This window comes from Streptomyces sp. NPDC005878 (assembly GCF_040629815.1).
In the GTDB taxonomy this organism is placed as follows: Bacteria; Actinomycetota; Actinomycetes; order Streptomycetales; family Streptomycetaceae; genus Streptomyces.
The window spans coordinates 57,150-112,200 of the sequence record NZ_JBEXWK010000017.1 but is presented as its reverse complement, the minus strand read 5'-3'; the positions used below and the strand labels follow the sequence as shown (position 1 = coordinate 112,200).

56 protein-coding genes (2 of these 56 only partly in view) are annotated in these 55,051 nt (G+C 73.0%); 34 read left to right on the top strand and 22 right to left on the bottom strand.

Translation table 11 applies throughout. The features are described from left to right. Both ABZ404_RS24045 and ABZ404_RS24040 read right to left on the bottom strand, forming a co-directional pair. A protein-coding gene (locus ABZ404_RS24045) for an STAS domain-containing protein (protein ID WP_358831274.1) crosses the window boundary here: on the bottom strand, positions 1 to 8 show its 5' portion. The gene continues 370 nt to the left of window position 1, outside the view; the window shows 8 of its 378 coding nt (coding positions 1-8); its start codon is at positions 6 to 8; its stop codon lies beyond the left edge, outside the window. A gap of 222 nt (positions 9 to 230) precedes the next feature. Next, positions 231 to 857 carry a helix-turn-helix domain-containing protein gene (locus ABZ404_RS24040; protein WP_358831273.1) on the bottom strand — a complete coding sequence of 209 codons (627 nt, stop codon included), beginning with the start codon at positions 855 to 857 and terminating at the stop codon, positions 231 to 233. Positions 858 to 1,033: 176 nt separating this feature from the next. Here ABZ404_RS24040 and wrbA point away from each other — a divergent pair, with 176 nt between their 5' ends. From wrbA to ABZ404_RS24025, 3 genes are all read left to right on the top strand, one after another. After that, the gene (gene wrbA / locus ABZ404_RS24035; RefSeq protein WP_358831272.1) at positions 1,034 to 1,636 is read left to right on the top strand and encodes an NAD(P)H:quinone oxidoreductase; all 603 of its coding nucleotides are present in this window, start codon (positions 1,034 to 1,036) and stop codon (positions 1,634 to 1,636) included. 194 nt (positions 1,637 to 1,830) lie between these two features. Continuing rightward, positions 1,831 to 2,052: a hypothetical protein gene (locus ABZ404_RS24030; RefSeq protein ID WP_358831271.1), complete on the top strand. Its 222-nt coding sequence runs from the start codon at positions 1,831 to 1,833 to the stop codon at positions 2,050 to 2,052. Positions 2,053 to 2,080: 28 nt separating this feature from the next. Continuing rightward, positions 2,081 to 2,500 (top strand): VOC family protein, encoded by a 420-nt coding sequence (locus tag ABZ404_RS24025; protein WP_358831270.1) that lies wholly within the window; start codon positions 2,081 to 2,083, stop codon positions 2,498 to 2,500. 101 nt (positions 2,501 to 2,601) lie between these two features. On the opposite strand, the gene ABZ404_RS24020 is transcribed toward ABZ404_RS24025, so the two are convergent. Further along, positions 2,602 to 3,699, bottom strand: a complete 1,098-nt coding sequence (locus tag ABZ404_RS24020) for a hypothetical protein (RefSeq protein ID WP_358831269.1) — start codon at positions 3,697 to 3,699, stop codon at positions 2,602 to 2,604. A gap of 143 nt (positions 3,700 to 3,842) precedes the next feature. Beyond that, positions 3,843 to 4,496 carry a dihydrofolate reductase family protein gene (locus ABZ404_RS24015; protein ID WP_358831268.1) on the bottom strand — a complete coding sequence of 218 codons (654 nt, stop codon included), beginning with the start codon at positions 4,494 to 4,496 and terminating at the stop codon, positions 3,843 to 3,845. A 418-nt stretch (positions 4,497 to 4,914) separates the two neighbouring features. Here ABZ404_RS24015 and ABZ404_RS24010 point away from each other — a divergent pair, with 418 nt between their 5' ends. From ABZ404_RS24010 to ABZ404_RS24000, 3 genes are read left to right on the top strand one after another with little or no spacing between them, the layout of a single operon-like run. After that, positions 4,915 to 5,595, top strand: coding sequence for an ABC transporter permease (locus tag ABZ404_RS24010; RefSeq protein ID WP_358831267.1), 681 nt, complete (start codon positions 4,915 to 4,917; stop codon positions 5,593 to 5,595). Next, on the top strand, positions 5,592 to 6,266 hold the full coding sequence (locus ABZ404_RS24005) for an ABC transporter permease subunit (RefSeq protein ID WP_358831266.1): 675 nt from the start codon (positions 5,592 to 5,594) through the stop codon (positions 6,264 to 6,266). The genes ABZ404_RS24010 and ABZ404_RS24005 overlap by 4 nt, the downstream gene beginning before the upstream one ends. Continuing rightward, on the top strand, positions 6,263 to 7,234 hold the full coding sequence (locus tag ABZ404_RS24000; RefSeq protein WP_358831265.1) for an ABC transporter substrate-binding protein: 972 nt from the start codon (positions 6,263 to 6,265) through the stop codon (positions 7,232 to 7,234). Before ABZ404_RS24005 ends, ABZ404_RS24000 begins: the two co-directional genes overlap by 4 nt. Here ABZ404_RS24000 and ABZ404_RS23995 read toward each other — a convergent pair. Then, entirely contained in the window at positions 7,201 to 7,911 is a 711-nt protein-coding gene (locus ABZ404_RS23995; RefSeq protein WP_358831264.1) for a GNAT family N-acetyltransferase, read from the bottom strand. The genes ABZ404_RS24000 and ABZ404_RS23995 overlap by 34 nt on opposite strands. A 221-nt stretch (positions 7,912 to 8,132) precedes the next feature. Between ABZ404_RS23995 and ABZ404_RS23990 the strand changes: the two genes are divergently transcribed. Continuing rightward, the gene (locus ABZ404_RS23990) at positions 8,133 to 8,840 is read left to right on the top strand and encodes an RraA family protein (protein ID WP_358831263.1); all 708 of its coding nucleotides are present in this window, start codon (positions 8,133 to 8,135) and stop codon (positions 8,838 to 8,840) included. 125 nt (positions 8,841 to 8,965) lie between these two features. Then, a complete protein-coding gene (locus ABZ404_RS23985; protein WP_358831262.1) occupies positions 8,966 to 9,253 on the top strand; it encodes a hypothetical protein in 288 nt (95 codons plus the stop codon). A 34-nt stretch (positions 9,254 to 9,287) separates the two neighbouring features. On the opposite strand, the gene ABZ404_RS23980 is transcribed toward ABZ404_RS23985, so the two are convergent. The 3 genes from ABZ404_RS23980 to ABZ404_RS23970 form a co-directional block, all read right to left on the bottom strand. Continuing rightward, the gene (locus ABZ404_RS23980; RefSeq protein ID WP_358831261.1) at positions 9,288 to 9,458 is read right to left on the bottom strand and encodes a hypothetical protein; all 171 of its coding nucleotides are present in this window, start codon (positions 9,456 to 9,458) and stop codon (positions 9,288 to 9,290) included. Between the two features lie 69 nt (positions 9,459 to 9,527). Beyond that, positions 9,528 to 9,884 (bottom strand): PRC-barrel domain-containing protein, encoded by a 357-nt coding sequence (locus tag ABZ404_RS23975; RefSeq protein WP_358831260.1) that lies wholly within the window; start codon positions 9,882 to 9,884, stop codon positions 9,528 to 9,530. A gap of 196 nt (positions 9,885 to 10,080) precedes the next feature. Continuing rightward, entirely contained in the window at positions 10,081 to 11,244 is a 1,164-nt protein-coding gene (locus ABZ404_RS23970; protein ID WP_358831259.1) for an ATP-binding cassette domain-containing protein, read from the bottom strand. Positions 11,245 to 11,405: 161 nt separating this feature from the next. On the opposite strand from ABZ404_RS23970, the gene ABZ404_RS23965 reads away from it, so the two are divergent. The 3 genes from ABZ404_RS23965 (at position 11,406) to ABZ404_RS23955 (ending at position 14,465) form a co-directional block, all read left to right on the top strand. After that, a complete protein-coding gene (locus tag ABZ404_RS23965) occupies positions 11,406 to 12,725 on the top strand; it encodes an alpha/beta fold hydrolase (protein ID WP_358831258.1) in 1,320 nt (439 codons plus the stop codon). Between the two features lie 60 nt (positions 12,726 to 12,785). Further along, positions 12,786 to 13,526, top strand: coding sequence for a PIG-L deacetylase family protein (locus tag ABZ404_RS23960; RefSeq protein ID WP_358831257.1), 741 nt, complete (start codon positions 12,786 to 12,788; stop codon positions 13,524 to 13,526). A 102-nt stretch (positions 13,527 to 13,628) separates the two neighbouring features. After that, positions 13,629 to 14,465 (top strand): enoyl-CoA hydratase/isomerase family protein, encoded by an 837-nt coding sequence (locus tag ABZ404_RS23955; protein ID WP_358831256.1) that lies wholly within the window; start codon positions 13,629 to 13,631, stop codon positions 14,463 to 14,465. A gap of 12 nt (positions 14,466 to 14,477) precedes the next feature. Here ABZ404_RS23955 and ABZ404_RS23950 read toward each other — a convergent pair whose 3' ends face one another. Next, positions 14,478 to 15,392 carry an SDR family oxidoreductase gene (locus ABZ404_RS23950; RefSeq protein WP_358831255.1) on the bottom strand — a complete coding sequence of 305 codons (915 nt, stop codon included), beginning with the start codon at positions 15,390 to 15,392 and terminating at the stop codon, positions 14,478 to 14,480. 130 nt (positions 15,393 to 15,522) lie between these two features. On the opposite strand from ABZ404_RS23950, the gene ABZ404_RS23945 reads away from it, so the two are divergent. The 12 genes from ABZ404_RS23945 to ABZ404_RS23890 all read left to right on the top strand — a co-directional run bounded on the left by ABZ404_RS23945 (position 15,523) and on the right by ABZ404_RS23890 (position 27,409). Continuing rightward, the gene (locus ABZ404_RS23945) at positions 15,523 to 16,113 is read left to right on the top strand and encodes a helix-turn-helix transcriptional regulator (RefSeq protein ID WP_358831254.1); all 591 of its coding nucleotides are present in this window, start codon (positions 15,523 to 15,525) and stop codon (positions 16,111 to 16,113) included. A gap of 166 nt (positions 16,114 to 16,279) precedes the next feature. Beyond that, complete coding sequence (locus ABZ404_RS23940) at positions 16,280 to 17,248, top strand: NADPH:quinone oxidoreductase family protein (RefSeq protein ID WP_358831253.1); 969 nt, start codon at positions 16,280 to 16,282, stop codon at positions 17,246 to 17,248. Next, on the top strand, positions 17,245 to 18,438 hold the full coding sequence (locus ABZ404_RS23935) for an acyl-CoA dehydrogenase family protein (RefSeq protein ID WP_358831252.1): 1,194 nt from the start codon (positions 17,245 to 17,247) through the stop codon (positions 18,436 to 18,438). The genes ABZ404_RS23940 and ABZ404_RS23935 overlap by 4 nt, the downstream gene beginning before the upstream one ends. After that, complete coding sequence (locus ABZ404_RS23930; protein WP_358831251.1) at positions 18,435 to 19,532, top strand: acyl-CoA dehydrogenase family protein; 1,098 nt, start codon at positions 18,435 to 18,437, stop codon at positions 19,530 to 19,532. Before ABZ404_RS23935 ends, ABZ404_RS23930 begins: the two co-directional genes overlap by 4 nt. 108 nt (positions 19,533 to 19,640) lie before the next feature. Continuing rightward, positions 19,641 to 21,245, top strand: a complete 1,605-nt coding sequence (locus tag ABZ404_RS23925; RefSeq protein WP_358831250.1) for an ABC transporter substrate-binding protein — start codon at positions 19,641 to 19,643, stop codon at positions 21,243 to 21,245. Between the two features lie 23 nt (positions 21,246 to 21,268). Next, positions 21,269 to 22,234: an ABC transporter permease gene (locus ABZ404_RS23920; RefSeq protein ID WP_358831249.1), complete on the top strand. Its 966-nt coding sequence runs from the start codon at positions 21,269 to 21,271 to the stop codon at positions 22,232 to 22,234. Next, entirely contained in the window at positions 22,227 to 23,102 is an 876-nt protein-coding gene (locus ABZ404_RS23915; RefSeq protein WP_358831248.1) for an ABC transporter permease, read from the top strand. The genes ABZ404_RS23920 and ABZ404_RS23915 overlap by 8 nt, the downstream gene beginning before the upstream one ends. Positions 23,103 to 23,143: 41 nt before the next feature. Continuing rightward, entirely contained in the window at positions 23,144 to 24,055 is a 912-nt protein-coding gene (locus tag ABZ404_RS23910; RefSeq protein ID WP_358831312.1) for an ABC transporter ATP-binding protein, read from the top strand. After that, positions 24,048 to 24,704, top strand: coding sequence for an ATP-binding cassette domain-containing protein (locus tag ABZ404_RS23905; RefSeq protein ID WP_358831247.1), 657 nt, complete (start codon positions 24,048 to 24,050; stop codon positions 24,702 to 24,704). Before ABZ404_RS23910 ends, ABZ404_RS23905 begins: the two co-directional genes overlap by 8 nt. A 332-nt stretch (positions 24,705 to 25,036) precedes the next feature. Next, positions 25,037 to 25,903, top strand: a complete 867-nt coding sequence (locus tag ABZ404_RS23900) for a phosphatidylinositol-specific phospholipase C/glycerophosphodiester phosphodiesterase family protein (RefSeq protein ID WP_358831246.1) — start codon at positions 25,037 to 25,039, stop codon at positions 25,901 to 25,903. A 145-nt stretch (positions 25,904 to 26,048) separates the two neighbouring features. Then, a complete protein-coding gene (locus ABZ404_RS23895) occupies positions 26,049 to 26,243 on the top strand; it encodes a hypothetical protein (protein ID WP_101391222.1) in 195 nt (64 codons plus the stop codon). Beyond that, positions 26,240 to 27,409 carry a winged helix DNA-binding domain-containing protein gene (locus tag ABZ404_RS23890; RefSeq protein ID WP_358831245.1) on the top strand — a complete coding sequence of 390 codons (1,170 nt, stop codon included), beginning with the start codon at positions 26,240 to 26,242 and terminating at the stop codon, positions 27,407 to 27,409. Before ABZ404_RS23895 ends, ABZ404_RS23890 begins: the two co-directional genes overlap by 4 nt. A gap of 23 nt (positions 27,410 to 27,432) precedes the next feature. Here ABZ404_RS23890 and ABZ404_RS23885 read toward each other — a convergent pair whose 3' ends face one another. From ABZ404_RS23885 to ABZ404_RS23875, 3 genes are all read right to left on the bottom strand, one after another. Beyond that, positions 27,433 to 27,813, bottom strand: a complete 381-nt coding sequence (locus ABZ404_RS23885; RefSeq protein ID WP_358831244.1) for a DUF779 domain-containing protein — start codon at positions 27,811 to 27,813, stop codon at positions 27,433 to 27,435. Positions 27,814 to 27,895: 82 nt separating this feature from the next. Then, positions 27,896 to 29,005, bottom strand: coding sequence for a mechanosensitive ion channel family protein (locus ABZ404_RS23880; RefSeq protein ID WP_358831243.1), 1,110 nt, complete (start codon positions 29,003 to 29,005; stop codon positions 27,896 to 27,898). A 216-nt stretch (positions 29,006 to 29,221) separates the two neighbouring features. After that, positions 29,222 to 30,298, bottom strand: a complete 1,077-nt coding sequence (locus ABZ404_RS23875) for a hypothetical protein (RefSeq protein WP_358831242.1) — start codon at positions 30,296 to 30,298, stop codon at positions 29,222 to 29,224. A gap of 223 nt (positions 30,299 to 30,521) precedes the next feature. Here ABZ404_RS23875 and ABZ404_RS23870 point away from each other — a divergent pair, with 223 nt between their 5' ends. From ABZ404_RS23870 to ABZ404_RS23850, 5 genes are all read left to right on the top strand, one after another. Next, a complete protein-coding gene (locus ABZ404_RS23870) occupies positions 30,522 to 30,713 on the top strand; it encodes a hypothetical protein (RefSeq protein ID WP_358831241.1) in 192 nt (63 codons plus the stop codon). A 114-nt stretch (positions 30,714 to 30,827) separates the two neighbouring features. Then, entirely contained in the window at positions 30,828 to 33,653 is a 2,826-nt protein-coding gene (gene lanL / locus ABZ404_RS23865) for a class IV lanthionine synthetase LanL (RefSeq protein WP_358831240.1), read from the top strand. Between the two features lie 76 nt (positions 33,654 to 33,729). Continuing rightward, complete coding sequence (locus ABZ404_RS23860) at positions 33,730 to 33,855, top strand: ALQxL family class IV lanthipeptide (RefSeq protein WP_358831239.1); 126 nt, start codon at positions 33,730 to 33,732, stop codon at positions 33,853 to 33,855. Positions 33,856 to 33,924: 69 nt separating this feature from the next. Continuing rightward, entirely contained in the window at positions 33,925 to 34,425 is a 501-nt protein-coding gene (locus ABZ404_RS23855; RefSeq protein WP_358831238.1) for a L,D-transpeptidase, read from the top strand. A 124-nt stretch (positions 34,426 to 34,549) separates the two neighbouring features. Then, positions 34,550 to 35,995, top strand: a complete 1,446-nt coding sequence (locus ABZ404_RS23850; protein ID WP_358831237.1) for a glyceraldehyde-3-phosphate dehydrogenase — start codon at positions 34,550 to 34,552, stop codon at positions 35,993 to 35,995. Between the two features lie 76 nt (positions 35,996 to 36,071). Here the strand turns inward: ABZ404_RS23850 and katG are convergent, their stop codons facing one another. Next, entirely contained in the window at positions 36,072 to 38,297 is a 2,226-nt protein-coding gene (katG, locus tag ABZ404_RS23845) for a catalase/peroxidase HPI (protein WP_358831236.1), read from the bottom strand. 344 nt (positions 38,298 to 38,641) lie between these two features. Between katG and ABZ404_RS23840 the strand changes: the two genes are divergently transcribed. After that, positions 38,642 to 39,052: a transcriptional repressor gene (locus tag ABZ404_RS23840; RefSeq protein WP_358831235.1), complete on the top strand. Its 411-nt coding sequence runs from the start codon at positions 38,642 to 38,644 to the stop codon at positions 39,050 to 39,052. 169 nt (positions 39,053 to 39,221) lie between these two features. Beyond that, on the top strand, positions 39,222 to 40,370 hold the full coding sequence (locus ABZ404_RS23835) for a hypothetical protein (RefSeq protein ID WP_358990851.1): 1,149 nt from the start codon (positions 39,222 to 39,224) through the stop codon (positions 40,368 to 40,370). Positions 40,371 to 40,467: 97 nt separating this feature from the next. Here ABZ404_RS23835 and lpdA read toward each other — a convergent pair whose 3' ends face one another. Further along, positions 40,468 to 41,871: a dihydrolipoyl dehydrogenase gene (lpdA, locus tag ABZ404_RS23830; RefSeq protein WP_358835538.1), complete on the bottom strand. Its 1,404-nt coding sequence runs from the start codon at positions 41,869 to 41,871 to the stop codon at positions 40,468 to 40,470. Between the two features lie 128 nt (positions 41,872 to 41,999). Continuing rightward, the gene (locus ABZ404_RS23825) at positions 42,000 to 42,536 is read right to left on the bottom strand and encodes a hypothetical protein (protein WP_358835539.1); all 537 of its coding nucleotides are present in this window, start codon (positions 42,534 to 42,536) and stop codon (positions 42,000 to 42,002) included. Positions 42,537 to 42,771: 235 nt separating this feature from the next. Between ABZ404_RS23825 and ABZ404_RS23820 the strand changes: the two genes are divergently transcribed. Then, positions 42,772 to 43,560 carry a hypothetical protein gene (locus ABZ404_RS23820; RefSeq protein ID WP_358835540.1) on the top strand — a complete coding sequence of 263 codons (789 nt, stop codon included), beginning with the start codon at positions 42,772 to 42,774 and terminating at the stop codon, positions 43,558 to 43,560. Beyond that, on the top strand, positions 43,557 to 44,921 hold the full coding sequence (locus ABZ404_RS23815; protein WP_358835541.1) for a hypothetical protein: 1,365 nt from the start codon (positions 43,557 to 43,559) through the stop codon (positions 44,919 to 44,921). Before ABZ404_RS23820 ends, ABZ404_RS23815 begins: the two co-directional genes overlap by 4 nt. 33 nt (positions 44,922 to 44,954) lie before the next feature. Here the strand turns inward: ABZ404_RS23815 and ABZ404_RS23810 are convergent, their stop codons facing one another. Continuing rightward, on the bottom strand, positions 44,955 to 46,463 hold the full coding sequence (locus tag ABZ404_RS23810) for a DUF4246 domain-containing protein (protein WP_358835542.1): 1,509 nt from the start codon (positions 46,461 to 46,463) through the stop codon (positions 44,955 to 44,957). Between the two features lie 333 nt (positions 46,464 to 46,796). Here ABZ404_RS23810 and ABZ404_RS23805 point away from each other — a divergent pair, with 333 nt between their 5' ends. After that, a complete protein-coding gene (locus ABZ404_RS23805; protein WP_358835543.1) occupies positions 46,797 to 47,009 on the top strand; it encodes a DUF6243 family protein in 213 nt (70 codons plus the stop codon). 135 nt (positions 47,010 to 47,144) lie between these two features. Here ABZ404_RS23805 and ABZ404_RS23800 read toward each other — a convergent pair whose 3' ends face one another. From ABZ404_RS23800 to ABZ404_RS23780, 5 genes are all read right to left on the bottom strand, one after another. Then, entirely contained in the window at positions 47,145 to 48,416 is a 1,272-nt protein-coding gene (locus tag ABZ404_RS23800; protein ID WP_358835544.1) for an ABC transporter substrate-binding protein, read from the bottom strand. Further along, positions 48,413 to 49,516, bottom strand: coding sequence for a branched-chain amino acid ABC transporter permease (locus ABZ404_RS23795; RefSeq protein WP_358835545.1), 1,104 nt, complete (start codon positions 49,514 to 49,516; stop codon positions 48,413 to 48,415). Before ABZ404_RS23795 ends, ABZ404_RS23800 begins: the two co-directional genes overlap by 4 nt. Next, positions 49,509 to 50,399, bottom strand: a complete 891-nt coding sequence (locus ABZ404_RS23790) for a branched-chain amino acid ABC transporter permease (protein WP_358835546.1) — start codon at positions 50,397 to 50,399, stop codon at positions 49,509 to 49,511. The genes ABZ404_RS23795 and ABZ404_RS23790 overlap by 8 nt, the downstream gene beginning before the upstream one ends. Continuing rightward, positions 50,396 to 51,238: an ABC transporter ATP-binding protein gene (locus tag ABZ404_RS23785; protein WP_358835550.1), complete on the bottom strand. Its 843-nt coding sequence runs from the start codon at positions 51,236 to 51,238 to the stop codon at positions 50,396 to 50,398. The genes ABZ404_RS23790 and ABZ404_RS23785 overlap by 4 nt, the downstream gene beginning before the upstream one ends. A 179-nt stretch (positions 51,239 to 51,417) precedes the next feature. Then, on the bottom strand, positions 51,418 to 52,236 hold the full coding sequence (locus ABZ404_RS23780; RefSeq protein WP_358835547.1) for an ABC transporter ATP-binding protein: 819 nt from the start codon (positions 52,234 to 52,236) through the stop codon (positions 51,418 to 51,420). A 179-nt stretch (positions 52,237 to 52,415) separates the two neighbouring features. Between ABZ404_RS23780 and ABZ404_RS23775 the strand changes: the two genes are divergently transcribed. Further along, complete coding sequence (locus tag ABZ404_RS23775; RefSeq protein WP_358835548.1) at positions 52,416 to 53,615, top strand: helix-turn-helix domain-containing protein; 1,200 nt, start codon at positions 52,416 to 52,418, stop codon at positions 53,613 to 53,615. Positions 53,616 to 53,712: 97 nt separating this feature from the next. On the opposite strand, the gene ABZ404_RS23770 is transcribed toward ABZ404_RS23775, so the two are convergent. After that, positions 53,713 to 55,051, bottom strand: the end of a protein-coding gene (locus ABZ404_RS23770) for a LuxR C-terminal-related transcriptional regulator (RefSeq protein WP_358990849.1). Its footprint extends 1,493 nt past the window's final position; 1,339 of the gene's 2,832 nt are visible here — the last part of the coding sequence; the start codon falls outside the window, past its right edge; it ends in the stop codon at positions 53,713 to 53,715.

Here is a 55,051-nt window from a genome sequence, read left to right as displayed (position 1 = left end):
GCGATCATGTGCTCACCTCGGTGGAGGCGATCCGCCCGCCCGGAGGCCGACGGAGGAGAGAGTACGGGGGAGTGGTGCGGTGGAACGGTGGGGACGTCCGGCCGCGCGTGTCGAGAACCGGGGCCTCCGGTGTGTGCATGCCCGGCCCAAGTGGCCATTGAACATTACGCGTTGGCATATGACCGATCTCTTGGCCGATCCGCAGTTGCCCGTCCGGCCCGGTCCGAGACTCAGGAACGGCCGTCGGCGCGCTCGTCCGGACCGCGCCGCACGCCCAGCAGATCGTCGATGCCGGCCTTGATGCGTTCCGGCGTCACCCCGCGGCCCGCCGTCAGGTGCTCGAAGAGGCTCGGGACGAAGGGGGCGAGCAGCAGATGGGCCAGCATCGCGATGTCCGCCTCGGGCCGCGCCGCGCGCAGGAGCATCGACACATGGGTGTGCAGCGTGGCGTACACCGCGGTGGTGTAGCGCGCGCTCGGCGAGGCGGCCTCCGCCATCTGCATGATCTCGCGCTGCTCCACGATCCGGTCGGCGAGCGCGTGCAGGAAGGCGCGCAGCCGCTCGTCGGGCGGGGCGCCGGGGCCGAGCGGCGGGGGTCCGGAGAGGAAGGCCTGCTGGAAGCGCTGCTCGCTGTCGTCCATGAGGGCGAACAGGAGCTGGCTGACGTCGCCGAACCGGCGGTAGACCGTACCGACGCCCATGCAGGCGGCGTGGGCCACGGCGTTCATGGTGACGGCCCGCGGCCCCTGCTCCGCGACCAGCCGGGCCGCCGCGTCCAGGATCTTCCGCCGGTTGCGGGCGGCGTCCGCGCGCTCCGGCGGGTCCTGGCCCGTGACGGAGAGTTCGATGCGGGTCATGGTCCCGAGGCTACCGGATAACTATCCGCTTCGATCGCAGGAGCGCGGGCGGGGAGCCGGGGCGACCCCTTGCAAAGTGGATTCCTATCCGCTTTACTCATGCCGAGGGGAACCGGATAGCTATCCACTTCTCCTCCACGCTCTGTTTACGATCTCTGCTTGGGAGGGGCCTCGTCATGAGTGCCAAGGTCGCGGTCATCTACTACTCGTCCACCGGGAACGTCCACCAGCTCGCCAAGGCGATCGCCGAGGGGGCGGAGAAGACCGGCGCCGAGGTCCGGCTGCGCAGGGTCCCCGAGCTCGCTCCGGACGCCGCCATCGACTCCAACCCGGCCTGGCGCGCGCACGTCGAGGACACCAAGGACGTCGAGGTCGCCACGCTCGACGACCTGGAGTGGGCGGACGCGTACGCGCTCGGCTCGCCGACCCGTTTCGGCAACATCGCCGCGCAGCTGAAGCAGTTCATCGACACCACGGGCGGCCTGTGGCAGCGGGGCGTCATGGTGGACAAGCCGGCCACCGGCTTCACCAGCGCCATCAACACACACGGCGGCAACGAGTCGACGACGCTCGCGCTGTACAACACGTTCCACCACTGGGGCTCGATCATCGTCTCGCCCGGCTACACCGACCCGGTCGTGTACGGCGCCGGCGGCAACCCGTACGGCACGGTCCACGCGGGCTCCGGTGCCGTCTCCGAGGGGACGCTGGAGGCGGCTCGCTACCAGGGCGAGCGTCTGGCGAAGATCGCCGCGCGCCTCCAGGCGGGCACGCGCTGACCCCTCGTGCGCACGTCCCGGGGCCCGGCCGCAGCGACGGCCGGGCCCCGGCGCGTACCCGGCCGCGACCGGTCCCGCGTCCGGCGCGAACGGACTCCGGCAACGGCCGTGCGGCCCGCGGACGTTAGGTACGGCCCCGCAGGGGCACCCGTACCAACCGACCGTACGCGCAGTCGGAGTTCGGAGGTACAGCCATGGGTCTCGGCGGATGCATTCTGCTGATAGGGATCGGAGCGATTCTCACGTTCGCGGTCGACTGGCACGTCCAGGGCATGAACATCCACGTCGCGGGGCTGGTCCTGATGGCCGTCGGCATCATCGGAACGGCCGCGTACGTGAGCATCTTCAAGCGCCGGCGGCTCCAGGCCCCGCCGCCCGCCGCGGCCGTGGTCGAAGAGGACCGCCGCTACTACTGAGCATCCCCGGAGGCGCGGAGGGCGTGGAATGGAAGAACTGTCGAAGAACGTGACGACCGAGTCGACGGGCCTGGTGCAGGCGGCTGTGCTGGCCCTCGACTGCGCCGAGCCGGAGGCCCTGGCCGAGTTCTACGCCCGGCTGCTGGGCGGCGAACCCCCGGCCGAGGAGGAACGCGGCCGGGAGCGCATCGAGATCACCGGCCGCGGCGGTACGAGGATGGCCTTCCGCCGCGACCACGGCGCGGCCCCCAACAGCTGGCCCCGCCCCGACGACTCCCAGCAGGCGCACCTGGAACTCCTGGTGGAGCGGGCGCAGATGGACGCGGTGGAGCGACAGGTGATCGCGCTCGGCGCGCGCCCGCTGGACACCAAGGACAACGGCGGCCCGTACGACAGGCGGCTCTACTCCGACCCGGCGGGCCACACGTTCTCGCTGCTGAGCCAGTAAGCCAGATCCCAGAACTCCGCCTCCCGAAGAGCGAGCGCCGCTCGGCGGGCAGGCGGCCCGGGAGACGGCGGACCGGTGGCGGCCGCCTTCGACCCGTTCGCTCACGTCCGCGTGGCTACCCCGCAACCCTGGCCCATCCTGTCGCCCATGGACGTGCTGCGGTCGTAGGGATCGATCGTGCGCCCATCACCCGACGCGGCATCCCGTCGCGCTCCGAAGTCCGGAGTGAAGTAGCCGTTCGGGTCGCCGCAACCGCCGTTCGTCATGTTCATCTTGTACGAGACCAGGGAGAACGTCCCCGCCTTGGTGATCACCTTGGTGGGATCGTCCCAGTCCACCACCACTTCGCGCCGCACGATCGTCCGCTCGACGTCGCTGCTGCCCGAAGCCGCGCGTACGACGGGGTACACGTACGTGACGTCCGTGGTCACCCGCAGCGCGCCGTGGTCACCCTGCTGGAAGGTCATCCGGCCCCGCGTCTTCACCACGTCGCCGACGAGACGTGTACGTGTCTTGTCGAACCGGCTGAACAGCAGCAGCGGGTCGTTCGACCTGCTGGGCGTGCGGAAAGCCGCTGACAAGTAGTCCTGGACATCCCGCTGTTCCGGATTGATCCAGGCGATGGCCCTGGCGGGGTGGTCGCCCCGCAGCACCCCCGGGTCCAGACTGGCGGCGACGAGGAAGTCCCGGGTGTGCCCCAGGGCCGCCGCCACCTCCTCCGTACTCATCCACCCGGTCGCCCTGGCCGGGGGCACCGAGATCCCCGCCGCGCCGTCGGCCCACTGTGCCGCGGGGGACCCCCGGAACGGTTCGTCCAGCGTGGGCCGATCCGCTGCCCGCGTGGGCGGTGCCTGGGAGGGGCGGCTCGTCTCCGCGGCGAGCGGTGTGTCCGCCGACTCGTCGCCGGTGAACAAGTCGACCACCCGCCCCGGAAACAGCGCCACGGCCAGCAGGGCGAGCGAGGCGAGGAAGCCGACGAAGTACCACCCCTGCCTGCCCCGTCGCCGCCGGTCGGGCGCGTAGCCGCGCCACACCTCCTGCGCCGTGGGCTGCTTGGGCAACCGCCCGGCCACCATGCGGGCCCGCGCGGACGGCTCCTTGGGAGCGTCGGACACCCCCTGCGTCAACTCGCGCTGAAACCGCTCCCACTCCTCGTCGGGCACGGCCGAGCCGTCACCCTGATCCCCCACCACACCCACGCGAACATCCCCACATCCACCGCCGCCGGGCCCTCCCCGGCAAACCCGCCCATGATTGCACGGGGAGCCCTGGCGCGGTGCTTCGGTATGCGCAGGCACAGCGGTGCGGCCGGAAAGCGTTCACAGGGCGCCGGCTCGCCGCCTCACCTCCGCCAGAACAGGTGGTGCACCACTCCGCTCGGGCTCGGCACCACCTCGAGGTGGAAGCGGTCCCGCAGCTCGTCCGGGGACTCCCACAGCCGGAGGCCCGAACCCATGCGCAGATGCGGCGACACCGCCACGTGCATCGTGTCCACGAGGTCCGCGTCGAGGAACTGCCGGACCGTCGTGACCCCGCCGCCGAGGCGGACGTCCTTCCCCTGCGCGGCCTCCCGCGCCCGCGCGAGCACCGTCGCCGGGTCCCCGTCCACGAAGTGGAACGTCGTGTCGGACAACGTGAACGACGGCCGTTCGTGGTGCGTCATCACGAACACCGGCGTGTGGAACGGCGGCTCGTCGCCCCACCAGCCGCGCCAGTCCTCGTCCTCCCAGGGACCGCGCTGCGGACCGAACTTGTTCCGGCCCATGATCTCCGCACCGATGTTGTGCGCGAAGTCCCGCGTGAAGTAGTCGTCCAGGCCCCGGCTGCCACCGGGATCGGTACGCCCCGGCCAGCTCGCCGTCGCCCCCGCCCAGGCGAACAGGTCACCCGCGCGGGGCAGGCCGAACGGGTTCTCCAGGCTCTGGTCCTCGGCCGCACCCGCGCCGATCCCGTCGCTGGAGACGTTGAAGTTCTGGACCCGCAGTAGCTGAACCACGTGATACCTCCTGCTGTTGGCGATACCCATGTGACTGGTCGGCCCCGCCAAACTCATCGGTCCTGGCGCGCCGGCGCCCCGACCGAGACACCGGCCACCCCGGCGGAGGTACCCGGACGGCCCCGGCGGAGGTACCCGGACCGCCCCGGCCGGGCGCCCGGCCACCGCTGAGCCCGCCGCCCTCACCTGCGTACGGGCCGGGGGCCAGGAGGCGTCGTGCCGTCACCGTCGGCCCCTTCCGCGTCGGCCCTGCCCGCAGTGGCGGCCGAGGTCAGCCACCGGGTGCCCGCCCCGGCCGGCCCTGTCCCGGTCCTGGCGCCCGGCCGCACCCCCACCCTCTCGGCCCACGTCCGCGCGCGCCCGCCCGCCCGCCACGCTCCAATGGACGCAGGAGCGACCGCGCCCGGGAGGTGGAGCAGTGACCGCGCCCCCCGACGACTGCCTCGCCCGCAACGACTGGATCTGCGGCGACTACCTCTCCTCCCGCCGCTCGATCCTCTGGGACGCCGTCGTCCAGCACCTCCAGCTGACCGCCGTCTCCGTCGTCGTCGGGCTGGCCCTCGCCCTCCCGCTGGCCATCGCCGCGCGGCGCTGGCGGTGGGCCGCCGGACCCGTACTCGGGCTCACCACCGTCCTCTACACCATCCCCTCCCTCGCGATGTTCTCGCTGCTCCTGCCGGTGTACGGACTCTCCGCCACCCTCGTCGTCGCCGGACTCGTGCTGTACTCACTGACCCTCCTCGTACGCAACATCCTCGCGGGCCTGCGGGCCGTGCCCGAGGACACCCGGCAGGCCGCGCGCGGGATGGGGTACGGGCCCGTACGCCTGCTCCTCGCCGTGGAGCTGCCGCTCGCCCTGCCCGCCGCGATGGCGGGGCTGCGGATCGCGACCGTCTCCGCCGTCTCCCTGGTCACCGTCGGCGCCATCGTCGGCTACGGCGGGCTCGGCAACCTCATCTACTCCGGGATGAACACCTACTTCAAGGCGCAGGTCCTGACCGCCTCCGTCCTCTGCGTCGTCATCGCCGTCGCCGCCGACCTCGTCCTCCTCCTCGCCCAGCGGCTGCTCACCCCCTGGACCCGGGCGGTACGCGCATGAACACGCTCTCCGACGCCTGGTCCTGGCTCACCAGCTCCGCCCACTGGCACGGGGAGAACGGCATCTGGCACCGGCTCGGCGAACACCTCTGGCTCACCGCGCTCTGCCTCGTCCTCAGCTGCCTTCTCGCGCTGCCCGTCGCCCTCGTCCTGGGCCACCTCGGCAAGGGCGGCGCCCTCGCCGTCAACCTCTCCAACATCGGCCGGGCCGTGCCCACCTTCGCCGTGCTCGTCCTGCTGCTCCTCACCCCGCTCGGCCGGCACGGCGAGGCGCCCACCATCGTCGCCCTCGTCCTCTTCGCCGTGCCGCCGCTGTTGACCAACGCCTACGTCGGGATGCGCGAGGTCGACCGCGATGTCGTCCGGGCCGCGCGCGGCATGGGGATGACCGGCGGCCAGATGCTCCGGCGGGTCGAACTGCCCCTGGCGCTGCCGCTCGTCCTCACCGGCGTCCGGATCGCCGCCGTGCAGCTCGTCGCCACCGCCACCCTCGCCGCGCTCGCGGGCGGCGGCGGACTGGGACGGATCATCACCGCCGGGTTCAACCTCGCCTCCACCCCGCAGGTCGTCGCCGGGGCCGTCCTCGTCGCCGTCTTCGCGCTGCTGGTGGAGGCGGTCTTCGAGGTCGTCCAGCGGCTGGGGCCGGTGTGGGCGAGGGGCGGGTCCGCATGAGGGCCCGGCGGTCCCGGGCCAGAGCCCGGCTCGCCCTGGCCTCCGGACTGCTCGCCGCGACCTCCCTCACCGCCTGCACCACCGGCCCCGCCCTGGAGAACCAGGGCGCCGTCACCGCACCCCCCGGCGACAGCAGACACCTCACCATCGGGACCGCCGGGTTCACCGAGAGCGATCTGCTCGCCCAGATGTACGCCCTGCTGCTCGACCGCGCCGGGTACCGCACCAAGATCCTCTCAGTCACCAACCGCGAGCTGTACGAGCCCGCCCTGGAGGCCGGGCAGATCGACGTCGTGCCGGAGTACGCGGCGACCTTCGCCGACTGGCTCAACGCCAAGGCGCACGGTCCGGACGCGCCCCCGGTCGGCTCGCCCGACCTGGCCACCACGATGAAGGCCCTGCGCGCCCTGGCCGCCCCGCGCGGTCTCACCGTTCTCGACCCCGGCCGGGCCGTCGACCAGAACGCCTTCGCCGTGACCGCCGCGTACGCCCGCCGCCACCGGCTGAAGACGCTCAGCGACCTGGGCGCGGCGAAGCTTCCCGTACGGCTCGCGGCGGGGGACGAGTGCGTGCAACGGCCGTACTGCGAACCGGGGTTGAAGAAGACGTACGGCATCGACATCACCGCCGTCGACCCCAAGGGCGTAGGCACCACCCAGTCCAAGCAGGCCGTGCAGAACGGGCAGGACCAGATGGTCCTCACCACGACGACGGACGCCACCCTGGACGCCTTCGGGCTCGTCCTGCTCGCCGACGACCGGCACCTCCAGAACGCCGACTACATCGTGCCCGTCGTCAACCGGTCGCGGGCCGGGAGCGAGGGGGTGACGCGGGCGCTGGGCGCGCTCAACACCGTGCTGACCACCGCCGACCTGGCGCGTCTCAACGAGCGGGTGGACAGCTGGCGGCGGCTGGCGACGGACGTGGCCAGGGACTACTTGGTGTCGAAGGGTCTTCTGCGGCCCTGAATGCGGTCCCGCAGCCGGTCCTTGCCGCGCCGGTGCAGCCGCCGCTGGACGTGCCCGGCCGCGCGCTCCGCCGGCAGCGGGTCCTCCGGATCGTCGGCGCTCTCCTGGACGCACACGTGGACGTGCACGTCGTGCCAGCCGTCCGCGTGCAACTGGGCGCTGCGGCGGGTGCTCTCCGTCGGGAAACCCGACTTCAGGGCGACCCGGCAGGCGGCGTGGTTGGCCATCGGGTGGGCGATCTCGATCCGGTGCAGGCCCACCGTGTCCAGCGCCCACGAGGCCAGCGCGGAGACCGCGGCGGGCGCCGCGCCCTGGCCGCGGACCGAGGGCAGGATCCAGTACCGGCATTCGGAGCGGCCCACCGCCAGGTCCAGGCAGCACAGCGCGACCCAGCCGACCAGGGCACCGTCCGAGGCGCGCGCCACCGCCCAGTGCGCGTCCGTCTCGGCCCGCCAGCCCTGCCGCCAGCGCGCGATCCACCCCCGGGTCTCGATCTCGCAGTCCGCCCGGCGCCGCGTCCAGTGCTGGATCGCCGGATCCTGGTACGCCTGGTAAACGAATGACGCGTCGTCGAGTTCCCAGGGCCGCAGGAACAGACCGGCGGATACCGCCAGGGCCGGTTGGTCGGACCGTCCGAGGCGGCCTGCCGGGACAACGGCAGGGACCAGCTGGGGCATGGGCCCATCATGGCAGTGGATCGGCGCCGAAGGGGGCCGCTCCCGTGGACGGTCCGCCCCGGTTTTTCACGTCCACACGTTCACGTCCGTACGGAAGCGGCGGGGGAGCGTACGGGACTGGACGGGAGCGTACGGAAAGTGAGGGGTCCGTGCCGGTGCCGGACCCCACAATGGAGCCACGTGGAAGTACGGGCAGCGAAGGGCGAGAGGGACACGAAGGCATGGATCACGACGAACTCATCAGCCGGTTCGCGACACTGACCACCGCGCACGTGGCGGACGCGTGCCTGCGCGCACGCGTGCCGGTGCGGTGCGCGCCGCCCGTCCTGCGTCCCGTGGTGGACGGTGGACGCGTGGCCGGGCGGGTGGCGCCGGCGCGGCACGTCGGCAGTGTCGACATCTTCCTGGAGGCGTACGAGCGGGCCGCACCCGGTGATGTCCTGGTGGTCGACAACGGAGGGCGGCTCGACGAGGCGTGCGTGGGGGACCTGGCCGTCCTGGAGGCCGAGAACGCCGGGCTGTCCGGCGTGGTGATCTGGGGTCTGCACCGCGACACGGCCGACATCCTGGCGATCGGGCTGCCGGTGTTCAGCATGGGCGCGACCCCGACCGGGCCGCAGCGGCTGGACGGCCGTCCCAAGGACGCCCTGGAGGCGGCCACCGTGGGGGAGTGGACCGTCGGCCGCGAGGACGTGGTGTTCGGGGACGACGACGGTGTGCTGTTCGTGCCCGCCGACCGGGCGGCCGAACTCCTCACCGTGGCGGAGACGATCCGCGACACCGAGCGCCTTCAGGCGGAGCGCATCCGCGCGGGCGACTCCCTGCGTGAGCAGGTGCGGTTCACCCGCTACCTCGCCGACCGCGAGGGCAACCCGGCGCTCACGTTCCGCGAACATCTGCGCGCGGTCGGCGGGGCTATCGAGGAATAGGACGGGCTACCCGCGGAGGGCGCGCCTCACCGGGCGCGCCGTACATCTCAGTACACGGTGAACCTCGTGACAGCAGCCGGACACATGACCGGTTTCAACTCGGCCCGTCCGGCAACCCGTTCGACATGTCCAGACGCTATGGCGGGAACCCAGCAGCGACGATCATCCTCATCATCGCGGACATCACCGCGGTGATCCTGATCCTGTGGATCGTCTTCCACCTCTTGGACGCCAACACCGCGAACGACCTGGTGTCCTGGGTCCACCACGCGGCGAACTGGCTCTCGGGCTGGTCGCGTGACATGTTCAACGTCGAGTCGGACGACTGGCGCACGATCCTCAACTACGGGCTGCCCGCAGTGGTGTATCTGCTGGTCGGCCACGCGGTGGCGGGTCGGGTCAACCGGTCGTAACCCCCTGCGGCGGTCACCGGCCGCCCGTCCGCCCTCACCTCACCGGCCGTCGTCCGCGACGACGCGACCAGCGCACGGCGAAGAAGGCCACGTCGGCCACCAGGACGACGACGCCGATCGCCAGCAGATAGCCCAGGCCGTGCGCGACCGCGCCGATCAGTCCCAGGACGACGGCCACGAGGATGAGGAACAGGAACATCGCCATGAGCGGCCATCTCCTTCGTCGGGGAGCCCTCCCTCGGCCCCTCGGTACGGGGCGGTGGGCTCGGCGGGGCTACCGGCGGGCCAGCCGGCGCTCGCCGGACGCGCCCGGGTGGTACTCCAGGTCGTAGTACTGGAAGATCGCCTCCTCCTCTTCGGCGGGCAGCACGTCGTCCGTCCCGATGGACGGGGCCTGCCGGACCTGGGCCCGGGGATACGGGACCTGGACGTAGTGGGGGCCGAGGACCGCCTCCCCGACGGGGACGAAGACCAGGCGGCGACGGGTGGGCAGGCCGGTCAGGACGGTGGCCACGGCCGGTTCGTCGGTGCCGGTGTCCACGTACACCGCTTCGAGCACCCCGATCCTGTGCCCCTTGGGATCCACCACGGCCTCGTTGCGCCACTCGCGGACATCGGCAGCGGTGATCATGGCGGGTTTCCTTCGGTAGGGACCGTTGGGGACCGTTCGAGGCCCCCGGCGGGCCTCCGCCCTTCCAGCCTGCCCCCGATCGCGCCCGGCCGCCATGCCCACCGCACCCACCGGTCGGCGGGACGGGCCACGGCCCGCGCCGGTCCACCGACCCGGAGGGCTGCCGGAGCGGCACGCGGGCCAGGGCGTCGGGCCCCTACGCATCCGCCACGGAGTCGAACTCCACCTCCTCCCGCGCCACCCCCTGCGCATCCGCGTCCACCGACCTGCGCAGCGCCTCGTGCAGCTTCGCGGGGGTCAGGACGCCCGCGAAGTGGGCGCCGTCCAGGACGGCGACCCAGCCCGCGTCGTACTGGAGCATCCCGCTGAACGCCTGCTTCAGCGGGGCGCCCAGCGGCACCCAGGCCTCCATGCGGCGGGCCAGGTCCGCCACCGTGGCCGGGGTGCCGGCCAGCGCGAGCTCCTCCGTGGAGGCCCAGCCGTGGAGCTCACCGGAGGCGTTGAGGACGACCGCCCAGCGCGCCCCGGTCCCGCGCAGCCGCGCGGCGGCCACGGCGGCGGGCTCGTCGAGGCGGGCGAGCGGGGGCTGCTCCAGGTCGGCCTCCTCGACGGTGGTGACCGACAGCCGTTTCAGGCCCCGGTCCGCGCCCACGAACCGCGCCACGTACGGGGTGGCCGGGGCGCCCAGGACCGCCGCCGGGGTGTCGAACTGCTCGATGCGGCCCTCTCCGTACACCGCCATCCGGTCGCCCATCCGCACCGCCTCCTCGATGTCGTGCGTGACCAGCAGGACGGTCTTGCGCACGGTCGCCTGGAGGCTCAGGAACTCGTTCTGGAGGCGCTCGCGCACCACTGGGTCGACCGCCCCGAACGGCTCGTCCATGAGCAGCACGGGCGGGTCCGCCGCCAGCGCCCGGGCCACGCCGACGCGCTGGCGCTGCCCGCCCGAGAGCTGGGCCGGGTAGCGGGAGCCGAACGTCCCGGGGTCGAGGCCCACCAGGTCGAGGAGCTCGGCCGCCCGCGCCCGCGCCTTCGCCCGCTTCCAGCCCACCAGCGCCGGCACGGTCGCCGTGTTGTCCAGGACCGTGCGGTGCGGGAACAGGCCCACCTGCTGGATGACGTAGCCGATGCGGCGGCGCAGCTTCACGGGGTCGAGCGAGGCGATGTCCTCGCCGTCCACCAGGATGCGGCCGGACGTCGGCTCGATCAGGCGGTTCACCATCATCATGGTGGTGGTCTTGCCGCAGCCCGAGGGGCCGACCAGGGTGACCAGTTCCCCCTCGGCCACCTCGAAGGACAGGCCGTCGACGGCGGTCGTGCCGTCCGGATACACCTTGCTGACCCGCTCGAACCTGATCATGGACCCACGCTAGGAGCCCCGCCGCCCCTGCGCACACGGACGGCCGCCGGGGGAGTGCGCCGGGCGGACGGCCGGATGCCGCCGGGCGGGCGGAGCGCCGACCGGCCGGTGTGATCCACTGGGCCGGCCCGGATCCACGCCGAGACCAGGAGCCCGTCCCCTTGACCACCGCCGCCGCGCCCGCCTACCGCCAGCCCGGAACCGTCCTCCTCGACCACCGCTTCGCCGTACCGCTCGACCACGCCCGCCCCGACGGCGAGCAGATCGAGCTCTACGCGCGCGAGGTCGTCGCCGCCGGCCGCGCCGCCGAACGGGAGCGGCTGCCCTGGCTGCTGTATCTGGAGGGCGGTCCCGGCTTCGGCGCCCGGCGGTTCATCGGGCGGCAGGCCTGGCTCGGGCGCGCGCTGCGTGACTTCCGGGTGCTCCTGCTCGACCAGCGCGGCACGGGCCTGTCCACTCCCGCCAACCGCCAGACCCTCCCCCTGCGCGGCGGCCCCCGTGAACAGGCGGACCACCTCACCCACTTCCGCGCCGACTCCATCGTCAGGGACTGCGAGCTGATCCGCCGCCGGCTCACGGGCGGCGCGCCCTGGACCGTCCTCGGCCAGAGCTTCGGCGGGTTCTGCGCCACCCACTACCTCTCCACCGCGCCCGAGGGCCTGGCCGCCGTCCTGATCACCGGCGGACTGCCCTCCCTGGACGCCCACGCCGACGACGTGTACCGGGCGGCCCACCCGCGCATCGAGCGCAAGAACGCCGCGTACTACGCCCGCTATCCGCAGGACGTCGAGCGGGTGCGCCGGATCACCGAGCACCTGATCGGCGAACCCGCCGTCCTGCCCGGCGGATACGTGCTGACCCCGGCGGCCTTCCAGTCCCTCGGCATCCTCCTCGGCGGTGGCGACGGCGCCCATCAGCTGCACTACCTCCTCGAAGACGCCTTCGTGCGCACCGCCGCCGGGCCCGCGCTCTCCGACGCCTTCCAGGAAGGCGTGCGGGCGGCCCTCTCCTTCGCCGCCCACCCCCTGTACGCCGTCCTCCACGAGGCGATCTACGCCCAGGACGCCCGCCCCACCGCCTGGTCCGCCGAGCGGGTCCGCGCCGAGTTCCCCCCGTTCTGCGCCGAGAAGGCCCTCGCCTCGGACGGGCCGGTCCTGTTCACCGGTGAATCCGTGCACCCCTGGCACTTCGAGGCCGACCCCGCGCTGCGCCCCCTGCGCGAGACGGCCGAGCTGCTGGCCGCCCGCACGGACTGGACGCCGCTGTACGACACGGCCGCGCTCGCCGCCAACGAGGTGCCGGTGGCCGCCGCCGTCTACCACGACGACATGTACGTCGACACCGCGCACTCGCTCGCCACCGCGCGCGCGGTGCGGGGGCTGCGCACCTGGGTCACCGACGAGTACGAACACGACGGCGTACGGGCGGGCGGCGAGCGCGTCCTGGACCGGCTGCTCGCCCTCGTACGCGGTGAGGTGTAGCCGTCACGCGACGCTGGGACGTGGCGCGGCGACGCCGCCTCGGGCTCGTAAGCTGCGGCTATGACAACGGAGTTGCAGCAGTTGGAAGAGATGCCGGACGACTGGCAGCGCGCCCTCGCGGTCGTCGCCCACCCGGACGACCTGGAGTACGGGTGCGCCGCGGCGATCGCCGGATGGACGGACGCGGGCCGTGAGATCACCTACGTGCTCGCCACCCGTGGCGAGGCGGGCATCGACGGCATCGACCCCGCCACGTGCGGGCCGCTGCGCGAGCGGGAGCAGCGCGCGAGCGCGGCCGTCGTCGGCGTCTCGGCGGTGGAGTTCCTCGACCACCGGGACGGGGTGATCGAGTACGGACTCGGCCTGCGCCGGGACATCGCGGCCGCCATCCGGCGCCACCGCCCCGAGCTGGTCATCACGCTCAACCACCGGGACACCTGGGGCGGGGTCGTCTGGAACACGCCCGACCACCGGGCCGTCGGCCGGGCCACGCTCGACGCGGCCGGGGACGCCGGCAACCGCTGGATCTTCCCCGAGCTCACCGAGCAGGGCCTGGAGCCGTGGAACGGCGTGCGGTGGGTGGCGGTGGCCGGATCCGACTCCCCGACCCACGCGGTCGACGCCACCGCCGGGCTGGAGCGGTCGGTGGACTCCCTGATGGAGCACCGCAGTTACATCGAGGGCCTCACCGACGAGGAGCCCGAGACCTACTGCCGCACCTTCCTGACCGCCAACGCCGAGCGCGCCGCCGCCCGCTTCGGAGGCCGCCCGGCGGTGCCGTTCGAGCTGTTCCCCCGGTAGGGGAAGGGAGCGGGGCCGGGCGGGACCTTCCCGTCCGGCCCCGCCACCACCTATCCTGACGGGGCGTCAGTTTCCTGTTCTGCTACGGGATGGGGGCCCGGAGTGATCGACACCCTCGACCGGGAGATCCGGGACGGCGAGGAGCGGATACGTCTGGAGGTCACCGGGCAGGGGCTCGGCATCCTCACCCTCTGCCGCCCCGAGAAACTCAACGGCTGGAGCTGGGAGTCCAGCCGCCAGCTCGGCGTCCTCGCCGACCGCCTCCGCTTCGACGACGCCGTGCGTGCCGTCCTGCTGCGCGCCGAGGGACGGTCCTTCTGCGCCGGGATCGATGTCACCGCCCCGGGCGGCGCCATCACCGGCCGCTCCCCGGCCGAGCGCACCCACCGCTACCACGAGGGCATCCGCTGGGTCCACGAGCGCTTCGCCGCGTTCGCGCGGCTGCCGCAGCCCGTGGTCGCGGCTGTCCAGGGCCACTGCCTCGGCTTCGGATTCGAACTCGCGCTCATGGCCGACATCCGCGTCGCCGCGCGGGACGCGGTGTTCGCGCTGCCCGAGACGGGGATCGGGGTCGCCGTGGACGCGGGCGGCGACCTGCGGATCGCCCGGGACGCGGGCGCGGGCTGGGCGAAGCTCCTGGCGCTCACCGGCCGCCGGATCGACGCGCCCACCGCCGAACGGCTCGGGCTCGTCCAGCTCGTCGCTCCCGCCGACGAGCTGGAGAGGCAGGCGCGGACGCTCGCCGACGAGATCGCGGCCAACGCCCCGTTCGCCGTGCGGGCGGTCAAGCGGAACATCGACGCGTTCGCCGACGCCGGTCTGGCCGAAGCCCTCGACCGTACGGCCCTGGCCGCCGCCCTCACCCTCACCTCCGAGGACGCCCGCGAGGGCTACACGGCGAAGGCGGCGCGCCGCCCGCCGACGTTCGAAGGAAGGTGACGGCGAGGCGGCTCACCTCCCGAACGGCCCGCGCCCCAACTGTTCCCGTACGGGCGTCACCGGCGCCGCGACCACCGTGCGGCGCTGCCAGTTCGCCCCGTCCACCACCAGCGTGTGGCCGCTGATGAAACGGGCGTACGGGGACGCCAGGAAGGTCGCCGCCCAGCCCAGCTCCCGGGGCTCGCCGACCCGTAACGCGGGCTGCCGGGCGTCGAGTTCACCGCGCCCGGCCGCCGTGTCCAGCCCCGCCCGGATGGCCCCGGGCATGTCCGGGTGCGGGAAGAGCCCCGGTACGAGTCCGTTGACCTGGATGCCGTAGGGCCCCCACTCCACCGCGAGCGTCTCCACGAGGGTGCGGACCCCGGCCTTCGCCGCCGCCGAGTGGGCGAACCCCGGACCGCCGGTCCAGGCGTACGACGCCCCCACGTTGATCACCGACCCGGGTGTCCCGGCCGCGAGGTGGCGGCGGCCGAACTCGCGGGTCGTGAACCACGTACCGGTCAGCGTGGTGTCCACGACCGCGCGCCAGGCGTTGGGTGACAGGTCCTCGGCGGGGCAGGGGAAGTTGGCGGCCGCGCTGTTGACGAGCACACCGGGCAGCCCGGCTTCGTGCTCGGCCCGGTCGAAGGCGGCGGCGACCGCCTCCGGCTCCCGTACGTCGCAGACGGCCGCGGTCACGCGTCCGCCGAGCGCCGCCAACTCCCCCCGCGCCGCCGCCAGCCGCTCCTCTCCGCGCCCCAGGATCACCAGGTCCGCCCCCAGCCGGGCGAACTCGGCGGCCATGGCCTTCCCGAGCCCGGAGCCGCCGCCCGTCACCAGGACGACGGTCCCCTCGTACGTCCCCGGCGGGAGGGCGCTGGCGCCCGGCGGGGGAGGGGCGGGCAGGCCGGGGAGCGGGGTGGCCGGGGGTGCGGTGTCGTCCGTCATGGGCGCATCCCTACCGGCAATACCCCCAATACTCCAGGCGCGGCGCAGGGGTGCCCGGCGGCCTCGACCGGCCGCACCGGTCGCGTACGGCCGGATTGACAATCCCCTTTGCCGAATCTGCAATGGGCGGATGGACGAGGAACGCGCACTCGACGACGTGCTGACCGAGGTCGGCCCCCGGCTCCGGCGGATCCGCAAGGAGCGCGGGGCCACGCTCGGGGACCTGTCGGCGGCGACCGGGATCTCCGTCTCCACGCTCTCCCGCCTGGAGTCCGGGCGTCGGCGGCCCAGCCTGGAGCTGCTGCTGCCGATCGCCCGCGCCCATCAGGTGCCGCTCGACGACCTGGTGGGTGCCCCGCCCGTCGGGGACCCCCGGGTGCGGGCCAAACCGATCGTGCGCGGCGCGAAGACCATGGTGCCGCTCACCCGCCAGCCCGGCGGGCTCCAGGCGTACAAGGTGGTGGACCGGGGCTCGGCCTGTCCGCCGGAGCCCCGTATCCATGAGGGGTATGAGTGGCTGTACGTGCTGGCGGGGCGGCTGCGGCTGGTGCTCGCCGGGAACGACGTGGTGCTGGGAGCGGGGGAGGCGGCCGAGTTCGACACCCGGCTGCCGCACTGGTTCGGGCCGGCCGGGGACGCGCCCGTGGAGTATCTGAGCCTGTTCGGGCCGCAGGGGGAGCGGATGCACGTCCGGGCGCGGCCCCGGAGCGGGGGCTCGTAACGGGTGAGGGCGCCCGTCGCCTGTGCCTTCACGTCCCCTGATTCTTACTGACACCTGTGCCGCCCCGGCACCCGTTCCTTCCCGGACCTGTTCCCTCAGCGGCAAGCGACCGCTTAGTATGCGATGCGCAAGGGTACGCAGCACCTACGGCGCGTGGAGGCCCCGAATGCAGGCATGGCGAGTGCACGAGAACGGCGAGCCCGGTGAGGTGATGCGCCTCGAAGAGGTCGAGCCCCCCACCCCGGGCCCGGGGCAGGTGCTGCTCAAGGTGCGCGCCGCGAACATCAACTTCCCGGACGCGCTGCTGTGCCGGGGGCAGTACCAGATCAAGCCGCCGCTGCCGTTCACCCCGGGGGTGGAGATCTGCGGGGAGACCGAGGACGGGCGGCGCGTCATCGCCAACCCCGTGCTGCCCTTCGGCGGCCTCGCGGACCATGTCGTCGCCGACGCGGCCGCCCTGCTGCCCGCGCCCGACGCGCTCGACGACGCCGAGGCCGCCGCCCTGCACATCGGCTACCAGACCGGCATGTTCGGCCTGCACCGCCGGGCGAACCTCCGGGCGGGCGAGACGCTGCTGGTGCACGCGGCGGCCGGGGGCGTCGGCAGCGCGGCCGTCCAGCTCGGCAAGGCGGCCGGGGCCAGGGTCATCGGCGTGGTCGGCGGGGCCGACAAGGCCGCCATCGCCCGGGAGCTGGGCTGTGACCTGGTCATCGACCGGCGCGGCGAGGACATCGTGGCGGCCGTGAAGGACGCCACCGGCGGGCGCGGCGCGGACGTGGTCTACGACCCGGTCGGCGGCGACGCGTACGCCAAGTCCGCCAAGTGCGTCGCCTTCGAGGGCCGCATCCTCGTCGTCGGCTTCGCCAGCGGCAGCATCCCCGCGCCCGCCCTCAACCACGCCCTGGTGAAGAACTACTCGATCGTCGGACTGCACTGGGGGCTGTACGCGCAGAAGGACCCCGCGTCCATCCTGCGCTGCCACGAGCAGCTGACCGAGCTCGCCGCCAAGGGCGCCGTCAAGCCGCTGATCAGCGAGCGCGTGCCGATGCGGGACGCCGCCGCGGCCGTCCAGCGGGTCGCGGACGGCACCACCACCGGCCGCGTCGTGGTGCTCCCGGACGGAGCGGGCCGATGAGCGAGCGCAAGCCCGACGCGGCGGAACTGCGCGCCCTCACCCGGGAATTGCTGGCCGCCCACCCGCCCGCGACCACCGAGGCGCTCGACTTCCTCCGGGCCCGCTTCGACGCCGGGCTCGCCTGGGTGCACTACCCGGTGGGCCTGGGCGGGCTCGGGGCGCCGCGCTCGCTCCAGCCGGTCGTCGACGCGGAGCTGACGGCGGCGGGCGCGCCCGACAACGACCCGCGCCGGATCGGGATCGGCCTCGGGATGGCCGCGCCGACCGTGCTCAAGTACGGCACCGAGGAGCAGAAGCGGCGGTTCCTGCGGCCGCTGTGGGTCGGCGAGGAGGTGTGGTGCCAGCTGTTCAGTGAGCCGGGCGCCGGCTCCGACCTCGCGGCGCTGGGCACCCGGGCCGTGCGCGAGGGCGAGGACTGGATCGTCAACGGGCAGAAGGTGTGGACCTCCAGCGCCCATCTCGCGCGCTGGGCCATCCTGATCGCCCGCACCGACCCCGGCCTGCCCAAGCACCAGGGCATCAGCTACTTCATCTGCGACATGACCGACCCCGGGGTCGAGGTGCGCCCGCTGCGCCAGATCACCGGCGAGGCCGAGTTCAACGAGGTCTTCCTCACCGACGTCCGCATCCCCGACGCCCACCGCCTCGGCGCGGTCGGCGAGGGCTGGAAGGTCGCGCAGACCACGCTCATGAACGAGCGCGTCTCCATCGGCGGGATGCGGCTGCCCCGTGAGGGCGGCATGATCGGGCCGGTCGCGCGGACCTGGCGCGAGCGCCCCGACCTGCGCACCCACGACCTGCACCAGCGGCTGCTCACGCTCTGGGTGGAGGCCGAGGTCGCCCGCCTCACCGGGGAGCGGCTGCGCCAGCAGCTGATGGCCGGCCAGCCAGGACCCGAGGGCTCGGGCATGAAGCTCGCCTTCGCCCGCCTCAACCAGGAGATCAGCGGCCTGGAGGTCGAACTCCTGGGGCAGGAGGGCCTGCTGTACTCCGACTGGACCATGCGCAGGCCCGAACTGGTCGACTTCACCGGCCGGGACGCCGGCTACCGGTACCTGCGCTCGAAGGGCAACTCCATCGAGGGCGGCACCAGCGAGGTGCTCCTCAACATCGTCGCCGAGCGCGTCCTCGGGCTGCCCGCCGAGCCGCGCAACGACAAGGACATCGCCTGGAAGGACCTGGCCCGATGACCGAGACCGCTCCCGACCTGCTGTACTCGGAGGCCGAGGAAGACCTCCGGGCCGCCGTGCGCTCCCTGCTGGCCGACCGCACCGACACCCCGTCGGCGCTCGCCCGCGCCGAGTCCGACACCCCCTACGACCCGCGCCTCTGGCAGGCGCTCGGCGCCGAGATGGGGCTCGCGGGGCTGCTGGTGCCGGAGAAGCTGGGCGGCCAGGGCGCCGGGCACCGCGAGGCCGCGGTGGTTCTGGAGGAGATCGGCCGGAGCGTCGCCCCGGTCCCGTACCTCACCAGCGCCGTCGTCGCCACCGAGACCCTGCTCGGCCTCGGCACGGCCACCCCCGAAGTGGCCTCGCTGCTGTCCGATTTGGCGTCCGGGCGCAGGACGGCGGTGCTGGCCGTGCCCTTCTCGTACGGGCCCGGCTCGCTGCGGCCGTGCGACGGGCTCGCCGGGACCGTACGGACCGTGGCGGACGCCGCCACCGCCGACGTCCTGCTCGTGCCGACCGCGCAGGGCCTGCACGCGGTCGAGGCGGGCGAAGCGGCCCTGACCGCGCTCACTCCGCTCGACCTCACCCGCCCGCTCGCCGACGTCTGCCTCGACGGGGCGCGCGGCACGCTCCTCGCCGACGCGGACACCGGCCTGGCCGCCGCGCGCCGGGGCCTGCTGGCCGGGGCCGGGCTGCTCGCCTCCGAGCAACTGGGCGTCGCCGAGTGGTGCCTGACGGAGACCGTCGCGTACACCCGGGACCGCAAGCAGTTCAACCGGCCCGTCGGGTCCTTCCAGGCGCTCAAGCACCGGATGGCGCAGCTGTGGTTGGAGGTGGTGTCGGCGCGGGCCGCGGCGCGCAACGCGGCCGACGCGCTGGCGACCGCGAGCCCGGACGCGCCGCTCGCGGTGGCGGTCGCGCAGGCGTACTGCTCACGGGTCGCGGTGCGCGCGGCCGAGGAGTGCGTGCAGTTGCACGGCGGCATCGGGATGACGTGGGAGCACCCGGCACACCTCTACCTCAAGCGGGCCAAGTCGGCGCAGAGCGCGCTGGGTTCGGCCGGGGAGCACCGCGCGTCGGTCGCAGAGATCGTGGGGCTGCCCGGACCCGCGTAGTCCGCGACGAGTGTCCCGTTTTTGACCACCCCTTTGCGTACTGTTTAAATGGCGAGCTGTTGCGAGCCATTCGCAATAACAGTCGATCTTCAATAAGGGGTGTGGGGCATGGCGGCCCGTTCGATCCGCGGGGCGATACGAGGAGCGGGCGCCGCGGCGCTGGCCGGAGCACTGGCCCTCACCGCGGTCGCCTGCTCCAACCCCGGCGAGGGCGGGCAGAGCGGCGCCAGGGACTCGGCGGTCGTCGGCATCGCCTACGAGCCCGAGACGCTCAGCCCGCTCCTCGGCTACGGCAAGGACGGCAACTCCAAGATCTTCGACGGGCTGCTCACCCTCGACGCGGACATGGCGCTCAGGCCCGCGCTCGCCGTCGCGCTGCCCGAGGTGAGCGCCGACCGGCTGACCTACACGTACAGGCTCCGCAAGGGCGTGACGTTCAGCGACGGGAAGCCGTTCACCGCCAAGGACGTCGTCTTCACCTACACGACGATCCTCGACCCGAAGACCAACAACCCCTCCAAGGGCGAACTCGACGCCATCAAGGACGTGCGCGCCGAGGGCGACGCCACGGTGGTCTTCACCCTCAAGTACCCCTACGCGCCGTTCGCCCAGCGCACCGTGCTGCCGATCGTGCCCGAGCACATCGCGGGCAGGCAGGATGTCAACACCGGCGCCTTCGCCACCGCCCCCGTGGGCACCGGGCCGTACAAGCTCCTCAAGTGGTCGAGGAGCGAGAAGATCGCCTTCGAGGCCAATCCGTCGTACTGGGGCGGCGCGCCCAAGGTGAAGAAGTTCACCATGGCCGTCATCAAGGACGACGACGTGCGCGCCACCCGGCTGCGCTCCGGCGACCTCGACGGTGCCATCCTGCCGCCCGCCCTCGCCCAGGGGTTCGCCAAGGACAAGCACAAGAAGACCTGGACGGCGAAGACCTACGACTACCGCAACGTGACCCTGCCCACCGGCAACAAGGTCACCGGCGACACCGCCGTGCGCCGCGCGCTCGACCTCGCCGTCGACCGGCAGGCGATGGTCGACAAGATCCTCGACGGCGCGGGCAAGCCCGCCTACGGGCCGGTGCCGACCGGCAGCCCCTGGTTCGCCAAGGGCACCGAGCGGCCCCACGACCTCGCCGGGGCGAAGAAGATCCTCGACGAGGCGGGCTGGAAGCCCGGCCCCGACGGCATCCGCGAGAAGGACGGCGTCCGCGCCGCCTTCCCGCTCTGGTACCTCTCCGGCGACAAACTCCGCCAGGACCACGCCCTCGCCTACGCCTCCGACGCCAAGAAGGCGGGCATCGCGGTCACCACCCGGTCCGGCACCTGGGAGGTCATCGAGCCGAAGATGAAGGACGAGGCGGTCCTCGCGGGCGGCGGCTCGCCCGCCGACCCCGACTTCGACCAGTACACCCTGCTCAAGTCCTCCCTCGCGGGCGACGGCTTCAACAACATGGCGTGGTACACCGACCCGGCCGTCGACAAGGCGCTCGACGAGGCCCGCCGAAGCGGTGACACCGCCGTGCGCAAGGCCGCCTACGACACCATCCAGCGCGAACTGGTGAAGGACCCCGGCTACACCTTCCTCACCCACATCGACCACCTCTACGTCGTGTCCGACCGCTGGGACGGGCTGTCCACCCAGACCGAGCCGCACGACCACGGCCTCGCCTCCGGGCCCTGGTGGAACGTCGAGACCTGGGCGCCCAAGAAGTGAGCCGCCGCCTCCCCTGGGGGCCGATGGCACGGATGGCGGGGCGGCGGACCCTGTTCGCCGCCCCCGTCCTGCTCGTGGTCACCTTCGGCGTCTTCGCCGTGGCCGCCGCCTCCCCCTTCGACCCGGTCAAGGCCTACGCCGGCACCGCCGGCCTCACAGCCTCGCAGGACGACCTCGACCAGCTGCGCGCCAACCTCGGCGTCGACCAGCCCCTCCTCACCCGCTGGTGGAACTGGCTGACCGCGGCCCTCACCGGCGACCTCGGCGACTCCACCGTCCTGCGCCAGCCCGTCGCCGACGTCATCGGCGAACGGCTCGGCTGGTCGGTGCTGCTCGCCGCCACCGCCTTCCTCGTCGCGGTCCTCCTCGGCACCGGGCTCGGCGTGCTCGCGGCGCGCCGCCCGGGCGGCCTGCTCGACCGGGCCGTCAGCTCCCTCGCGTACACCCTGGAGGCCGCACCCGCCTTCTGGCTCGGACTCCTCGCCATCTGGTTCTTCGCGCTGAAGCTGGACGTGCTGCCGGCCGGCGGACTGACCGACACGGCCAGCGACACCGTCACCACCGGCCAGGTCACGAGCCACCTCGTGCTGCCCGCCGCCGTCCTCGGCATCTCCCAACTGCCCTGGTTCTACCTGTACGTACGCCAGGGCGTCGCCGACGCGCTGGAGGAGGACCCGGTACGCGGGGCACGCGCGCGCGGACTGAGCGAACGGACCGTCCTGCTCGGCCACGCCCTGCGCTCGGGCATGCTGCCGATGCTCACCCTCGTCGGCTCCCGCGTGCCCGAACTCATCACCGGCGCCCTGCTGGTGGAGACCGTCTTCAGCTGGCCCGGGATCGCCGCCGCCACCGTGCAGGCCGCGACCTCCGTGGACTTCCCGCTGCTCGCCGCCCTGACCGTGCTCGCCACCGCCGCCGTCCTGCTCGGCAACCTCCTGTCGGACCTGCTGTACGGCCTCGCCGACCCGAGGGTGGGCTTCGATGGCTGACACCCCCGAGCTCCGATGGCGCGCGCACGGCCGCGTGCGCCGCTCCATCCGGACCCTCAAGGTGCGCACCTCGGCCGTGATCCTCGCGGCGGCCGTCCTCGCCGTCCTCCTCGTACCGCCGCTGGCCCACCTCGACCAGCAGGCCGTCGACCTCTCGCACAAGCTCCTGCCGCCGTCCCCCGAGCACCCGTTCGGCACCGACGACGTAGGCCGCGACCTCCTGCTGCGCAGTGTGTACGGGCTGCGGATCTCGCTGCTGGTCGGTGTGGTGGCCGCGCTGGTCGCCACCTTCGTCGGCACGGTCGTCGGCGCCGCGTCCGCCGCCCTCGGCGGCTGGACCGACCGGCTGGTCATGCGGCTCGTGGACGTGTTCTCCTCGGTGCCGCACCTGCTGCTCGGCATCTTCGTGGTCGCCATGTTCCGGCCCGGGGTGTGGCCGGTGATCTCCTCGGTCGCCCTGACCCACTGGCTGTCCACGGCCCGGATCGTGCGCGCCGAAGTGCTCTCCCTGCGCTCGCGCCCCTACATCGACGCGGCGGTCTCCGGCGGCGCCTCCCGGCTGCGGGTGACCCTGCGCCATCTGCTGCCGGGCGTGCTGCCGAAGGCCGGGCTCGCCGCGGTGCTGATGGTGCCGCACGCCATGTGGCACGAGTCGGCGCTCTCCTTCCTCGGCCTCGGCCTGCCCAGCCACCAGGCCAGCCTCGGCAACCTCGTCCAGTCGGCCCGCGGCTCGCTGCTCACCGGCCACTGGTGGCCGACCCTCTTCCCCGGCCTGCTGCTGATCATCCCGACCCTCGCCGTCGCGGGGCTGGCCGGCGCCTGGCGCGAACGCCTCGACCCGCGCCGCCGATCGGAGCTGATGCTGTGACCACGGTCCTCGCGGTACGCGGCCTGTCCGTACGCTTCCGGATGCGCGGCGGGCACCACGTCGCCGCCGTCACCGAGGTCTCCTTCGACCTGGCGGCGGGGGAGTGCCTGGCCCTGGTCGGCGAGAGCGGCTGCGGCAAGTCCGTCCTCGCCTCCGCCCTGCTCGGCCTGCTGCCCGGCAACGCCGAGACGGCCGGGAGCGCCGTGCTGCACGGCGGCGGCGACCCCCTGGACCTGCTCGCGGCCGACGAACGCACCCTCGCGCGTACGGTACGGGGGCGCCGCGTCGGTCTTGTACCGCAGAGCCCGGCCGCCCACCTCACCCCGGTGCGGACCGTACGGGCCCAGCTCGCCGAGACCCTGCGCGAACTCACCCGCACCCCGCGGCGCGAGCTGCGCGCGGCGACGGAGGCCGCCGCCGCGCGGGCCGCCTTCCCGCCCGGCCACCTCGACCGCTACCCGCACGAGCTGTCCGGCGGCCTCGCCCAGCGGGCCGCGACCGCGCTCGCCCTCGTCGGGGACGCGCCGCTGCTGCTGGCGGACGAGCCGACGACCGGCCTCGACCGCGACCTGGTGGACCGCACGGCCGACGAACTGCGCCGCACCGCCGACGAGGGCCGGGCGCTGCTGATGATCACCCACGATCTGGCGGCGGCCGAGCGGATCGCCGACCGGGTGGCCGTGATGTACGCCGGGCGCGTCGTGGAACTCGCCGACGCCACCTCGTATTTCGGCGGGAGCGGACCCCGTCACCCGTATGCTCGGGGTCTGCTCGACGCGCTTGCGGAGCGGGCGTTCACGCCCATTCCCGGGATGCCGCCCGAGCTGGGCGACCTCCCGGAGGGCTGCGCGTTCGCTCCCCGCTGCGAACGGGCCACCGACCGGTGCGGCACCCTGCCCCCGTTCGACGGCCAGGTCGCCTGTCACCACCTGGAGGAGCCCGGCCGTGCTTGACCTGAAGAACATCACCGCCGGGTACGAGCGCGGCCGCCCCGTCGTCCGCGAGGCGAGCCTGACCGTCGCCCCCGGCGAGGCGGTCGGCCTGCTCGGCCCCAGCGGCTGCGGCAAGTCCACCCTGGCCCGGGTCGCGGCGCTGCTGCACCGGCCGGACAACGGCACGGTCACCCTCGACGGCGCCCTGGTCACCCAGTGGCGCCACCGCGCCCCGCGCGCGCGGCGCACCGCGGTCGGGGTCGTCTTCCAGTCGCCCCGGCTCGCCGCCGACCCCCGGCTGCGGCTGCGCGACCTGGTAGCCGAGCCGCTGCGCGCGACCGGCCGCAGGATCGAGGTCCGCGAGCGCGTCGACGAACTGGCCGACCTGGTCGGCCTCGGCGGCGACCTGCTCAACCGCCGCCCCCACGAGGTCAGCGACGGCCAGCTGCAGCGCGCCTGCCTGGCCCGCGCCCTGGTCCTGCGCCCCCGGCTGCTGGTCTGCGACGAGATGACGGCGATGCTGGACGCCTCCACGACGGCGGCCCTGGTGGCGGTGGTCGAACGCTACCGGCGCGAGACGTCCGCCTCGCTCCTGGCCGTGGGCCACGACCGCACCCTGCTGGCGCGGTGGTGCGACCGGGGAGCCGAGTGGGGCGAGCTGTCGCAGTAACGTGCCTGCTGGGGACGGGTCCTGAGGGCGGCTCGCCGCCGCGTCCCGGCCCGCCCCCCGCGGGCGACGACTCCTCCCGTGCGCGTCCCCGTCACTCCTGTGGACACCCCGCAAGGGTGCCGGTTGTCTGTGCGGGGCGGCCGGCGCCCCGGCTGCGGCTCGGCGGGCGTACGCGTCGCCGGGCCCCCTCCCGGAGAAGACCGCCCGGGTGACCGCCGGGATGACCAGCCGGCGAAGTACCGGCCAACTCTGCGAAGCGGGCTGCCGGTCGGGCCCGGCCCGCACGCATACTCGGTCGCGTCCGCCCGTCCCCGCGCCCCCGGGAGCACCCCATGGCCCGACCGACCCGCCGCAGTGCCGTCGCCGCTCTCGCCGCGGCCGCCGCCACCGCCGCCCTCGCACCCGTCGCCACCGCGGCCGAGCGCCCCGGCGCCCGTCCCGCCGGGCCCCGGCCGCTGCGCCGGGCCCACGCGCACAACGACTACGAGCACCCGCACCCCCTCCTCGACGCCCTCGCCCACGGCTTCACCAGCGTCGAGGCCGATGTCTTCCTGGTCGACGGACAGCTCCTGGTGGCCCACGACCCGGCCGGCCTCGACCCGACCCGGACCCTGGAAAGGCTGTACCTGGACCCGCTGATGGCCCGGGTCCGCGCCCACCACGGATCGGTGTACCGGGGCCACCACCGGCCCGTACAGCTCCTGGTGGACATCAAGACCGACGGCGCCGCCGCCTACCGGGAACTCGACCGGCGGCTGCGCCCGTACCGCCGCATGCTGAGCACCTACGCGTACGGCCGTGTCACGCCCGGCGCCGTCACCCCCGTCGTCTCCGGCGACCGCGGCGCCCGCGCGCCCATGGAGGCGCAGCAGGTGCGCCACGCCTTCTACGACGGCCGCCCGGAAGACCTCGGCACGGCCGCCACCGCCGCCTTCATCCCGCTCATCAGCGGCAACTGGACGCAGAGCTTCACCTGGCTGGGCGCCGGTCCGTTCCCGGCCGCCGAACGCCGCAGGCTGCGGACGTTCGTCGCGCGGGCCCACGCGCACCGGCAGCGGGTGCGGTTCTGGGCGACCCCGGACCTGCCGGGGCCCGAGCGGGACGCGTTGTGGCGCGAACTGCTCGCCGCCGGCGTCGACCACATCAACACCGACGACCTCGCGGGCCTGGAGGCCTTCCTGCGCGCCCACGGCGAGTAGACCCGGGCCGGACCCGTGTCCATGACGGGACGTCACCCGCCAACAGCACCCGTACGGCGGACACGCCATACGCCCGACCGGCCCGCCTCCTCCGCCACACTGGCCGCCGAATGCCGCAATTCCGGCGCGGCGGAGGAGGTTGGCCATGGCCATTTCGATCTCGGTGGTGCTGTTGCTCGTGGTGCTGGCGGTGATCTTCCTGCGCAGCGGCGGGCTCAAGGCGTCGCACGCGATGGTCTGCGTGCTGCTCGGCTTCTTCCTCGCCGGTACGAGCATGGCTCCCACGATCCAGGACGGGCTCAACGCCACGGCGAGCGTGGTCGGTAGCCTCAGACCATGACATCGGTCCGCCGGAGGTTCACCGCCGAGGCGCGGCGCGCCCGCCTCGGCCCCCGCCATCTGCTCACGTCCGCCACACGCGCGAGCACTCCCGAGGAGGTGGCCCGGGCCCTGGTGGCGCTGCACGCCACCGATCCCGCCACGGTCTTCCTGGCGGTCGCCGCGCGCACGGGCACGGCCTCGGTGGCGGAGCTGGAACGGGCCCTGTACGAGGACCACTCACTCGTGCGGATGCTCTGTATGCGCCGCACGATGTTCGTGCTGCCCACGGAGCTCGCCCCGGTCGCCGACGCGGCGGCGGCCAGGGCCGTCGCCGTCCGGATGCGCGCGGATCTGGCGAAGGTGATCGGCGAACAACTCGGCTTCGACGCGCGGTGGTTCGCCGCCACGGAGGAGGCGGTCCTCGCGGCCCTCGCCGAGCGCGGAGAGGCCACGGCGGCGCAACTGGCCGAAGACGTACCGGACCTGAAGTCGCAGATCGTCATGGCAGCCGGCAAACCGTACGAGGCGAAGCCCCGCATCACCAGCCGCTTCCTGGGCGTCCTGGCCGCCGAGGGCCGCATCCGGCGCGGGCGGCCCCTCGGCAGCTGGGCATCCAGCCAGTTCCGCTGGACGGTCGCGGAGTCGCACCCCGAGCTCGCGGCCGACACCGCCAGGACCGAGCTGGCCGCCCGCTACCTGGACGCCTTCGGCCCCGCCACCACCGAGGACGTGAAGTGGTGGACCGGCTGGACGCTGACCGAGACCCGCAGGGCCCTGGCCGGGACCGAGGCGGTGGGCGTGGACCTCGACGAGGGCCCCGGTCACGCCCTGCCCCACCAACTGGAGCCGCCGCCCGCGCCCGAACCCTGGGCCGCGCTGCTCCCGGCGCTCGACCCGACCCCGATGGGCTGGCGCCACCGCGACTGGTACCTGAACGCCGGGCACAAGGCCGAACTCTTCGACAAGACCGGCAACATCGGCCCCTCCGTGTGGTGGAACGGCCGGATCGTCGGCGGCTGGGCGCAGCGCCCGGACGGCGAGATCGTCACCCGGGTCTTCGAGGACGTGGGCGCCGCCGCCGAGCGGGCCGTGGACGCCGAGGCGGCACGGATGGCGGAGTTCTTCGGGGACGTACGGATCCGTCCGAGCTTCCGGACCCCGCTGGAGCGCGGGCTCTGCGCGTAGGACGGGCCCGCGGGTGCGCGGGCTCAGATGAGACGCGAGCGGATGAGGAAGCGCACGCCTTCCGGCGCCTCCAGCGAGAAGCCGCTGCCGCGCCCCTCGACGACGTCGACGATCAGCCGGGTGTGCCGCCACACCTCGTGCTGGGCGGCCGAGATCCAGAACGGGACCGGCTCCTCGACGCCGTCGACGACCAGATTTTCCAGCAGGACGTCCGAGCCTCCCGTACGGAACTCGCCGTCCGGGTAGCACATGGGCGCGCTGCCGTCGCAGCAGCCGCCCGACTGGTGGAACATCAGGGGCCCATGAGCGGCCCGCAGCCGCCGCAGCAGCCCCTCGGCGGCGGGGGTCAGCTCCACGCGCGCGGGGAGGCCGTCGGGCCCGTCCTCCGTGTTCCTGGCGGACATGGGGATCACGGCCCTTCGGTCTGCGTGGCGTGCGGATGCCGCAACCCCACCACGGGCGGGGTTGCGGACACGTTGCGGACCGCTACGGCTGCCGCGCCGAGTCGGGCGCCTCGCGGGGGTGCGGGACCGCGAGCGGGGACGGGACCGGCGAGGAGAAGGCCTGGTCGTCGTGGTGGAGGGAGACCGTCCGGGTCGGCGCCGGGATGGAGATGCCCTCCGCACGGTAGCGCTGGTGCAGGCGCTTGATGAACTCGTGCTTGATCCGGTACTGGTCGCTGAACTCGCCCACGCCCAGGATCACCGTGAAGTTGATCCGGGAGTCCGCGAAGGTGTGGAAGCGGACGGCCGCCTCGTGGTGGGGGAGCGCGCCGTTGATGTCGGCCATCACGCTGTTGACCACGTCCAGGGTCACCCGCTCGACGTGCTCCAGGTCGCTGTCGTAGCCGACGCCCACCTGCACGAGGATCGACAGCTCCTGCTCCGGGCGGCTGAAGTTGGTCATGTTCGTCCGCGCCAGCCGGGCGTTGGGGATGATGACCAGGTTGTTCGACAGGTTGCGCACCACGGTGTTGCGCCAGTTGATGTCGACGACGTACCCCTCCTCGCCGCTGCTGAGCCGCATGTAGTCACCCGGCTGCACGGTCTTGGAGGCGAGGATGTGCACGCCCGCGAAGAGGTTGGCGAGGGTGTCCTGGAGCGCCAGCGCGACCGCGAGGCCGCCGACGCCGAGTGCGGTGAGCAGCGGGGCGATGGAGATGCCCAGCATGTCCAGGGCGACCAGCGAGCCCATCGCCACCACCACGACCCTGGTGATGTTGACGAAGATGGTGGCCGACCCGGCCACCCCGGTCCGCGACTGCGCCACCGACCGCACCAGATCCGCGACGACCCGGGCCGTGGTGAGCGTGGTGATCAGGATGAGCAGGGCGGTCAGCGAGTGGTTGGCGATCGCCGCCATACGCGTGGTGAGCGGCAGGGCCGAGGCCGCCGCCGCGGCCCCCGCGATGACGGCGGCCCAGGGTGCGACGGTACGCAGCGCGTCGACGACGATGTCGTCCCCCCGCCACTTCGTCCTCAGCGCGTGCTTGCCCAGCCAGCGCAGCAGCGCCCGCAGCAGCAGCGCGGCGACGAGCCCCGCGGCCATCGCGATACCGGCGACCACCCAGTCGTGCAGGACGAGGCCCCGGGTCAACGGACCCCCTCCGAGGTGCGACGGGCCGGGAGGAGGACTGCGGGAAGGGCCGCCACCGGCGGCCGTATGTGAAGTGTCGCCATCTTGTCACCTGTCAGTTCGTCGTGCGTGAAGCGCCGTTCGGGGTCCTCGCGGACGCACCGAACGGGCTGCCATCCTGCCGCATGGACACGACGGCGGCGCGGGTGGGCCGGGGTCACGCGGACCACCCGCGGCTCATCCGCGCGCGGTCTCCCCGCAGCCGCACCGCCGCTCCGGAACCAAGGGATCCGCGGGTACGGCGAGCCCGGCCCGTTCGGCGAGGACACCGCCCTGGAAACGGCTCTCGGCGCCCAGCTCCTCCAGCAGCTCCGCGATGTGGCGGCGGCAGGTGCGCAGTGACATGCCCATGCGCCGGGCGATCACCTCGTCCTTGGCGCCCTCGGCGAGCAGTCCCACCAGCGCCCGCCGCAGACTGTGCCCGACCTCTTTGTAGGCGGCCTCGCTGGTGCCCAGGAACGGGGTGGCTCCCGACCAGTGCTGCTCGAACACCCGGCACAGGTAGGCGACGACATCGGGGTCCCGGACCAGCACCGCGCCCTCGCCGGAACCGCCGTCCGCCCGGCGGGGCAGAAAGGCCACGGCCCGGTCGAACACCACGGCCCGGTCCGGCAGTTCGGCGGCCGTGCGGTACTCCGCGCCCGCCTCGGCGAGCGTCTCCACATACCCTTGCGTGGACAGGCTGGCGCGGGCCGAGTGCTGGTAGAGCGTCCGCATCCGGACGCCGCGGCGGAGCATCGCCAGATCCCGGTCGATGGCGTCCCCGAGGCGGTGGGGCGCGCGCCCGCCGCCCGGCTGGATGCTGAACACCTCCTCGCGGCAGTCCGCCGCGGCCTCGGTGAGCATCGCGGAGGCCGCCGGCAGGTCGGGCAGGACGTCGATGCCCTCCTGGTGGCCGCGCCGGCGGCGGACGGCGCGGTAGGTGGGCATCAGGGAGCGCAGATCGTCGCGTACGGCCTGCGCGTGCGCCGCGTCCCGGGCGAGCCGGGCCTCCAGCGGGCCCACCACCTCGGCCGCGGCGGCGTCGGGGCTGACCGGTATGAGCTCCTCGGGTCTGCCCGGAGCCGGGCGGAGCAGCCGGAGCTCGCGCAGGGTCCGGCAGGCCGCCTCGACCTCCGCCCGGGACAGGCCGAGTTCGGGGGAGGCGTCGGGCGGCCAGCCCTTGAGGCTGCCCCGCGCCAGCACGTACTCGAAGACGGCGACGGCCCTCGCGTCCACCTGCGGCAAGCCGTTGACGTCTGTCCCGATATCCATGTGTTTCCCCCGCAATGCGGCCGTGCTACTTCCGTGCCATGCAGGCTATTGCCAGGCCGAAGAGCTGGACCAACAGGGCCCGCCGGGATGGACTTTGACCGTCGGGCCGGGCAAACCCCGCCAGGCCGACATTCCGGACCCGAGACCTTTCCGGCCGCCCGCCCCGGCGGCCGTACGAGGAAACCGTCGCCGGTCGACGACCTCCCGACCCTGGAGCCGTGCCATGCCCCGAGCACTCCGCTGTCTTCTCGTCCTCACCGCCCTGCTGGTCGGTGGCGCGTGCGTCACCCCGGCGGGCGGCGGACCAGGGACGGCGGACGGAGTGCGGGGCGGTGGGACGGCGGCGACCACGACCGTCGCCGCGAGCATCCTCGACACCAGCTGGGGCGACGACTACGTCCGGCCCCAGCACTAGGGCGTACGGCGAAAGTCCCGCCTGCCCCCGCGCCGCCCGGCACGCGCGCCCGCCCCGCGCGACCCGGCCCCTGCGAGCCCGCCCAACCGCCCCTGAACTGCGAGGTCGAAGAGCGTGTCACCCCTGCCCGCGACACCGCCGCCCGCCCCGTCCCCGGCCCTGCCCGGGCCCCGGCGGGTACGCGCCGAACGCCCCGCGGACCTCGCGCTCCTGCCCGACGTGGTCCGCGCGGCCGTCGCCCGGTCCGCGCCGGACGGCGAGACGGACTGGACCGTGGAGCCGGGGGACTTCTGGTGCCATGTGGTCCCCGCCGGGACGGCCCCCCGCGCCCAGGGCTGGAAGCTCCACGTCTCGGCCACCCCGCTCTCCGCACCCGTGACCCTGGCCCGGTCCGCCGACGTGCTCCTCGCCCACCGCGCCGCCTTCAAGTTCGCCGGCACCCCCGCCCGCGTCGCGGCTCTGGTCTCCGGGCGCTACGAGCGCGGCGGGGGCGGCAAGTTCCTCACCGTGTACCCCGCCGACGACGACCACTTCCGGCTGCTCGCCGAGGAGTTGCACCTGGCCACCGCCGGTCTGCCCGGCCCCGCCGTCCTCTCCGACCGCCGCTACCGCCCCGGCAGCCAGGTGTACTACCGGTACGGGGTGTTCTCCGCCGTGCCCGCCCTGACCGCCGACGGCTGCTTCGCGGCCCGGCTCACCGACCCCGAGGGGCACCCGGTCGCGGACGAGCGGAACGCCTGGTTCAGCCCGCCGGCCTGGGCGGGCGACCCCTTCCCCGACCGCCCGGCGGCCCCGGCGCGCAGCACGGCCACCGCCAAACCGGTCCTGCTGCACGACCGCTACCTCGTACGCGGCGCCATCCAGCACTCCAACAAGGGCGGGGTGTTCCGCGCCAAGGACACCACCACCGGCGTCCAGGTCGTCGTCAAGCAGGCGCGGCCCCACGTGGGAGCGGGCCTGGAGGGTCTCGACGTCCGCGATCTGCTGCGCCGGGAGGCGGCCCTGCTCGACCGGGCCGGGCGAGCCCACCCGGACCGCGTCCCCCGTCTCGTCGAGGTCTTCGAGCAGCAGGGCAGCACCTTCCTGGCCGCCGAGTCGGTCCCGGGGGCGACCCTGCGGCGCACGGTCGCGGACCGGCTGACGCGGGACGGGACCGCCTGCCCCGACGACCGTACGGCCGACTTGCTGGTGGGGCAGCTCGTCGACCTGGTGGCCACCGCCCATGGACTCGGCGTCACCCTCCACGACTTCAACCCCAACAACGTGATGGTCACGCCCGAGGGCCGCCTCGTGCTGATCGACCTGGAGATGGCGGCGCCGGAGGGCGAACGCTGGGTCCTGGGCGCCACCCCCGGCTACACCGCCCCCGAACTGCGCGCCCTGGACCAGGTGGCGCCCGCGGCGGCACCCGGCGTCGACCTGTACGCCCTGGGGGCGACCATCCTGCACGCCCTGAGCGGCGCCGACCCGCTCTTCGCGCCGGACCTGCCGGGCGCGGGGCCGGCCCGGCCGGAGGAGGAGCGCCTGGCCGCCCTGGTGCAACTGCTGGCCCGCGACAACCCGTTCGTACGCCGGTTCTCGCCGCTGGTACGGGGGCTGATGCGGGACGCGCCCGCCGACCGCTGGACCCTGGAGCGGGCACGGCGCTTCCTCGGCGAAGCCACCCCGCCGACGGCCCTACCCGCCGCGGTCGTGGGGCGGGCCGAAGCCGCGCCGACCCGCGCCCGGCTGCTGCACGACGGCCTCGCCCACCTCCTCGCCACCCTGCGGCCCGGCCACCCCGAACGGCTCTGGCCCACGGAGGCGTTCGGCGGGACCTGCGACCCGGTGGCCGTGCAGCACGGCTCGGCGGGCGGCGTGAGCGTACTGGCCCGGGCCCTGCGCCACTGGGACGAGGACGGCGGCTCCCCGGCCGTCACCCGGGAGACGCTGCGCGCGGGGCTGGCGGCCGCCGCGTCCTGGACGGCGGACCGGCAGGACTCCCTGCCCAGCGGTCTTCCCGGCCTCCACTTCGGCCGCTCGGGCACCGCCTGGGCGCTCCTGGACGCCGCCCGGGCCCTGGACGACCCCCGGCTCGCCGCACGCGCCACCACGCTCGCCCTGGCCCTGCCCGTTGAGTGGCCCAACCCCGACGTCTGCCACGGCGCGGCCGGATCGGGCCTGGCCCAGCTGCACTTCTGGCGCGCCACCGGGGACCCGCGCTTCCTCGACCGTGCCGTACGGGCCGCCGACGGGCTGCTCGCGGCGGCCCGGCGCACCTCCGAGGGAACCTTCTGGCCGGTGCCGGAGGACTTCGCGTCCGCCCTCGCGGGGGCCTGGCACTACGGCTTCGCGCACGGCGTGGCCGGCGTCGGCACCTTCCTGCTGCTGACGGCCGGGGCCACGGGGGAGGAGCGCTTCCTCGACGCGGCCATCGAGGCGGGCGCCACCCTGACCGCCGCGGCCCGCTCCGGACCCGCGGGCGCGCTGTGGCCGGTCGACCGGGCCCGCCACCTCTCCGACGCCCCGGAGCTCGCCCGGCACTGGTGCAACGGCTCGTCCGGAGCGGGCACCTTCCTGGTCCGGCTCTGGGCCGCCACCGGCGCCCACGACGACACCCTTCGCGACCTGGTGGAGGGCGCGGCCGTCGCCGTACGGGCGGGCCGGGCCACCGACTCCACCTCGACCTGCCACGGGCTCGCGGGCAACGCCGAATTCCTGCTCGACGCGGCCGAGTTGACGGGCGAGCCGCACCACCGGTCCGCGGCGGAGCTGCTGGTGGAACATCTGGCCGCGCAGGCGGTCCTCCACGACGGCCGCCTGCTGGTGCCGGACGAGAACCGCGGGACGGTGCTCGCCGAGTACGCCACCGGCCTGGGCGGAAGCCTCTCGCTGCTGCTGCGCCTGCGGTTCGGCGGCCCCCGCGCCTGGCTGCCCGAGGGCGAACGCGCCCACCCCTGAGACTCCGGCGGCCACCCGGCCGCCGGCCGCCGGACCCGCCGGGCCCGGCACGCACCACCGAACGAAGGAGCCCATCATGATGGAGCACGACATCGACGCCCTCCAGGTCCTGCCCGAGGACGTCCGCACCGAGAGCCTCGGCGGCGAGGAGCACGCCGCCGCGCTGATCACCTCCTGCCGCATCCACATGAGCGGCTGCTGACCCACCGGTGGAGGGGACGGGCCCCCCGTCCCGCCCCCTCCACCGCGCACCGCCCGCGCGAGGTGGGCCGTGCGCGGTGGGCCGTGCGACACCGGTCACCGGCAGCCCGGCCCCGGCGGGCCCCTGGCGCAGAACCCCGGCGCGGGAGAGCGAAGTTCGGTGCGGCGCGGGCACGCGCCCGGCGGACGGTGCACATGTAAGCGCCACGTGGACGTTGCCCCGAGCCCACCTAACCCTGACGGCGCTCCTCCCGGCCGTGCCCCTCGCGCTGGGCCTCGGTGCCCTGCCCGCCCACGCCGCCCCCACCGGTGCCCCGCGCGCGTGCTCGACGGCCGCCGGGCCCTACCAGCGGGAGGTCGAGGAGCTGATGGGGCTGGAGGCGGACGGCAGCTGACCAGCTGCCCCACGCGGCAGGGCGGCCAGGCCATCCACGGCGTCCGCGACAACCTCTACGAGGGCCCCGGCTCCCACGGCTGCGTCAACCTCCGCCACGAGGACGCCCAGCGGCTCTGGGGTGTGCTGCGCCTGGGGGACGCGGTCTACGTGTGGGGGAGGAAACCACAGGCGTGACCATGCGCGTACGGTGGCGAAACGGGGCATTTCCGTCACTGTCGTGCTGTCGGCGGCACCCCCTGAACCCCCGAACGGGGGTCGGGTTAGCATATGAGCGCCGCCTAGCTCGAAAGATAAACTCGTGACTGTCAATGACGACTCGTTCACCAATTGGAAGAACCGCGAGGAGATCGCGGAGTCGATGATCCCGATCATCGGGAAGCTGCACCGGGAGCGGGACGTCACCGTCCTCCTCCACAGCCGCTCCCTGGTGAACAAGTCGGTGGTCAGCATCCTCAAGACCCACCGCTTCGCCCGGCAGATCGCCGGTGAGGAACTCTCGGTCACCGACACCCTTCCGTTCCTGCGGGCTCTCACCACCCTCGATCTCGGCCCCTCGCAGATCGACCTCGGCATGCTCGCCGCGATGTACCAGGCCGACGACCGCGGTCTGACCGTGGCGGAGTTCACCGCCCAGGCCGTCATCGGCGCCACCGGTGCCACCAAGATCGAGCGTCGCGAGGGCCGCGACGTCGTCCTCTACGGGTTCGGCCGCATCGGCCGGCTCGTCGCGCGCCTGCTCATCGAGAAGGCCGGCTCCGGCAACGGTCTGCGGCTGCGCGCGATCGTCGTCCGCGGTGGCGGCGAGCAGGATCTGGTCAAGCGCGCCTCGCTGCTGCGGCGCGACTCCATCCACGGCCAGTTCCAGGGCACGATCACCGTGGACGAGGCGACCAGCACCATCGTCGCCAACGGCAACGCGATCAAGGTGATCTACGCCAACGACCCGTCCGAGGTCGACTACACGGCGTACGGCATCAAGGACGCCATCCTCATCGACAACACCGGCAAGTGGCGCGACCGCGAAGGCCTTTCGCAGCACCTGCGCCCCGGTATCGACAAGGTCGTCCTGACCGCCCCCGGCAAGGGTGACGTGCCGAACATCGTGCACGGCGTCAACCACGACACCATCAAGCCGGACGAGCGGATCCTGTCCTGCGCGTCCTGCACCACCAACGCGATCGTCCCGCCGCTGAAGGCCATGGCGGACGAGTACGGTGTGCTCCGCGGCCACGTGGAGACCGTCCACTCGTTCACCAACGACCAGAACCTGCTGGACAATTACCACAAGGCCGACCGCCGCGGCCGCTCCGCGCCGCTGAACATGGTCATCACCGAGACCGGCGCCGCCTCGGCCGTCGCGAAGGCGCTGCCCGACCTCAAGGCGCCGATCACCGGCAGCTCGATCCGCGTTCCCGTCCCGGACGTCTCGATCGCGATCCTCAGCCTGCGGCTCGGCCGGGAGACCACCCGCGAGGAGGTCCTCGACCACCTCCGCGACGTCTCGCTGCACTCGCCGCTCAAGCGCCAGATCGACTTCACCACCGCCCCCGACGCCGTCTCCATGGACTTCGTCGGCTCGCGCCACGCCTCGATCGTCGACGCGGGCGCCACCAAGGTGGACGGCGACAACGCGATCCTCTACCTCTGGTACGACAACGAGTTCGGCTACTCGTGCCAGGTCATCCGCGTCGTCCAGCACGTCTCGGGCGTCGAGTACCCGACGTACCCGGTGCCGACGAGCTGAGCACCCGCGCACCAGGAAAAGAGGCGCCTGACCCGGGCTTTCGCCCGGCAGGCGCCTCTTGTCACCTCTCAGGCCGTCACACGAGGTCGAACCGGTCCAGGTTCATGACCTTGACCCAGGCCGCGGCGAAGTCCTGGGCGAACTTCTCCTTGGCGTCGTCGCTCGCGTACACCTCCGCGAGGGCGCGCAGCTCCGAGTTCGACCCGAAGACGAGGTCGGCGCGGGTGCCGGTCCATTTGACCTCGCCGGTGGCGGCGTCGCGGCCCTCGAAGGCGTGCGCGTCGTCGGAGGTCGCCTTCCACGTCGTGCCCATGTCGAGCAGGTTGACGAAGAAGTCGTTGGTGAGGACTCCCGGCGTCCGGGTGAAGACGCCCGCCGACGACTGCCGGTGGTTCGCGCCCAGCACCCGCAGACCGCCCACCAGCACGGTCAGCTCGGGGGCGCTGAGCGTGAGCAGGTTGGCCCGGTCGAGCAGCAGGTACTCGGCGGGCAGCCGGTTGCCCTTGCCCAGGTAGTTGCGGAAACCGTCCGCGGTCGGCTCCAGGGCGGCGAACGATTCCACGTCGGTCTGCTCCTGCGAGGCGTCCACGCGGCCCGGAGTGAAGGGGACCTCGACGGCGAAGCCCGCGTCCCGGGCCGCCTTCTCCACCGCGGCGGACCCCGCGAGCACGATGAGGTCGGCCAGCGAGACCTGCTTCCCGCCGGCGTTGAACTCCCGCTGGATCCCCTCCAGCGTGCTCAGCACCACCGACAGCTGGTCCGGGTCGTTGACCTCCCAGCCGCGCTGCGGCTCCAGACGGACGCGGGCGCCGTTGGCGCCGCCGCGCTTGTCGCTGCCCCGGAAGGACGAGGCCGACGCCCAGGCGGTGGAGACCAGCTGGGAGACGGTGAGGCCCGAGGCGAGGACGCGCTCCTTGAGGGAGGCGATGTCCGCCGCGCCGACCAGCTCGTGCGTCACCTCCGGCAGCGGGTCCTGCCACAGCAGCGTCTCGGAGGGGACCTCCGGGCCGAGGTAGCGCGAGACCGGACCCATGTCGCGGTGGGTCAGCTTGAACCAGGCACGGGCGAACGCGTCCGCGAACTCGGCCGGGTTGTCCTTGAAGCGCCGCGCGATCGGCTCGTAGACCGGGTCGAGGCGGAGCGCGAGGTCGGTCGTCAGCATCGTCGGCGCGTGGCTCTTCGACGGGTCGTGGGCGTCCGGCACGGTCCCCGCCCCGGCGCCGCCCTTGGGCCGCCACTGATGGGCGCCGGCCGGGCTCTTGAACAGCTCCCACTCATAGCCGAAGAGGATCTCGAAGAAGCTGTTGTCCCAGGTGGTCGGGGTGTTCGTCCAGATACCCTCGAGGCCGCTGGTGATCGTGTCCCCGCCCTTGCCGGTGCCGTGGGAGTTGCGCCAGCCCAGGCCCTGCTCCTCCAGCCCGGCGGCCTCGGGGTCGGGGCCGACCGCCTCGGAGGGGCCCGCGCCGTGGGTCTTGCCGAAGGTGTGGCCGCCCGCGATCAGCGCGACGGTCTCCTCGTCGTTCATCGCCATCCGGCGGAACGTCTCGCGGATGTCGCGCGCCGAGGCGATCGGGTCCGGCGTGCCGTTGGGGCCCTCCGGGTTGACGTAGATGAGACCCATCTGCACCGCGCCGAGGGGGCTCTCCAGCTCCCGGTCGCCGGTGTAGCGCTCGTCGCCGAGCCAGATGGTCTCCGGGCCCCAGTACACGTCCTCGTCGGGCTCCCAGACGTCCGCCCGGCCGCCGCCGAAGCCGAAGGTCTTGAAGCCCATGGACTCCAGGGCGACGTTGCCGGTGAGGACCAGCAGGTCGGCCCAGGACAGGCTCTTGCCGTACTTCTTCTTGACCGGCCACAGCAGCCGGCGCGCCTTGTCGAGGCTGACGTTGTCCGGCCAGCTGTTGAGCGGGGCGAAGCGCTGCTGCCCGGCCCCGGCGCCCCCGCGGCCGTCGCTGATGCGGTACGTGCCCGCGCTGTGCCAGGCCATCCGGACCATGAGCGGCCCGTAGTGGCCGAAGTCGGCGGGCCACCAGTCCTGCGAGGTGGTCAGCACCTCGGCGATGTCCCGCTTCACGGCCGGCAGGTCGAGGCTCTTGAACGCCTCGGCGTAGTCGAACTCCTCGCCCAGCGGGTTGGCCACGGCGGGGTTCTTGGCGAGGATCTTCAGATTGAGCCGCTCCGGCCACCACTGGTGGTTGCCCCCGCCCTGCGTCGGATGCGGGGCGCGACCGTGCGCGACCGGGCAGCCGCCGCTTCCGTCCTCCGTTTTCGGGTCCGTGACGATCGCGTCGTGGTTCTCAGACATCGGAATCCTTCCGGGCTGGTGGATCACACTGCTCAGGGGACTACGGGTGGTCGAACAGTTCGATGCGGCGGACGGATCCCGTCGCGATCAGTGGACGGTGGAAGGTCGCTCGGGAACGGGCCCGGGAAGGCGGGAGGACCGGCTCGGTCTGCTGCCGTACCGCCATACCGGAGGTGTCCGTTCCCTTGGCCGTCGTTGGTATCGATCCTACGATGGACGCTGTCCAGGTCAAGAAGCTCACCGGTTTCGTTCTCGGTCGGAAGCTGTACGCCGACCGCCGATCGCGGGTACACCACTACTGGCCCCTACTCGACTCTCCACCGAGCCGGAACGGATGGATCCTTATGAGTGACTTGCTGGAGCGGCTCCGCGGGCGTGGCTGGCGGGTGACCTCGCAGCGGCGCGTGGTGGCGGAGGTCCTCGACGGCGACCACGTGCACCTCACCGCCGACGAGGTGCACGCGCGCGCGGCGCGACGGCTGCCGGAGATCTCCCGGGCGACCGTCTACAACACGCTGGGCGAGATGGTCTCCCTCGGCGAGGTCCTGGAGGTCTCCACCGACGGCCGCGCCAAGCGGTACGACCCCAACGCGCACCGGCCCCACCAGCACCTGGTCTGCTCCGGCTGCGGCACCATCCGCGACGTCAGCACCAGCGGCGACCTGCTGTCCCACCTGCCCGTCGAGAACCGGTTCGGCTTCACGGTCGCCACGGCCGAGGTCACCTACCGGGGGCTGTGCCCCTCCTGCGCGTAGCACGGGGCGTCCGACGGACACGCCCGCGCCCGGCGCCCCGTAAGACGGCGGCCGGGGCGGAAAGGGGTAGGGCGGCGAACGGTGTGGTGAAACCCCGGGCGGGTACTACTTCCCTCCGAGGGCCGACGGAGGATACTGGTCACGCCCCGATCGCCTACAGAACGACTCCATGGCCAAGAACCCCGTTTCCCCGCCCACCGTCCCCGACACCGCGTGGCTGGGGCGCGCGCGCCACCTCGGGCCCGAGCCCGAGCAGGACGTCCGGCGCAACCTGATCGCCCTCAGGGCGGCCGGGGTGCTCGACTCCTTCCTGGACCTCGACCCCGTCGAGGCGGCGCGCTCCACCGTCCTGCACCCGCGCGACGAGTCCGCCGACCCCGGCCCCACGGCCCGGCGCGTCTTCGAGGCCCGCTGGCGGGTCGCCGACGACGTCACCGTGCGGGCCCAGCTGACCACGTACGACCCCGAGAACCGCCGCAAGGAGGGCGAGGGAGTCACCTGGGTCCTCGCCGCCGAGGCGGAGCGGCCGTGGCAGACCGACTGGCCCTCGCCGGCCACCATGTTCTGGCCCGACAGCGACCGGATCGCCTGGGACCACGACACCGTCCCGGACCTGCGGATGCGCACCACCAACCACCTGCCCAAGGACGACGACGAGCTGCGCCACCTGCTGCGGGACTGCGCCCGCCAGAGCTGGTTCGTCCACGTCGTGGTGCACGAGGCGATGACGCCGGACGCGGCGGGGCAGCGGCCGGTCACGGCGTATCTGCCGCCGAGCCTGCGCCACCGGGTGATCGAGCACCGAGGCACCCCGGAGCAGGCGCAGATCGCCGACTTCGCGATGAAGAAGGAGCTCGGGGTACGGCTGCCGCGCGGCGGCGCGGTCGTGCTGCCCACGCAGCCGCAGGGCGCGGACTACGACGCGGACCGCTTCACCGTCCGCACCGTCATCCTGGACGGCTCCGAACCGACCGAACTCCTCGACAGGATCAGGGAGTTCGCCGCCCTCGCGCGCCCGATGACACCTGACGCCGAGCGGGCCCTGACCCGGCTGCGCCAGGGCTGGCACCTGCTCACCCCGGACGAGGAGCTGGTCCACGCCCAGGCGATGGTCGCCAGGTACGCGGAGGCGCTCGACGCCATGACCACATCGCGTGACCTGTACCGGGAGGCCGCCGAGGCGGCGCAGGCGGCGCTGGCCGAGGCCACCGGCGGCGACGGCGTGCCCGTGCTGCCCGCGCCGAGGGCCAAGGCGGACGCGTCGCCGCTGAGCGCGCTCACCAAGGCGTTCGGCCGCTTCCGGGACCCGGGCAAGTAGCCCGCCGCCCCCGGGACCGCCGAAGAGGGCCGTCCCGGGGGACGCGCCCTCTTCGGCGGCCACCGGCAGTCACCCGGCCGCGGCCGGCGCTCCGCGATCAGAAATTGATCATGTGACCGGCCAGCCCGTGCACGGCCTCCTTCACCGCCTCGCCCAGCGTGGGGTGGGCGTGCACATTGCGGGCGACCTCGTGGACGGTCAGGTCCCACTGCTGCGCCAGCGTCAGCTCCGGCAGGAGCTCGGTGACGTCCGGCCCGATCAGATGGGCGCCGATGATCTCGCCGTGCGTGTTGTCGCTGATCAGCTTCACGAACCCGACCGGGTCGCCCAGGCCGTGTGCCTTCCCGTTCGCGGTGAACGGGAACTTGGCGACCTTGACGTCGAAGCCCTTCTCCCGCGCCTGCGCCTCCGTCCAGCCGAAGCTGGCGATCTGCGGCCGGCTGTAGGTGGCGCGCGGGATCATCGGGTAGTCCAGCTCCATCGTCTCCGCGTCCGCGATGGTCTCCGCGGCCACGACACCCATGGACTCGGCGGTGTGCGCCAGCATCAGCTTCGCCGTGACGTCGCCGATGGCGTAGATGTGCGGTACGGAGGTACGGCAGCGGCCGTCCACGTCGATGGCGCCGCGCTCGGTGACCCGTACACCCGTGGCCTCGAGGCCGTACCCGGTGACGTTCGGCGCGAAGCCGATCGCCTGGAGCACCTTGTCGGCCTCCAGGACCTTTGCCGCGCCGTCCTTGCCGGTGACCGTCACCCGCACCCGCTCACCGGACTCGTCGATGGACTCGACCCGGGTCGAGGTCAGCACGTCGATGCCCAGCTTGCGGTACTGCTTGGCCAGCTCCGCCGACACGTCGGCGTCCTCCAGCGGCGCGATCCGGTCCAGGAACTCGACCATGGTGACCTTGACGCCGTAGTTGTGCAGGACGTAAGCGAACTCGATCCCGATGGCCCCCGCGCCCGCGATCACGATCGACCCCGGCAGGTCCTGGGCGAGGATCTGCTCCTCGTACGTCACCACGCGCTCGCTGCGCCGGGTGCCGGGCAGCAGGCGCGGGGTCGCGCCGGTCGCGATGACGCAGTTGTCGAACGAGACCGTCCGCTTGGTGCCGTCCGCCAGGGCGACCTCAAGGGTGTGCGCGTCGAGGAACGTGCCCCGGCCGTCGAACTCGGTGATCCCGTTCTTCTTCATCAGGTAGTGGACACCCTTGACCCGGCCGTCCGCCACCCGCCGGCTGCGCCGGTAGGCCTCGCCGTAGTCCAGCGACACCTCACCGTTCACCGTGATGCCGTAGTCCTTGGCCTCGTGGGTGAAGATGCGCGCCAGCTCGGCGTTGTGCAGCAGCGCCTTGGTGGGGATACAGCCGACGTTCAGGCACACACCGCCCCAGTACCGCTCCTCCACGACGGCGACCCGCTTGCCGAGCTGGGCGGCACGGATGGCCGCCACGTAACCACCGGGACCCGCCCCGAGGACGACTACGTCGAAGTGCTCCTGCATGGGGGTTACTTCCCTTCCGATCACCTGTTTTCGATCAGAGGTCAGCAGACCACAGGGGCACACGCACCGAAGCCCCGGGGCACCCGGGGACGCGCCGGACCCGTACGGCGCCCGTCAGCTCTCCTCCGTCAGCTCTCCTCCGTGCGCGCGAGCGCCTCGGAGATCAGACGGGTCGCGAAGTCGGGGTCCTCGGTGATGCGGTTGATGTGCTCGGCGAGGAGGAAGGCGGTGACCTCCAGGGCGTTCATCTCCGCCTCGGTCCAGTCGCCGTACTGCTCCCGCCACAGACTGGGACTCAGCCCGGTCCCGGCGGCGATGACGAGACCGGCGAGCGTGGGGATGGCCTCCGGCCGGACGCTCTTGCGCATCGCGCTCATCGAGGCCACCAGGTTGGGCACCACGTACTCGATGACGTCCTTGCCGTGGCTCTCGTGCGCCTTCCGTAACCAGGTCATGAACATGTAGACGAGCGTGCACGCGCCGTCGAGCAGATCCCTGGCCGACTGCGGCCCCATCGAGTCGAGGAACTGCTCCGCCAGCGCCTGCTCCTCGGGATCCGACCGGCCCCCGTGCCCGTGAATGCTCCTGAGCCGGGAGTCGACCACCATCAGCGCCGCACCCACATCGCCGGCGGGAGCGTACTGAGGGCCGAAGTCCGATACCACGGGGCCTCCTCGGTGGTCACGGGGTGCTGCTCGGTGTGTACGTACAGTAGACGGCGGAGGGGGCGGGGGTCCGGCGAATGGGGAAGTGGCCCAAAGGGCGGGCGGAGCGGCCCCTCGAAGACGCCATGCCCGTACGGGCCATCCTGGCGGAATCGCGCCCTGGCTACCCGCCGGCCGATCTGTTGCCATGGGCTGGGGGCGGCAACGCGGGACAGCACCGGCGAAGGGGGGCTTCGTGGGGACATCCACGCGCTGGAAGGGTCCGAGCGGGGCGCAGTGGGGGGCCGCCGCGCGCCGACTGGCTCGTTGGGATGACGCGTCGCGCCAGGCGGACCGGCGGCTTGAGGAGATCGCCGCCGACCATCTTCGCGCGCTGCACCAGACCCTCCGTGCCGACCGGACGGCATTCGGCCTGTACGACGCCGCCTGCGCGGCCGGTGAACGCCTCGCCGGAGAGCTGGGCTCGCTGGCGGCACAGGGTGCTCGGTCGCAGGACGAACTCGTCGCCCGTCTCGTCGCGAACGCCGCGGGCGACGGAGGCACCCTCGCTGACGCGGCGATACGCAGGGGACTGGCGGCGGCGGTCCGCGATGTCCGGGCCCGGCATCCGGAGCTGGACGACGCCATGGGCGCGAGATGCGCGGGCACCGGCTTCGCCTGGGACATCCTGTGCGATCTCTACCAGGTGTTCTTCGCAGACTTGGTGGGGGAGTTCCTCCGGTCCGTGGTCGCCGAACACGTCAAGCTATCGGTGCCGACGCTTCTGGTGGCCGATCCCGAAGGCAGGGTCGCCGACTGGGTCGCGGAGAAGCTGGTGGACCTGGTGCCCAACCCATGCGCGGAGGCGACCGAGGGCACGGACCCCGCGCGGGCCGTGGAGACCGCGCGGTCGATCGGTGACGCCGTGGAGGATCCGTCCACTGTGCTGCCGAACATCGCCGCGGCGCTCGTCCCCAGAGCGGTCGGCGCGGTCCTCGGACTGATCGACGCGACGAGCGCCGGCGATGAGGGGGCCGCGGCATGACACGTTCCGGGGCGTTCCTGTGGTGGCGCGGTCACCGGGGGGACAGGCCACCCGACGAGACCTGGGTGGAGATCGGCGAGAAGGCCTTCCAGGAGGACGAGCGGCGCATCACCGGCCGCCACCGCCTGCCCGGACCGGTGCCGGAGTGGACCGATGACCTGTTCCGGGTGGCCAGGGCGGCGTTCATCGCCGACAAGTACGTACGGCGGACTGATGCCCAGGACGGGTGGACCCGCCGTATCAGCCTCGCGGTGCCCGTGACCGAGTACGAGCGGTGGAAGAGTGACGTGGTCCGCTCGCACCTCCACGGACTGCTCCAAGTCCTCACCGGCGACCTCTGGCAGGTGCGCTTCCGGCCGTTCAGGAGTCGACAGGTTCAAGAGGCGATGGACTTGCCGGGCCTTCCGCGAGCCTCGGAAGTCGCCCTGTTCTCCGGAGGCCTGGACTCCCTCACCTGGGCTGCCACGCGCTCCCGCGCCGCGGACCCCCGGCCGCTGCTCCTCGTGATGTTCCGCGAGATCGGCCTGCTGCGCCTCCAGCAGCGGGTGTACCGGTCCGTGGAACGTCTGGCCGCCGCGAACCGGCCGGTGACGCTGCTTCAGATGAGCCAGACCCCGCAGGGCGACGGCTCCGGTCTGAGACTGGAGACCTCCTCCCGCACACGCGGTCTGCTGTACGCGGCAGGAGCGATCCGCGTGGCCGCGGCGCACGGCGTCAGCCTCGTCCACATCCCGGAGAACGGTCAGCTTGCTCCCAACCCCCCGTTGACACCCGCGCGTTCAGGCGCTTGCTCCACCCGATCCGTGCACCCGCGCACCCTGGCAAGCCTGAACGCACTCGTGACCGCAGTCAGCCAGGAGGGCAGCACAGTAGAGGTGCTCAACCCCTGGGCTCCGCTGACCAAGGGCGAGGTATGCAGAGCCGGCGGTGACGCCGGCCTTACGCCGTCCGACTTGGAATCCACCCTGAGCTGTGGCAGGCCGCCGGCCCGGCGCAATGGTGGCCCGCCCCTCGCCAACTGCGGAGTCTGCTTTCCGTGCCTCGTCCGTCGCTCCGGACTGCTGTACGCCAACGGCAGGGACAACACCGCGTACGAGGCGGCGCCGTGGGCCGACCATCTCTCCCACGAACAGCGAACGGACTGGCGGGCGCTGCAACGGTGGCTGCTCGGCGACTACACCCTGACGGATGTGGTGACGGACACCCCACTGCCACCGGAAGCGGACCCCAGGGCGGCGCTCGATCTGATCAGCCGCGGGCGGGAGGAGCTGAACCGGCTGCTCCGCCTGGCGGACAGGTCCGGGGACAGGGACGCGGGACAGAGCCCGCCCGCCGCCGGGGCGAGGGCGTCCGGCCGGTGACCGGTGAACGCCCGCGCTCCGGCGCTTCAGCTCTCAGTGCTCGCAGAGCGAGAACTCCCGCTCGTAGAGCTGCTCGTTGTGCTCGTCGACGAAGAACTTCCGCTCCCGCATGAGCTCTTCGCGATAGTCCTTCGCCTGTTCGAGCGTCATGGTCGTCGTGTCGGACCACGGCTGCTGCGGCGGCACATCGGACGTCGAGACGATTCTCTCCGACGGGTCGACGAGGAAGAACGCGAGGATCTTGCGATGCCCCGGGCGAGTGGCGTCCGCGAGGCGGAACGGGCCGACGCGGTGTTGCAGGATGTTCGGGAACGCCAGGCAGCGGCCCTCCGGGGTCGACGCCGATCCCAGTATCTGGTTCAGCGAGTCCTCGTTCTCCAGGCCGTAGACCTCGCGCACACCGTTGTCGTCGTTCTGCTCGTACTCGGGGTCGTCCAGGGCCGCCCGGAAACTCAGCCGGCTTTCGGTGGTGTTCTCGCTGTCCCAGTAGTAGATGCCGGTCGACACGATCCGCTCGTTCATCATCCCCTCGACGTGCCAGGAGCCGCCGGGGTACTCCGGCTTCTCCGGCGTGAGGTGAATCGTGGCGAGCTTGACGATGACCTGGAGGCCGCGGCCGCGCAGGTCGACCCGGGCGCCCGCGTCGGGCAGCTCGGGCGCGGTGAAGGCCGGGGCGTCCGGGACGACGGGGCGGCGGTTCTCCCACCAGTCGTCCTGGGCCCGCTCATACGCGCGAAGGGCCTCGGTGTAGGCCTCGTCGTCGCTGTAGGCGGCCTTGTCGGGATGCTCCGGCTCCGAGTCGTACCACCCGTAAGGATCCGCCTCGATCCGCAGGGGCCGTGGATGGCGCAGATCGGTGAGCACGTTCTCCAGCAGGGGGCGCATCCGCGCGAACAAGTCCGGCAGAGCGGCGGCCAGTTCACGGTGATGCTCGGGGTGGACGTTGTTGACGTACGAGCGGAAGGTGACCTCACCCTCGTCGCTGACGTCGACGTCCGTGGGCAGCCACTGGAACCTCTCCGAGAACTCGTGCTTCGAATAGCGGTCCGTCGGGTTCTGCCAAGCCCGCTCCGGCCCGCCACTCACCTCTCTCACCAGGCAGAACAGCGAGGGATGCACCAGATCCAGCACCTGGCCGTCGGATCCGGGATGCCAGTCCTTCTCCGCCTCCGGGACCTGCTCCAGGACCTGGACAGCCTCGCGCAGCCGCGATCGGAGCTTGTCGTCGATGAGTGTGTCCGACTGCCACACTCCGTCGACGGCGGACACCTCGACCCCGGTTCGGTCGTCCCGCAGCGCGGCGTAATGCGCGAGTTCGTCCAGCACGTAACGCACCTGCGCCTCGGTGAGGCCCTGGTCGAGCGCCTCCCGCGTCCACCTGGCGACGATCTCGGCGTCGTTCCTCTTCTCGAACCACCCGGGCTTGGCCCGGATGTGCGCGCTGCACCGCATCATCTGAAGCTCACGCAGCGTTCGGGGCGCCGCGTACGACAGGGAACGGGATGCCTGGAAGGGCAGCGGGAAGGCAGACAGGCCGGTCAATTCTCTTGATCCTCCGAGTCGGTGTGCGGTGGCCGGAAGGATACGTGAGCGGACTGACAGCGCGGCTGTGGCCTGGAGCGCCCAGGAGGTGGGGGAGCGGGGGAGGGCCGTCCGCCCCCGGTCGCCCGCCGAAGCCAGGCGCGGCCGACACCGGGACCTCGAAAAACCTGGTGGGCGGGGCCGACGGAACCGGGTAACCTCGTAGACATGTTCTTCCAGACGCCGATTTACGAGTGAGAGCGTGACGGGCCCCCGCTGACGTCCTCCGACGACGCCGGGCCCGTCCCCCACCGATGAATCCGTAGATCACTTCACATCACTCCGGGAGAACCCATGAGCAAGAACATCAACAACCCCGTGGGCATGGGCGGCGGCCAGCGCAAGAAGCTGTCCCGCGCCGAACGCCAGAACAACGGCCCGCACCGCAACCTCGACCGCCAGAGCGCCGCCGACCAGAAGGCGGAGCTGGTGCGCAAGATGCGCGAGAAGGCAGGCGTGGCCGAGGAAGCCGGACAGACGGACGACAGCGCCGACCCCCAGAGCTGACGCACCGCCGCCGCAGGGCGGCACAGCACGAGGCAGGGCCCGGACCGTGACATGTGGTCCGGGCCCTGCCGCCGTACCGCGGCGTTGGAGCACCCCGGTCCGGCGTGGTGGGCCGCGCGTCGCGGTGGTCCGCGCTCAGCCTGCCTTCGGGGTGTAGACCTTCGCGGCCTCGGAGACGAACGGCTCACGGACGGTCCGCATGCCGCCCGGGATGGATTTGTCCGGCCGGAGGATGACGGACTCGCGTGAGGACGGCGCCTTCGGATCGCTGAAGTCCTGCCTTCCGAACCCGGCGTCGTACGCGTTCAGGGTCAGCAGGGCCCGGTCGATGCCCTCGCGGGTGAGATCCTTGGCGTCACACGCCTTCTTCAGCGCCTTCCTGAAGACGTCGGCGGCCGTCCAGCCCGCCACGATGCCGTTGTCGAGGCTGTCGTTCGGGTACGCGGCCCTGTAGTCGGCTACGAGCTTCTTCGCGGCCGGGGTGTCAGCGCCGATCGGACGGCTCGGAGAGGCGAACCAGTACATTTTCTCCAGCGCCGGTCCGGCCTGGGTGCCCAGCAGCTGGGGGGCGAAGGCCGAGTTGTTGCCGATGATCGGTACCAGGAGCTTCGCCGCCGCCGCGACACCGACCAGCGAGGCGGCCTGGCGCGGGCCCGCGCTGATGACCACGGCCTTGACGCCCGCCTGCTTCAACGCCGCCACCTGCGCCGACATGTCGTTGTCGGTGGGTTTGATCTTCTGCTCGACGACCGTCAGCCCTGCCTTCTCGGCTGCGAACTTCGACCCCGTCAGCGCGTTCTCGCCGTAGTCGCCCTCGAAGTAGACGTGCCCCAGCTTGTCGCCCGCCTTCAGTCCCTTCTCCTTCACCAGGAAGTCCACGGCGTTGATCGTCTCGATGTCGTACGTGGAGCCGAGGACGCGGATGTACGGGGAGCCGAGCAGGGAGGCAGACCAGGCCTGCGGCAGCACCAGTGCCTTGTCCCGGCCGTCGATGCGCTGCTTCGTGGCGGCGACGAACGGAGAACCGATGAACTGCATGTAACCGGCGACCTTCGGCTCCAGCTCGGTGTAGGCGGAGAGCGCCTTCTGCGGGTCGTAGCCGTGGTCGCGGACCGTCAGCTCCAGTTGCCGGCCGCAGACCCCGCCTGCCGCGTTGACCTGTTTCACATACAGCTGCTGCGCCTGGGTGACGCTCTTGCCGAGCGTGGCGTACACGCCGGTCATGTCGGTGAGCGCACCGACCGCGATGGTCTTGTCGGTGACGCCCGTGCCGGACTTCACCCCGTCGGCTCCGGTGTCCGCCCCGTCGGCGGACTTGGCCTTGGAACTGCAGCCGGCGGCGGTCAGCACGAGTGCGGCGGCGAGTGCCGCGGCCGTCGTTCTCGGGGCCTGACGTCGGTGGGTCATCGTTCCTCCCCAGAGGAGTGCGAGGGTTGGGCGGTTCGCCCGCGTGGCCGGGCGGCGAGCCGTATCAGGCCGCCGGGCAGGAAGAGCACCACCGCGACGACGGCGGCGCCGTAGAGGTAGCGGGAGGCCTCTCCCGGCGCGATCCCGCCCGTCCCGGGGGCGGAGACCAGGGGCAGCGCATCGCTGTACCGGTCGAGGAGCTGAGGCAGCAGGGAGACGAAGACGCCGCCCACCACCGCCCCGGCGACCGAACCGAGACCGCCGATGACGATCATGGCCAGGTATTCGAGGGAGAGCTGCATACCGAAGTACTCCGGCACGGTGCGCTGGAAGACCAGCGCGAGCAGCACCCCCGCCAGCCCCGCGTACATGGACGACAGGACGAAGACGGCGGCGCGGTAGCGGGCCACGGGGACACCCATGACGCCGGCGGCGATCCGGTGGTCCCGGATCGCGTTCATGGCCCGGCCGGGGCGGCCGCGCAGGACGCCGCGAGCGAAGAGGACCCCTGCGACCAGGACGACGAGACCCAGGTACCAGAGCTTCTCGGTGGAGCGGAACGGGACCTGGGCGACCAGGAGTTCGCTGTCGTCGAAGGTGAGGCCGAAGAGGTTCAGCGGGGGCACGGCGCGGCCGTTGTAACCACCGGTGACGTCGTGGGCGTTGAACAGGACGTGCTGGCCGATGAAGATCAGCGCGAGGGTCGCGATGCCGAGGTAGGCGCCCCGCAGCCGGCCGGCGATCGGGCTGAACGCCCCGCCCGCCGCACCCGCGAGGGCGACGGCGAGGACGGCGGCGAGCCAGCCGGGCAGGCCCACTCCGGTGAGCCCGTCCGTCCCGTCCCCGGCGAAGGCGCAGTAGCCGTACGCGCCGACGGCGAGGAAGAAGGCGTGGCCCATCGAGAGCTGGCCGGTGGCCCCGGTCAGCAGGTTGATGCCAATGGCGCCGATCGCGGCGGCCATGGCGAAGAGCCCGGCCTGGAGCCAGAACCGGTCCAGGTAGAAGGGGAAGGCGACGAGCACGAGCCCGGCGGCGGCCCACCCGTAGACCCGGGGCCGGGCGAGCGGGGCCGCTCCACGGCGGGAAAGCGCGTCAGACACGGGACAGCTCCTTCGTGCCGAAGAGTCCGGCGGGGCGGAGGAGCAGCACCGCGACCATCACCAGGTACGGGGCGACATCGCCGATGCCGCGGCCGAGGAAGGTCAGATCGCCCTGGTAGCCGGCGGCGAGGGACTCGGTGACCCCCACCAGCAGGCCGCCGACGAGGGCGCCGGTGGTGGAGTCCAGCCCCCCGAGGATGGCGGCCGGGAAGGCCTTCATCGCGGCGAGGGAGGTGGTCCGTTCCAGGCCGGGGGTCGGGAAGACGGTGAGGAAGAGCGCGGCGACGGCGGCCAGCCCGCCCGCCACCGCCCACGCACCGAGCGAGACCCGGCCGAGGCGGATGCCCATGAGGGCGGCGGTCTCCTGGTTCTCGGCCGCGGCGCGCATGGCGACGCCCCACGAGGTGTGGCGGAAGGCGAGCAGGAAGGCGGTGATGAGCAGTCCGGCGGTGAGGAAGGCCGCGACGCGGGTCTGCGCCAGGGTGACCGGTCCGACGGTGACGACGGCGTCGCCCCACGGGTCGCCGGCCGAGAGGATGTCGGTGCCGATGCGGCGGGTCAGTTCGGTGGCCAGCAGGATGTCGACTCCGATGGTGACGATGGCGAGGACGCTCTGGTCGGAGCCGCGGTAGCGGCGCATGACGAGGAACTCGACGGCGGCGCCGAGCAGGGCCGCGCCGCCGGTCCCGGCCAGTAGCGCCGGCCAGAAGCCGATGCCCTCGTGGAGGACGGCGGTCACGTAACCGCCCGCGAGGAGCAGGGAGGCGTGGGCGAAGTTGACGACCTCGGTGGCGCGGAAGATGACCACGAAACCGAGGGCGATGAGGGCGTAGACGGATCCCAGTGAGACGCCGTTGAGCAGGAGTTCGACGAAGGCGGTCACCCGGCGGTCTCCTCTCCGAGGTAGGCGCGGACGACCGCGGGGTCGTTCTGGACGTCGCCGGGAGCGCCGTCGGCGATCCGGCGGCCGAAGTCGAGGACGGTGACGGTGTCGGCCAGCCGCATCACCACCCCCATGTCGTGCTCGACGAGCACGATGGAGATCCCGAGGCTGTCGCGAACACCGGCGATGACGGCGGCGGTACGGCGGCGCTCGTCGGCGGTCATCCCGGCCACGGGTTCGTCGAGGAGCAGCAGGGTGGGTTCCATGCAGAGGGCACGCGCCAGTTCGGCGAGCTTCTGCTGCCCGTACGGGAGGGATCCCGCGGGCTGTGCGAGTTGTTTCTCCAGGCCGACGAAGGCGGCGATCTCGCGGACGCGGGCGCGGTGGCGCGTCTCCTCGCGGGCGGCCGAGGGAAGCCGGAGCCCGGCGGCGAGGAAGCCGGTGCGGGTGAGCCGGTGACGGCCCAGCATCAGGCTGTCCTCGACGGTGGCGCGGGGCGGGAGCGCGAGGTTCTGGAAGATGCGGGCGACACCGAGTCCGGCGATCTTGTGCGGCGGCAGGGAGGTGAGTTCGTGTGCGCCGAGCCGAACGCTTCCCGAGGTCGCCCTGTAGACGCCGGAGAGCACGTTGAAGCAGGTGGACTTCCCGGCTCCGTTGGGGCCGATGACAGCGTGCACGGTGCCGGGGCGGACGGTGAACGAGACGGCGTCGAGGGCGGTGAGCCCGGCGAAGCGGACGGTGACGTCCCGGACGTCGAGGGCAGGGACGGAGGCGGAGGCCTCCGGGGAGGCGGGTCTTTCCGGAGCGGGGGGCTCCGGGGAGGCGGGCCCTTTTGACACGGGGGCCGTCGGGGAGGCCGGTGCGGGCGGCCGAGCGGTCACGGAGGCCGGTGCGGACCGGGTGTCCGTCGTGGCGGCGGGGCCCTCTGTGGACCGGGTGTCCTTTTCCGTGCCCTCGCCGGGTGCGGCGGGGGGCTTCGTGGGGCGGAGGGGGTCCGGGCCCCGGGCGGCGGGCTCGCTCATCGGGTCTCCTCCCAGCGGGCGAGCACGGGGTGCGCGACGGAGACCTCCGAGGCGTCCGTCGCCGCGGTCTCGTCGACGACGCCCAGGTAGCGGCGCCGTACCTCGCCGGAGGCGGCGAGTTCGGCGGCCGGGCCGGAGAGGGCGACCTCGCCCACCTCCAGGACGTACGCCCGGTCGGCGAGCCGCAGCGCGAGCGCCGCGTTCTGCTCGATGAGGAGGACGGAGGTGCCCTGGGCGTTGATCTCGCGGATCGTGTCGGCGATCCGGGCCGCCATGAGCGGGGCGAGGCCCAGCGAGGGCTCGTCCAGGAGGAGCAGTTTCGGCGAGGCCATCAGCGCGCGTGCGACCGCGAGCATCTGCTGTTCACCGCCGGACAGCAGTCCGGCGCGCTGGTGGGACCGGTCGGCGAGTACGGGGAAGAGTTCGTGGACCCGTCGCAGGGCCGACGCCTTGGCCCTCCTGTCGCCCCGCGCGCCGAGCGCCCCCGCCCGCAGATTGTCCTCCACGGTCATCCGGGCGAAGACCTTCCGCCCCTCCGGCACCTGGGAGACCCCGGCGGCCACAACCCGGTCCGGAGCCAGCCCTCCGATCGGCCGGCCGCCGAAGGCGATGGTGCCGGAGGTGACGGCCCCACCGTGGAACGACAGGGTGCGCGAGACAGCCCTCAGCAGAGTGGACTTCCCCGCCCCGTTGCCGCCGAGAACGGTGACGACGGCACCTTCCGGCACGGTGAGCGACACCCGCCTCAGGGCGCATACCGGTCCGTAGCCCGCCGTCAGGTCCGTGACCTCCAGGGCGAGTCCGGTCCCTCCCATGGTTCCCCTTCCGTGGCCTGTGCAATGGCGCTCACCCCAGCACCGCGGTGGCCCCCCGTCCACCTGTGGCGGCCGAAACGCTGCCGGTGACCAGCGGGCGCCGGTACGGGTTGTGCACGCGCACAACACCGCGTGTCAGGGGCCTGTCGGGAAGGGGGAGGCGGTGGCATCCTCCGGGCATGGGACGGCGCAGACCACGGACCGGCGATGACTGGAAGCTGTTGGCCGAGGCGTGTACGGCGCTTCTGGAGCGGCTGCCCGAGCTGGTGGACGAGCACCTGAGAGAACTGCACGAGTACGAGCCCGCGTACGGCCGGATCGTGCCGCACGACCAGCACTGGCGTGAGGCCCACGAAGCGCTGCGGATCGGGATCGAGACGATCTCGGCACCGCGGGACTCGCCACGCCGGGACCTGGAGCACGCCGACGAGCTGGGGCGCCGGCGCGCCGAGCAGGGGATGCCGCTCGAGCTGGTGGTGCACGCCTACCGGCACGCCGGTCACCTGGTGTGGGAGGCACTGATCGAGGACGCGTCGGCGTTCCCGTCGAGGCTGGCGGTGCTGACCCAGTCGGCGACCATGGTCTGGCAGGCCGTGGACGCACAGGCGGACACCGCGTCGGAGGCGTACCGGGCGACGGAACGGGAGCTGCGGCGGCGTACCGACGAGCAGCTCCAGGCGCTCCTCGACGCGCTGCTGCACGGCCAGTGTTCGCCGGAGGTGACCTCTCGGGCGGCGGCCGGCCTGGATCTGCCGGAGCACGGCCGGTACGCGGTGGTGGTGCTGCGGCCCGATCGGCGGGAGGTCCCCGAGCCGTTCCACCGGCGGGTGCGGGGGACGGGCGTGCGTTTCCTGTGGCGGATGGGCGCGGACTGCGAGATCGGGGTCGCGTCGTTGGCTCAGGGCGTCGGTCTGGACGCGCTGTCCGAGCTGCTCGACGGGCGCTGCCCGGGGCCCGGAGGGATCAGCCCGGTGGTGACGGGGCTGGCGGAGCTGGGACGGGCACGCGGGCTCGCGGAGCTGGCTCTGCGGACCAGCCCGCCGGACTCACGGCAGATCGTCCGGCTGGACCGCCGGATGGCGGGCGCCCTGGTGGTAGGACAGCCGGAGCTGGCGGGCCTTCTGGTGAGGGACGTTCTGGGCAGCCTGCTGGAACTGGACCCGGCCGACCGCACGATTCTGCTGGAGACACTGGATGTCTGGCTGGAGTGCGAGGGGTCGGCGGGGCGCGCGGCGGCTCGGCTCTACTGCCACCGCAACACGGTCTTCAACCGGCTGCGCCGCCTGGAGCAGCTGACGTCCCGCTCCTTGTCCCGGCCGAGGGACCTCACGGAGATGACACTGGCCCTGGACGCCTTCCGCCTCACGGCCTCGTGCTGAGACCGCACGACCGCGCGTGGTCCTGAGCCCGTACGGCACCCGCCCGGGCGGCCGCCTCGGACGAAGGGGCGAGCACGGAACCCTGGGCCCCCTCGGGTCACCGGCCGAGGCGGTGGCCGTCCCCCGGCGTGGGGGACAGGAGCAGGAGCCCCGAAAGTTCGACGCGGGAGCGGACTCCCAGCCGGGCGAAGACGTTCCGCAGGTGGTGGTCGACCGTGCGGGGGCTCAGCGACAGCCGGTCGGCGATCTCCTGGTTCGTCGCCCCCGCCGCCACCAGCCCGGCGATGCGCTGCTGTTGAGGGGTCAGCTCGCCCGCCGCACCGGGGACGGCCCTTCTGCCCGCCGCCCCTCCGGTCGCCCGCAGTTCGGCCCGCGCCTGGTCGGCCCACACCTCGGCAGCCGCGCGTTCGAAGGTGACCAGCGCGTCGCTCAGCGGACCCCGGGCCTCGACCAGACGCCTGCGCCGGCGCAGCCACTTGCCGTACGCGAGGAGGGTCCGGGCCCGTTCGAAGTCGTTGCCGCTCTCCTCGTGGCGCCGCACCGCCTCCCGGTACCAGTCCGCGCAGTCGCTTCCCCCGGCCAGCAGCGCCCGGCAGCGGGCCAGTTGGGCGGGCGCCTGGGCATCGAAGCCGAGCCCGGCCCAGACCGCGAACTCCTCGGCCGCCGCACCGGCTTCGAGCTCCCGGCCTGACGCGCAGGCGGCCTCGACGAAGCAGGGCACCACGAGCATCCGCAGGGCGAAGTGGCCGCCGCGCGGCCCCCTTTGGACGAGGGGCGCGAGACGCGCCGCGGCCTGCGCGGCGAGCCCGCCCGCCAGCTCGGCCCGCGCGATCGACCACTCGGCGAGCGTCATCGCCTGGACGAGGCCGTGCGCCCGGGCGGTCCCGAGCGCACGGTCCGCGTGCTCCACGACGGCCGGGGCATCGCCCCGGACGGAGGCCGCCAGGGCGAGGACCGCGTGTTGGTGGGCGGCCGCGTTGCGCTGCCCGGCCGACTCCGCCGTACGGAGCCCCTCCCTGGCGTGCGCGGCGGCACGCTCGTGCTGTCCGGCTCGCAACTCGGCGTACGCCAGATGCTCCAGGACCCGGGGCAGTAGCGCGGTCCCGGATGTGGCGCGCAGCGTGGCCAGGGCGCGGGTATGGACGCGTACGGCGGCGGGCGCGTCCCCCAGCACCAAGGCGGCGGCGCCCGCGCGCAACAGGCGGCGCGGTTCGTCGGACGCGCCGTCGCGGGCCACGACCCGGGCCAGCGGCGCCCGCGCCTCCTCCAGCCGCACGGTGAGCGCGGCGCACATCCCGTCACGGAAGTCCCGCTCCACCGTGTCCACGCCGTCGGGGGATCCGGTGCGTTCGCCGCCGAAGTCGCCCCCGCCGAGAGCGACCGCACAGGCCTGTGGGTCCCCGGCCGCCCACGCCGCCTCCAAGGCGAGGGACCGC

What these genes read in the sequence shown, in the direction of transcription:
- ABZ404_RS23875 (WP_358831242.1), bottom strand. Translation starts at nt 30,298, where the DNA reads ATGGATATCGGGACAGACGTCAACGGCTTGCCGCAGGTGGACGCGAGG.
- ABZ404_RS24000 (WP_358831265.1), top strand. Translation starts at nt 6,263, where the DNA reads ATGAGGGCCCGGCGGTCCCGGGCCAGAGCCCGGCTCGCCCTGGCCTCC.
- lpdA (WP_358835538.1), bottom strand. Translation starts at nt 41,871, where the DNA reads ATGCAGGAGCACTTCGACGTAGTCGTCCTCGGGGCGGGTCCCGGTGGT.
- ABZ404_RS24040 (WP_358831273.1), bottom strand. Translation starts at nt 857, where the DNA reads ATGACCCGCATCGAACTCTCCGTCACGGGCCAGGACCCGCCGGAGCGC.
- ABZ404_RS23915 (WP_358831248.1), top strand. Translation starts at nt 22,227, where the DNA reads ATGGCTGACACCCCCGAGCTCCGATGGCGCGCGCACGGCCGCGTGCGC.
- ABZ404_RS23895 (WP_101391222.1), top strand. Translation starts at nt 26,049, where the DNA reads ATGGCCATTTCGATCTCGGTGGTGCTGTTGCTCGTGGTGCTGGCGGTG.
- katG (WP_358831236.1), bottom strand. Translation starts at nt 38,297, where the DNA reads ATGTCTGAGAACCACGACGCGATCGTCACGGACCCGAAAACGGAGGAC.
- ABZ404_RS23970 (WP_358831259.1), bottom strand. Translation starts at nt 11,244, where the DNA reads ATGATCAGGTTCGAGCGGGTCAGCAAGGTGTATCCGGACGGCACGACC.
- ABZ404_RS23920 (WP_358831249.1), top strand. Translation starts at nt 21,269, where the DNA reads ATGGCACGGATGGCGGGGCGGCGGACCCTGTTCGCCGCCCCCGTCCTG.
- ABZ404_RS23805 (WP_358835543.1), top strand. Translation starts at nt 46,797, where the DNA reads ATGAGCAAGAACATCAACAACCCCGTGGGCATGGGCGGCGGCCAGCGC.
- ABZ404_RS23930 (WP_358831251.1), top strand. Translation starts at nt 18,435, where the DNA reads ATGACCGAGACCGCTCCCGACCTGCTGTACTCGGAGGCCGAGGAAGAC.
- ABZ404_RS23815 (WP_358835541.1), top strand. Translation starts at nt 43,557, where the DNA reads ATGACACGTTCCGGGGCGTTCCTGTGGTGGCGCGGTCACCGGGGGGAC.
- ABZ404_RS23995 (WP_358831264.1), bottom strand. Translation starts at nt 7,911, where the DNA reads ATGCCCCAGCTGGTCCCTGCCGTTGTCCCGGCAGGCCGCCTCGGACGG.
- ABZ404_RS23980 (WP_358831261.1), bottom strand. Translation starts at nt 9,458, where the DNA reads ATGGCGATGTTCCTGTTCCTCATCCTCGTGGCCGTCGTCCTGGGACTG.
- ABZ404_RS23890 (WP_358831245.1), top strand. Translation starts at nt 26,240, where the DNA reads ATGACATCGGTCCGCCGGAGGTTCACCGCCGAGGCGCGGCGCGCCCGC.
- ABZ404_RS24005 (WP_358831266.1), top strand. Translation starts at nt 5,592, where the DNA reads ATGAACACGCTCTCCGACGCCTGGTCCTGGCTCACCAGCTCCGCCCAC.
- ABZ404_RS23775 (WP_358835548.1), top strand. Translation starts at nt 52,416, where the DNA reads ATGGGACGGCGCAGACCACGGACCGGCGATGACTGGAAGCTGTTGGCC.
- ABZ404_RS23835 (WP_358990851.1), top strand. Translation starts at nt 39,222, where the DNA reads ATGGCCAAGAACCCCGTTTCCCCGCCCACCGTCCCCGACACCGCGTGG.
- ABZ404_RS23910 (WP_358831312.1), top strand. Translation starts at nt 23,144, where the DNA reads ATGCGCGGCGGGCACCACGTCGCCGCCGTCACCGAGGTCTCCTTCGAC.
- ABZ404_RS23975 (WP_358831260.1), bottom strand. Translation starts at nt 9,884, where the DNA reads ATGATCACCGCTGCCGATGTCCGCGAGTGGCGCAACGAGGCCGTGGTG.
- ABZ404_RS23960 (WP_358831257.1), top strand. Translation starts at nt 12,786, where the DNA reads ATGACAACGGAGTTGCAGCAGTTGGAAGAGATGCCGGACGACTGGCAG.
- wrbA (WP_358831272.1), top strand. Translation starts at nt 1,034, where the DNA reads ATGAGTGCCAAGGTCGCGGTCATCTACTACTCGTCCACCGGGAACGTC.
- ABZ404_RS23900 (WP_358831246.1), top strand. Translation starts at nt 25,037, where the DNA reads ATGGCCCGACCGACCCGCCGCAGTGCCGTCGCCGCTCTCGCCGCGGCC.
- ABZ404_RS23940 (WP_358831253.1), top strand. Translation starts at nt 16,280, where the DNA reads ATGCAGGCATGGCGAGTGCACGAGAACGGCGAGCCCGGTGAGGTGATG.
- ABZ404_RS23945 (WP_358831254.1), top strand. Translation starts at nt 15,523, where the DNA reads ATGGACGAGGAACGCGCACTCGACGACGTGCTGACCGAGGTCGGCCCC.
- ABZ404_RS23950 (WP_358831255.1), bottom strand. Translation starts at nt 15,392, where the DNA reads ATGACGGACGACACCGCACCCCCGGCCACCCCGCTCCCCGGCCTGCCC.
- ABZ404_RS23990 (WP_358831263.1), top strand. Translation starts at nt 8,133, where the DNA reads ATGGATCACGACGAACTCATCAGCCGGTTCGCGACACTGACCACCGCG.
- ABZ404_RS23840 (WP_358831235.1), top strand. Translation starts at nt 38,642, where the DNA reads ATGAGTGACTTGCTGGAGCGGCTCCGCGGGCGTGGCTGGCGGGTGACC.
- ABZ404_RS23935 (WP_358831252.1), top strand. Translation starts at nt 17,245, where the DNA reads ATGAGCGAGCGCAAGCCCGACGCGGCGGAACTGCGCGCCCTCACCCGG.
- ABZ404_RS23985 (WP_358831262.1), top strand. Translation starts at nt 8,966, where the DNA reads ATGTCCAGACGCTATGGCGGGAACCCAGCAGCGACGATCATCCTCATC.
- ABZ404_RS23870 (WP_358831241.1), top strand. Translation starts at nt 30,522, where the DNA reads ATGCCCCGAGCACTCCGCTGTCTTCTCGTCCTCACCGCCCTGCTGGTC.
- ABZ404_RS24030 (WP_358831271.1), top strand. Translation starts at nt 1,831, where the DNA reads ATGGGTCTCGGCGGATGCATTCTGCTGATAGGGATCGGAGCGATTCTC.
- ABZ404_RS23780 (WP_358835547.1), bottom strand. Translation starts at nt 52,236, where the DNA reads ATGGGAGGGACCGGACTCGCCCTGGAGGTCACGGACCTGACGGCGGGC.
- ABZ404_RS24025 (WP_358831270.1), top strand. Translation starts at nt 2,081, where the DNA reads ATGGAAGAACTGTCGAAGAACGTGACGACCGAGTCGACGGGCCTGGTG.
- ABZ404_RS23885 (WP_358831244.1), bottom strand. Translation starts at nt 27,813, where the DNA reads ATGTCCGCCAGGAACACGGAGGACGGGCCCGACGGCCTCCCCGCGCGC.
- ABZ404_RS23860 (WP_358831239.1), top strand. Translation starts at nt 33,730, where the DNA reads ATGATGGAGCACGACATCGACGCCCTCCAGGTCCTGCCCGAGGACGTC.
- ABZ404_RS23800 (WP_358835544.1), bottom strand. Translation starts at nt 48,416, where the DNA reads ATGACCCACCGACGTCAGGCCCCGAGAACGACGGCCGCGGCACTCGCC.
- ABZ404_RS23925 (WP_358831250.1), top strand. Translation starts at nt 19,641, where the DNA reads ATGGCGGCCCGTTCGATCCGCGGGGCGATACGAGGAGCGGGCGCCGCG.